This is a genomic window from Vulcanisaeta distributa JCM 11216 (assembly GCF_001315985.1).
GTDB classification, from domain to species: domain Archaea; phylum Thermoproteota; class Thermoprotei; order Thermoproteales; family Thermocladiaceae; genus Vulcanisaeta; species Vulcanisaeta distributa_E.
Window position 1 is genome coordinate 57,389 of record NZ_BBBI01000002.1, and the last position, 55,702, is coordinate 113,090.

69 protein-coding genes and 10 pseudogenes (2 of these 79 cut by a window edge) are annotated in these 55,702 nt (G+C 45.5%); 46 read left to right on the top strand and 33 right to left on the bottom strand.

From position 1 onward, the window contains the following. The 4 genes and pseudogenes from JCM11216_RS15295 to JCM11216_RS02195 all read left to right on the top strand — a co-directional run. On the top strand, positions 1-358 hold the 3' portion of the coding sequence (locus tag JCM11216_RS15295; protein WP_243674873.1) for a hypothetical protein. Its footprint begins 77 nt before the window's first position; 358 of the gene's 435 nt are visible here — the last part of the coding sequence; its start codon lies beyond the left edge, outside the window; the stop codon is at positions 356-358. Then, positions 339-1,124 (top strand): DNA double-strand break repair nuclease NurA, encoded by a 786-nt coding sequence (locus tag JCM11216_RS02185; RefSeq protein WP_243674874.1) that lies wholly within the window; start codon positions 339-341, stop codon positions 1,122-1,124. Before JCM11216_RS15295 ends, JCM11216_RS02185 begins: the two co-directional genes overlap by 20 nt. A gap of 58 nt (positions 1,125-1,182) precedes the next feature. Then, positions 1,183-1,608 carry a hypothetical protein gene (locus tag JCM11216_RS02190; protein ID WP_054853170.1) on the top strand — a complete coding sequence of 142 codons (426 nt, stop codon included), beginning with the start codon at positions 1,183-1,185 and terminating at the stop codon, positions 1,606-1,608. 41 nt (positions 1,609-1,649) lie between these two features. Next, positions 1,650-2,982 (top strand): annotated as a pseudogene (locus tag JCM11216_RS02195) (cyclic 2,3-diphosphoglycerate synthase). Here JCM11216_RS02195 and JCM11216_RS02200 read toward each other — a convergent pair. From JCM11216_RS02200 to JCM11216_RS15305, 4 genes are all read right to left on the bottom strand, one after another. Then, complete coding sequence (locus JCM11216_RS02200) at positions 2,975-3,607, bottom strand: pyridoxamine 5'-phosphate oxidase family protein (protein ID WP_054853171.1); 633 nt, start codon at positions 3,605-3,607, stop codon at positions 2,975-2,977. The pseudogene JCM11216_RS02195 and the gene JCM11216_RS02200 sit on opposite strands and share 8 nt — an antisense overlap. A 170-nt stretch (positions 3,608-3,777) precedes the next feature. After that, positions 3,778-4,572, bottom strand: coding sequence for an acyl-CoA dehydrogenase family protein (locus tag JCM11216_RS02205; protein WP_054853172.1), 795 nt, complete (start codon positions 4,570-4,572; stop codon positions 3,778-3,780). 1 nt (position 4,573) lies between these two features. Further along, on the bottom strand, positions 4,574-5,065 hold the full coding sequence (locus tag JCM11216_RS15300; RefSeq protein ID WP_243674875.1) for an acyl-CoA dehydrogenase family protein: 492 nt from the start codon (positions 5,063-5,065) through the stop codon (positions 4,574-4,576). A 29-nt stretch (positions 5,066-5,094) separates the two neighbouring features. Further along, entirely contained in the window at positions 5,095-5,721 is a 627-nt protein-coding gene (locus JCM11216_RS15305) for an acyl-CoA dehydrogenase family protein (protein ID WP_243674876.1), read from the bottom strand. A 186-nt stretch (positions 5,722-5,907) separates the two neighbouring features. Between JCM11216_RS15305 and JCM11216_RS15310 the strand changes: the two are divergent. From JCM11216_RS15310 to JCM11216_RS15340, 8 genes and pseudogenes are all read left to right on the top strand, one after another. Then, positions 5,908-6,959, top strand: a pseudogene (locus JCM11216_RS15310) (AMP-binding protein). Beyond that, positions 6,956-7,147 (top strand): long-chain fatty acid--CoA ligase, encoded by a 192-nt coding sequence (locus JCM11216_RS15315; protein WP_243674877.1) that lies wholly within the window; start codon positions 6,956-6,958, stop codon positions 7,145-7,147. Before JCM11216_RS15310 ends, JCM11216_RS15315 begins: the two are co-directional and overlap by 4 nt. Continuing rightward, positions 7,110-7,691: an AMP-binding protein gene (locus JCM11216_RS15320; protein ID WP_243674878.1), complete on the top strand. Its 582-nt coding sequence runs from the start codon at positions 7,110-7,112 to the stop codon at positions 7,689-7,691. The genes JCM11216_RS15315 and JCM11216_RS15320 overlap by 38 nt, the downstream gene beginning before the upstream one ends. Before the next feature lie 166 nt (positions 7,692-7,857). After that, a complete protein-coding gene (locus JCM11216_RS15325) occupies positions 7,858-8,049 on the top strand; it encodes a hypothetical protein (protein WP_243674879.1) in 192 nt (63 codons plus the stop codon). A 154-nt stretch (positions 8,050-8,203) separates the two neighbouring features. After that, positions 8,204-8,917: a thiolase family protein gene (locus JCM11216_RS15330; RefSeq protein ID WP_243674880.1), complete on the top strand. Its 714-nt coding sequence runs from the start codon at positions 8,204-8,206 to the stop codon at positions 8,915-8,917. Beyond that, positions 8,910-9,194, top strand: coding sequence for a hypothetical protein (locus JCM11216_RS15335; RefSeq protein ID WP_243674881.1), 285 nt, complete (start codon positions 8,910-8,912; stop codon positions 9,192-9,194). Before JCM11216_RS15330 ends, JCM11216_RS15335 begins: the two co-directional genes overlap by 8 nt. 156 nt (positions 9,195-9,350) lie before the next feature. Continuing rightward, positions 9,351-10,376 carry a 3-hydroxyacyl-CoA dehydrogenase family protein gene (locus JCM11216_RS02230; RefSeq protein ID WP_243674882.1) on the top strand — a complete coding sequence of 342 codons (1,026 nt, stop codon included), beginning with the start codon at positions 9,351-9,353 and terminating at the stop codon, positions 10,374-10,376. Further along, positions 10,358-10,546: a hypothetical protein gene (locus JCM11216_RS15340; protein ID WP_243674883.1), complete on the top strand. Its 189-nt coding sequence runs from the start codon at positions 10,358-10,360 to the stop codon at positions 10,544-10,546. The genes JCM11216_RS02230 and JCM11216_RS15340 overlap by 19 nt, the downstream gene beginning before the upstream one ends. Positions 10,547-10,670: 124 nt before the next feature. On the opposite strand, the gene JCM11216_RS02235 is transcribed toward JCM11216_RS15340, so the two are convergent. The 5 genes from JCM11216_RS02235 to JCM11216_RS02255 all read right to left on the bottom strand — a co-directional run bounded on the left by JCM11216_RS02235 (position 10,671) and on the right by JCM11216_RS02255 (position 15,290). After that, positions 10,671-11,291 (bottom strand): phenylalanine--tRNA ligase beta subunit-related protein, encoded by a 621-nt coding sequence (locus JCM11216_RS02235; RefSeq protein WP_243674884.1) that lies wholly within the window; start codon positions 11,289-11,291, stop codon positions 10,671-10,673. A 189-nt stretch (positions 11,292-11,480) separates the two neighbouring features. Further along, positions 11,481-12,047: an exosome complex RNA-binding protein Csl4 gene (locus JCM11216_RS02240; protein WP_243674885.1), complete on the bottom strand. Its 567-nt coding sequence runs from the start codon at positions 12,045-12,047 to the stop codon at positions 11,481-11,483. 720 nt (positions 12,048-12,767) lie between these two features. After that, positions 12,768-13,496 (bottom strand): hypothetical protein, encoded by a 729-nt coding sequence (locus JCM11216_RS02245; protein WP_243674886.1) that lies wholly within the window; start codon positions 13,494-13,496, stop codon positions 12,768-12,770. 71 nt (positions 13,497-13,567) lie between these two features. Next, on the bottom strand, positions 13,568-14,476 hold the full coding sequence (locus JCM11216_RS02250) for a hypothetical protein (protein WP_243674887.1): 909 nt from the start codon (positions 14,474-14,476) through the stop codon (positions 13,568-13,570). A gap of 595 nt (positions 14,477-15,071) precedes the next feature. After that, positions 15,072-15,290: a hypothetical protein gene (locus JCM11216_RS02255; RefSeq protein ID WP_243674888.1), complete on the bottom strand. Its 219-nt coding sequence runs from the start codon at positions 15,288-15,290 to the stop codon at positions 15,072-15,074. Positions 15,291-15,655: 365 nt separating this feature from the next. Between JCM11216_RS02255 and JCM11216_RS02260 the strand changes: the two genes are divergently transcribed. The 7 genes and pseudogenes from JCM11216_RS02260 to JCM11216_RS15360 all read left to right on the top strand — a co-directional run bounded on the left by JCM11216_RS02260 (position 15,656) and on the right by JCM11216_RS15360 (position 21,752). Further along, positions 15,656-16,372: a hypothetical protein gene (locus JCM11216_RS02260; RefSeq protein WP_054853177.1), complete on the top strand. Its 717-nt coding sequence runs from the start codon at positions 15,656-15,658 to the stop codon at positions 16,370-16,372. A 48-nt stretch (positions 16,373-16,420) separates the two neighbouring features. Next, positions 16,421-17,341, top strand: coding sequence for a hypothetical protein (locus JCM11216_RS15345; RefSeq protein ID WP_243674889.1), 921 nt, complete (start codon positions 16,421-16,423; stop codon positions 17,339-17,341). Then, positions 17,342-18,046 (top strand): annotated as a pseudogene (locus JCM11216_RS02265) (stationary phase survival protein SurE); the annotation flags it as partial. A 43-nt stretch (positions 18,047-18,089) separates the two neighbouring features. Beyond that, entirely contained in the window at positions 18,090-18,683 is a 594-nt protein-coding gene (locus JCM11216_RS02270) for a hypothetical protein (RefSeq protein WP_054853178.1), read from the top strand. 77 nt (positions 18,684-18,760) lie between these two features. Then, positions 18,761-20,613: pseudogene (gene ileS, locus JCM11216_RS15350) on the top strand (isoleucine--tRNA ligase); the annotation flags it as partial. Positions 20,614-20,883: 270 nt separating this feature from the next. Further along, on the top strand, positions 20,884-21,285 hold the full coding sequence (locus JCM11216_RS15355; RefSeq protein WP_243675012.1) for a class I tRNA ligase family protein: 402 nt from the start codon (positions 20,884-20,886) through the stop codon (positions 21,283-21,285). After that, positions 21,276-21,752 carry a DUF5915 domain-containing protein gene (locus JCM11216_RS15360; protein ID WP_243674890.1) on the top strand — a complete coding sequence of 159 codons (477 nt, stop codon included), beginning with the start codon at positions 21,276-21,278 and terminating at the stop codon, positions 21,750-21,752. Before JCM11216_RS15355 ends, JCM11216_RS15360 begins: the two co-directional genes overlap by 10 nt. Here the strand turns inward: JCM11216_RS15360 and JCM11216_RS02280 are convergent. Then, the gene (locus JCM11216_RS02280; protein WP_054853179.1) at positions 21,746-22,324 is read right to left on the bottom strand and encodes an ASCH domain-containing protein; all 579 of its coding nucleotides are present in this window, start codon (positions 22,322-22,324) and stop codon (positions 21,746-21,748) included. The two genes, JCM11216_RS15360 and JCM11216_RS02280, sit on opposite strands and share 7 nt — an antisense overlap. Before the next feature lie 58 nt (positions 22,325-22,382). On the opposite strand from JCM11216_RS02280, the gene JCM11216_RS02285 reads away from it, so the two are divergent. Next, a complete protein-coding gene (locus JCM11216_RS02285) occupies positions 22,383-22,625 on the top strand; it encodes a hypothetical protein (protein WP_243674891.1) in 243 nt (80 codons plus the stop codon). Positions 22,626-22,750: 125 nt separating this feature from the next. On the opposite strand, the gene JCM11216_RS02290 is transcribed toward JCM11216_RS02285, so the two are convergent. The 3 genes from JCM11216_RS02290 to JCM11216_RS02300 all read right to left on the bottom strand — a co-directional run bounded on the left by JCM11216_RS02290 (position 22,751) and on the right by JCM11216_RS02300 (position 24,809). Further along, positions 22,751-23,029, bottom strand: coding sequence for an ATP cone domain-containing protein (locus tag JCM11216_RS02290; protein WP_054853180.1), 279 nt, complete (start codon positions 23,027-23,029; stop codon positions 22,751-22,753). A 64-nt stretch (positions 23,030-23,093) separates the two neighbouring features. Further along, entirely contained in the window at positions 23,094-24,434 is a 1,341-nt protein-coding gene (locus JCM11216_RS02295) for a Clp1/GlmU family protein (RefSeq protein WP_054853181.1), read from the bottom strand. Positions 24,435-24,497: 63 nt separating this feature from the next. Next, complete coding sequence (locus JCM11216_RS02300; protein ID WP_054853279.1) at positions 24,498-24,809, bottom strand: hypothetical protein; 312 nt, start codon at positions 24,807-24,809, stop codon at positions 24,498-24,500. 133 nt (positions 24,810-24,942) lie between these two features. Here JCM11216_RS02300 and JCM11216_RS15365 point away from each other — a divergent pair, with 133 nt between their 5' ends. The 6 genes and pseudogenes from JCM11216_RS15365 to JCM11216_RS15385 all read left to right on the top strand — a co-directional run bounded on the left by JCM11216_RS15365 (position 24,943) and on the right by JCM11216_RS15385 (position 28,758). Then, positions 24,943-25,263 (top strand): ATP-binding protein, encoded by a 321-nt coding sequence (locus tag JCM11216_RS15365; RefSeq protein WP_243674892.1) that lies wholly within the window; start codon positions 24,943-24,945, stop codon positions 25,261-25,263. Next, on the top strand, positions 25,218-25,811 hold the full coding sequence (locus JCM11216_RS15370) for a MoxR family ATPase (RefSeq protein WP_243675013.1): 594 nt from the start codon (positions 25,218-25,220) through the stop codon (positions 25,809-25,811). The genes JCM11216_RS15365 and JCM11216_RS15370 overlap by 46 nt, the downstream gene beginning before the upstream one ends. A gap of 223 nt (positions 25,812-26,034) precedes the next feature. After that, positions 26,035-26,568: a hypothetical protein gene (locus tag JCM11216_RS15375; RefSeq protein ID WP_243674893.1), complete on the top strand. Its 534-nt coding sequence runs from the start codon at positions 26,035-26,037 to the stop codon at positions 26,566-26,568. Further along, positions 26,505-27,566, top strand: coding sequence for a VWA domain-containing protein (locus JCM11216_RS02310; protein ID WP_243674894.1), 1,062 nt, complete (start codon positions 26,505-26,507; stop codon positions 27,564-27,566). Before JCM11216_RS15375 ends, JCM11216_RS02310 begins: the two co-directional genes overlap by 64 nt. Positions 27,567-27,644: 78 nt before the next feature. Continuing rightward, entirely contained in the window at positions 27,645-27,893 is a 249-nt protein-coding gene (locus tag JCM11216_RS15380; protein WP_243674895.1) for a hypothetical protein, read from the top strand. A 227-nt stretch (positions 27,894-28,120) separates the two neighbouring features. After that, a pseudogene (locus JCM11216_RS15385) lies at positions 28,121-28,758 on the top strand (hypothetical protein). On the opposite strand, the gene JCM11216_RS02320 reads toward JCM11216_RS15385, so the two are convergent. Further along, positions 28,755-29,183, bottom strand: coding sequence for a hypothetical protein (locus tag JCM11216_RS02320; RefSeq protein ID WP_054853182.1), 429 nt, complete (start codon positions 29,181-29,183; stop codon positions 28,755-28,757). The pseudogene JCM11216_RS15385 and the gene JCM11216_RS02320 overlap by 4 nt on opposite strands. Before the next feature lie 45 nt (positions 29,184-29,228). On the opposite strand from JCM11216_RS02320, the gene JCM11216_RS02325 reads away from it, so the two are divergent. Further along, positions 29,229-29,831 (top strand): nucleotidyltransferase, encoded by a 603-nt coding sequence (locus JCM11216_RS02325; RefSeq protein ID WP_054853183.1) that lies wholly within the window; start codon positions 29,229-29,231, stop codon positions 29,829-29,831. A gap of 1 nt (position 29,832) precedes the next feature. Here JCM11216_RS02325 and JCM11216_RS02330 read toward each other — a convergent pair whose 3' ends face one another. Beyond that, positions 29,833-30,411: a 50S ribosomal protein L6 gene (locus JCM11216_RS02330; protein WP_054853280.1), complete on the bottom strand. Its 579-nt coding sequence runs from the start codon at positions 30,409-30,411 to the stop codon at positions 29,833-29,835. A 123-nt stretch (positions 30,412-30,534) separates the two neighbouring features. On the opposite strand from JCM11216_RS02330, the gene JCM11216_RS15390 reads away from it, so the two are divergent. From JCM11216_RS15390 to JCM11216_RS02380, 12 genes are all read left to right on the top strand, one after another. Then, positions 30,535-30,813: a hypothetical protein gene (locus JCM11216_RS15390; protein ID WP_243674896.1), complete on the top strand. Its 279-nt coding sequence runs from the start codon at positions 30,535-30,537 to the stop codon at positions 30,811-30,813. Further along, positions 30,773-32,077 carry a hypothetical protein gene (locus tag JCM11216_RS02335; RefSeq protein ID WP_243674897.1) on the top strand — a complete coding sequence of 435 codons (1,305 nt, stop codon included), beginning with the start codon at positions 30,773-30,775 and terminating at the stop codon, positions 32,075-32,077. The genes JCM11216_RS15390 and JCM11216_RS02335 overlap by 41 nt, the downstream gene beginning before the upstream one ends. A gap of 6 nt (positions 32,078-32,083) precedes the next feature. Then, positions 32,084-32,257, top strand: coding sequence for a hypothetical protein (locus tag JCM11216_RS15395; RefSeq protein WP_243674898.1), 174 nt, complete (start codon positions 32,084-32,086; stop codon positions 32,255-32,257). A gap of 63 nt (positions 32,258-32,320) precedes the next feature. Continuing rightward, positions 32,321-32,557, top strand: a complete 237-nt coding sequence (locus JCM11216_RS02340) for a hypothetical protein (protein WP_054853184.1) — start codon at positions 32,321-32,323, stop codon at positions 32,555-32,557. Positions 32,558-32,700: 143 nt separating this feature from the next. Further along, on the top strand, positions 32,701-34,308 hold the full coding sequence (locus JCM11216_RS02345; RefSeq protein WP_054853185.1) for a hypothetical protein: 1,608 nt from the start codon (positions 32,701-32,703) through the stop codon (positions 34,306-34,308). Continuing rightward, entirely contained in the window at positions 34,305-36,143 is a 1,839-nt protein-coding gene (locus tag JCM11216_RS02350; RefSeq protein ID WP_243674899.1) for a hypothetical protein, read from the top strand. The genes JCM11216_RS02345 and JCM11216_RS02350 overlap by 4 nt, the downstream gene beginning before the upstream one ends. Continuing rightward, positions 36,143-36,892, top strand: coding sequence for a hypothetical protein (locus JCM11216_RS02355; protein ID WP_054853187.1), 750 nt, complete (start codon positions 36,143-36,145; stop codon positions 36,890-36,892). The genes JCM11216_RS02350 and JCM11216_RS02355 overlap by 1 nt, the downstream gene beginning before the upstream one ends. 4 nt (positions 36,893-36,896) lie before the next feature. Beyond that, positions 36,897-37,745 carry a hypothetical protein gene (locus JCM11216_RS02360; protein ID WP_054853188.1) on the top strand — a complete coding sequence of 283 codons (849 nt, stop codon included), beginning with the start codon at positions 36,897-36,899 and terminating at the stop codon, positions 37,743-37,745. A gap of 43 nt (positions 37,746-37,788) precedes the next feature. Continuing rightward, positions 37,789-38,301, top strand: coding sequence for a hypothetical protein (locus JCM11216_RS02365; protein WP_243674900.1), 513 nt, complete (start codon positions 37,789-37,791; stop codon positions 38,299-38,301). An 18-nt stretch (positions 38,302-38,319) separates the two neighbouring features. Beyond that, entirely contained in the window at positions 38,320-38,580 is a 261-nt protein-coding gene (locus tag JCM11216_RS02370) for a nucleotidyltransferase domain-containing protein (protein ID WP_054853189.1), read from the top strand. After that, positions 38,540-38,731 (top strand): hypothetical protein, encoded by a 192-nt coding sequence (locus JCM11216_RS02375; RefSeq protein WP_054853190.1) that lies wholly within the window; start codon positions 38,540-38,542, stop codon positions 38,729-38,731. Before JCM11216_RS02370 ends, JCM11216_RS02375 begins: the two co-directional genes overlap by 41 nt. Then, positions 38,719-39,132: a DUF86 domain-containing protein gene (locus JCM11216_RS02380; RefSeq protein ID WP_054853191.1), complete on the top strand. Its 414-nt coding sequence runs from the start codon at positions 38,719-38,721 to the stop codon at positions 39,130-39,132. Before JCM11216_RS02375 ends, JCM11216_RS02380 begins: the two co-directional genes overlap by 13 nt. Here the strand turns inward: JCM11216_RS02380 and JCM11216_RS02385 are convergent. Then, positions 39,129-40,603 (bottom strand): annotated as a pseudogene (locus tag JCM11216_RS02385) (ATP-binding protein). The gene JCM11216_RS02380 and the pseudogene JCM11216_RS02385 sit on opposite strands and share 4 nt — an antisense overlap. Positions 40,604-40,722: 119 nt before the next feature. Here JCM11216_RS02385 and JCM11216_RS02390 point away from each other — a divergent pair. After that, complete coding sequence (locus tag JCM11216_RS02390) at positions 40,723-41,301, top strand: orotidine 5'-phosphate decarboxylase / HUMPS family protein (RefSeq protein ID WP_243674901.1); 579 nt, start codon at positions 40,723-40,725, stop codon at positions 41,299-41,301. Between the two features lie 207 nt (positions 41,302-41,508). On the opposite strand, the pseudogene JCM11216_RS15400 reads toward JCM11216_RS02390, so the two are convergent. From JCM11216_RS15400 to JCM11216_RS02425, 7 genes and pseudogenes are all read right to left on the bottom strand, one after another. Further along, a pseudogene (locus JCM11216_RS15400) lies at positions 41,509-41,559 on the bottom strand (hypothetical protein); the annotation flags it as partial. 20 nt (positions 41,560-41,579) lie between these two features. After that, positions 41,580-41,909, bottom strand: a complete 330-nt coding sequence (locus JCM11216_RS15405; protein WP_243665420.1) for a winged helix-turn-helix transcriptional regulator — start codon at positions 41,907-41,909, stop codon at positions 41,580-41,582. Positions 41,910-41,997: 88 nt separating this feature from the next. Beyond that, positions 41,998-42,324, bottom strand: a complete 327-nt coding sequence (locus tag JCM11216_RS02400) for a 4Fe-4S binding protein (protein ID WP_054843634.1) — start codon at positions 42,322-42,324, stop codon at positions 41,998-42,000. A 99-nt stretch (positions 42,325-42,423) separates the two neighbouring features. Further along, the gene (locus JCM11216_RS02405) at positions 42,424-43,143 is read right to left on the bottom strand and encodes a TatD family hydrolase (protein WP_054853192.1); all 720 of its coding nucleotides are present in this window, start codon (positions 43,141-43,143) and stop codon (positions 42,424-42,426) included. A gap of 32 nt (positions 43,144-43,175) precedes the next feature. Further along, positions 43,176-43,627, bottom strand: a pseudogene (locus JCM11216_RS02410) (30S ribosomal protein S17). A 195-nt stretch (positions 43,628-43,822) separates the two neighbouring features. Continuing rightward, positions 43,823-44,179, bottom strand: coding sequence for a hypothetical protein (locus JCM11216_RS02415; RefSeq protein WP_054853194.1), 357 nt, complete (start codon positions 44,177-44,179; stop codon positions 43,823-43,825). Positions 44,180-44,634: 455 nt separating this feature from the next. Next, complete coding sequence (locus JCM11216_RS02425) at positions 44,635-45,141, bottom strand: hypothetical protein (protein ID WP_243674902.1); 507 nt, start codon at positions 45,139-45,141, stop codon at positions 44,635-44,637. 390 nt (positions 45,142-45,531) lie between these two features. Here JCM11216_RS02425 and JCM11216_RS02430 point away from each other — a divergent pair, with 390 nt between their 5' ends. Together JCM11216_RS02430 and JCM11216_RS02435 are read left to right on the top strand one after the other, a co-directional pair. Then, positions 45,532-46,461 (top strand): pyridoxal-phosphate dependent enzyme, encoded by a 930-nt coding sequence (locus tag JCM11216_RS02430; RefSeq protein ID WP_243674903.1) that lies wholly within the window; start codon positions 45,532-45,534, stop codon positions 46,459-46,461. Between the two features lie 75 nt (positions 46,462-46,536). Further along, on the top strand, positions 46,537-46,770 hold the full coding sequence (locus tag JCM11216_RS02435) for a hypothetical protein (RefSeq protein WP_054853197.1): 234 nt from the start codon (positions 46,537-46,539) through the stop codon (positions 46,768-46,770). 2 nt (positions 46,771-46,772) lie between these two features. On the opposite strand, the pseudogene JCM11216_RS02440 reads toward JCM11216_RS02435, so the two are convergent. Together JCM11216_RS02440 and JCM11216_RS02445 are read right to left on the bottom strand one after the other, a co-directional pair. Beyond that, positions 46,773-48,056: pseudogene (locus JCM11216_RS02440) on the bottom strand (acetyl ornithine aminotransferase family protein). A 207-nt stretch (positions 48,057-48,263) separates the two neighbouring features. Continuing rightward, positions 48,264-49,004, bottom strand: coding sequence for a hypothetical protein (locus tag JCM11216_RS02445; RefSeq protein WP_243674904.1), 741 nt, complete (start codon positions 49,002-49,004; stop codon positions 48,264-48,266). Positions 49,005-49,313: 309 nt separating this feature from the next. On the opposite strand from JCM11216_RS02445, the gene JCM11216_RS15410 reads away from it, so the two are divergent. From JCM11216_RS15410 to JCM11216_RS15420, 3 genes are read left to right on the top strand one after another with little or no spacing between them, the layout of a single operon-like run. Beyond that, a complete protein-coding gene (locus tag JCM11216_RS15410; RefSeq protein WP_243674905.1) occupies positions 49,314-49,610 on the top strand; it encodes a hypothetical protein in 297 nt (98 codons plus the stop codon). Next, positions 49,516-50,118: a hypothetical protein gene (locus JCM11216_RS15415; protein WP_243674906.1), complete on the top strand. Its 603-nt coding sequence runs from the start codon at positions 49,516-49,518 to the stop codon at positions 50,116-50,118. The genes JCM11216_RS15410 and JCM11216_RS15415 overlap by 95 nt, the downstream gene beginning before the upstream one ends. 53 nt (positions 50,119-50,171) lie before the next feature. Next, entirely contained in the window at positions 50,172-50,882 is a 711-nt protein-coding gene (locus JCM11216_RS15420) for a hypothetical protein (RefSeq protein ID WP_243674907.1), read from the top strand. Here JCM11216_RS15420 and JCM11216_RS15425 read toward each other — a convergent pair. The 7 genes and pseudogenes from JCM11216_RS15425 to JCM11216_RS15455 form a co-directional block, all read right to left on the bottom strand. Beyond that, a complete protein-coding gene (locus JCM11216_RS15425; RefSeq protein ID WP_243674908.1) occupies positions 50,825-51,580 on the bottom strand; it encodes a hypothetical protein in 756 nt (251 codons plus the stop codon). The two genes, JCM11216_RS15420 and JCM11216_RS15425, sit on opposite strands and share 58 nt — an antisense overlap. Further along, entirely contained in the window at positions 51,532-52,131 is a 600-nt protein-coding gene (locus JCM11216_RS15430) for a cytochrome ubiquinol oxidase subunit I (protein ID WP_243674909.1), read from the bottom strand. Before JCM11216_RS15430 ends, JCM11216_RS15425 begins: the two co-directional genes overlap by 49 nt. Then, entirely contained in the window at positions 52,121-52,483 is a 363-nt protein-coding gene (locus tag JCM11216_RS15435) for a hypothetical protein (protein WP_243674910.1), read from the bottom strand. Before JCM11216_RS15435 ends, JCM11216_RS15430 begins: the two co-directional genes overlap by 11 nt. Continuing rightward, positions 52,461-52,946 carry a cytochrome ubiquinol oxidase subunit I gene (locus JCM11216_RS15440; RefSeq protein WP_243674911.1) on the bottom strand — a complete coding sequence of 162 codons (486 nt, stop codon included), beginning with the start codon at positions 52,944-52,946 and terminating at the stop codon, positions 52,461-52,463. The genes JCM11216_RS15435 and JCM11216_RS15440 overlap by 23 nt, the downstream gene beginning before the upstream one ends. Continuing rightward, positions 52,907-53,491, bottom strand: coding sequence for a cytochrome ubiquinol oxidase subunit I (locus tag JCM11216_RS15445; protein ID WP_243674912.1), 585 nt, complete (start codon positions 53,489-53,491; stop codon positions 52,907-52,909). The genes JCM11216_RS15440 and JCM11216_RS15445 overlap by 40 nt, the downstream gene beginning before the upstream one ends. A 265-nt stretch (positions 53,492-53,756) precedes the next feature. After that, positions 53,757-54,236, bottom strand: a complete 480-nt coding sequence (locus JCM11216_RS15450; protein ID WP_243674913.1) for a hypothetical protein — start codon at positions 54,234-54,236, stop codon at positions 53,757-53,759. Further along, positions 54,218-54,964, bottom strand: a pseudogene (locus JCM11216_RS15455) (FAD-dependent oxidoreductase). The gene JCM11216_RS15450 and the pseudogene JCM11216_RS15455 overlap by 19 nt, the downstream one beginning before the upstream one ends. A 145-nt stretch (positions 54,965-55,109) precedes the next feature. Between JCM11216_RS15455 and JCM11216_RS02470 the strand changes: the two are divergent. Then, entirely contained in the window at positions 55,110-55,625 is a 516-nt protein-coding gene (locus JCM11216_RS02470; protein WP_243674914.1) for a hypothetical protein, read from the top strand. Positions 55,626-55,655: 30 nt separating this feature from the next. Here JCM11216_RS02470 and JCM11216_RS15460 read toward each other — a convergent pair whose 3' ends face one another. Then, positions 55,656-55,702, bottom strand: partial view of a hypothetical protein gene (locus JCM11216_RS15460; protein WP_243674915.1) — the 3' portion only. The gene runs 103 nt beyond the window's last position; the window shows 47 of its 150 coding nt (coding positions 104-150); its start codon lies beyond the right edge, outside the window — the gene reads right to left on this strand; the stop codon is at positions 55,656-55,658.

Below are 55,702 nucleotides of genomic sequence, written 5' to 3' on the forward strand. Positions count from 1 at the left end.
TGTTAAGGAAATGCTTAATGAGGGTGTTGATTCGCAGGTACTTGCCCTGGTCCGCGGGTTGAGGAAGGTAATTGAGGATAGGGGTTTGACTAGGAGCATTAGTTCATCAGCAAGGGCCTTCAATGCCTATGCAATAGATTCGAGTTACCCAACACCACCTCTTGAGCTTATTGGCGGTGTTATGACAGTGCTCTCCTATGGCTATGTTGGCTACCTCAATGGCTCATACGATAGGTACATGACCGGTGAGGTTGTTTTTGAGGATGTTGGTGAGTTTGAGAGGGTAATTACGAGGAGGGCTCAGGTTAGGGAGAGGGAGTTGGCGATTAGGCTTCTTCGTGATAAGGCCAGGGGGTAGGAAGGGTGTTGACTTGGTAATACTTGATGGTGAAATACCGGTACACCCGCTGCCGTATAACCTACCTGTTGAGGGTGGTGTGCTTGCTCGTGTTACGAACGTTATTGGTGACCTACTGGAATTGGCTATGAAGACCAAGACGCCGATTATTGGTGTTGTTAAGAGGGTTAGGTCCAGGTTCCTATCGGTATTAACTAATGAGTGCCTGCCAATGAATGATAAACTTATTGCGAGCCTAGTCCTGAATAACGGTGAGTACATGGTACTTGGGAAGTACGATAATATATTGCCCCCCCAGTGGGTTCGGATAAATTACAGCGATTGCGAATTGAGAAAAAGGTGCAGGAGTGGGAAGTGCGACGACATTAAGGATCTAATGAGTAGAAGACTTAACGAGGGCTTGATAAACCTTGAGAGGGTATTTAGTGGGTCTACCCACCCTGGCTTGAAAATGCTTCGTGACATATACGTGGTGTTTTATAAGCCACGTAATGGCGCACCTGCGGTTAAGCTCGAAATCTTCAACCCAAGTGATGGTGTGAGTATTGAGGATTTGGTGGCGTATCTCGAGGCTCAAACAACCGATACTGGTTACCCCTTCCTGCTTGATAGGGTTGATGAGTATGTTAGGCTCGATCCTAGGATACTGGATTATGTGAGGAGCCTGCTAATTAAGGATTCAAAGGATTTGAACCCAGCCCTGTTAACCATGCTCCAATTGACAAATCCACAGAAGGCCTACTTAGTGAGGAGGCTAGAGGCGTGACTTCCAGTTTGTTTTGGCGGGCTATCTTTAATAACCGGGAAGTAAGGTTCCTATAGTAATGAGGATTGGGATTAGGATGATGATGTTAATAATCAAGGTTTCTGTATTCCTGCCATTGGCGATAGCCGCCGTTGTGAGCATTAGGTTTGTCACGCCCATTTTCGCGCCCATCATAATACTTGCCTTACTCGTGCTCATAATTTACCTCAATGGCGTATTAAATAGGAAGCTTTCGCGTATGTGGGGGGGATTGCAGTTATTAAGTATTGATAATTATGCAATTTATGAGAGGGGGGGAATTTATGTAAAGCCAATGGATATATTTTACTCATGGGATGAATTAAACGGTGTACGTGATGATCAATTACTCATAACATTCGTATTTAATGATGGTACCGAAATATCATTATCGAGAAGTATTATCGAGAAATTGCATGGTTGTCCCTGCCTTCGTGGAGTTAAACAGCAGGTAGTGGGTAAATAATAAATAGTGCCATTTTAGTATTAGGGAGCGGTGATTCCTCATTGCGGCGGGTAATAATACTGGGCGCGGGCGGTCGAGACCTGCACGTATTTAACATGTACTTCAGGCATAACCCTGAGTATAAGGTTGTGGCTGTAGCCCAGGTTCAAATACCGGGTATTGGCGGTAAGCGTTACATAAAGGGTGCTGGAGATCTCTATCAACCAGGTGGTATACCACTCATTGGCCTTAAGGATCTTGAGGACCTCGGCCGCTTAATAAGGGATTTAGGCGCCGATGAGGTCATCCTAGCTACAGTGACCTGCTCTATAATGATGTGGGTAGGATAATAAGCATTGTGATGGCTAACGGTGCAAGCTTCAGTATTCTTGGTCCTAGGGACACCATGATAAAGTCCTCAAAGCCCATGATAGGTGTAGTGGCCACTAGGACTGGTGCCGGCAAGTCAACGGTGTCGCATGAGGTAACTCTCGAACTTGTTAAGAGGGGTTTGAAGGTCGCTGCGATTAGGCATCCAATGATTTACATGAACCCAGATGACATGATGGTGCAGATATTCAAGACAAGGCAGGACTTGATGAAGATCACGTTCGAGGAGAGGGAGGAGTACGAGCACTACATAGACATTGGCGTGCCAGTACTTGCCGGTGTTGATTATGAGATGATTCTCAATGAGGCCGAGTCCATGGCGGACGTACTACTATGGGACGGCGGGAACAACGACTTCCCATTCTACTACACGGACTACCTGATAACGGTTACTGACGCCAGGAGGCCAGGGCATGAGGTTGGGAGCTTCCCAGGCGAGGTGAATACTAGGCTCGCCGATGCTGTAATTGTGACTAAGGTCTCGGACTCAACCCCCCCGAGAATGTAAGGACCATAATCAATAATATAAAGGCTGTTAACCCAAGGGCGTCAATAACGCAGGCAGATCTCGAGGTATACCTAGAGGATCCAAATGCTGTGGCTGGTAAAAGGGTGGTGATAATCGAGGATGCACCGACGGTAACGCATGGCGGCTTACCATACGCGGCGGGTACATAGCCGCTAAGAAGTACAATGCCGAGATAGTGGATCCGAAGCCGTATGCCGTGGGCATAATAAAGGAGACCTACGCGAAGTACACGCACATGGGGGGGCCCGTACTACCAAGCCTAGGCTACACGCCAGAGCAGATTAGGGATTTGGAGGAGACAATAAGGAGGATACCCGCTGACGTAGTTATCATGGGTACGCCAGCCCCGCATCGAGGATGTGGTTAAGATCGATAAGCCCATCGTTAGGGCCAGGTGGAGACTTAAGGTTCTTGAGGGGGGGCCAACGGTAAGTCAATTAATCGATGAATTCCTTGAACGTGTAAGGCTTAAGTAGGTTTGCGGGACGTGACCAAATCCATTAAATATTTCGGTATTGGCTTATTATTCGTACCTATGGGCATGCCGTAACTCACAATTATTGGAATTATACCCTCCCAATGCCTATCACTACTAACGATTGGCCCACCATCCCTCCTCTTAATTGCAAAGTCCTCTATCCTAATCCTAACAACGGCCACCGATTCCAACTCATTGGTTGTTGGTAACTCAGTATCGTTTAGTCTGCCAGGTACTAATCGATTAATTAGTAATTGAAACACACGGAGTTTTTCGCTTAAGTCGTTAATGAAGGATCCCCCCCTGCCATATATGATGGCTGATTCATAATTTATTGAATTATTGCATAAATTGCTCGAGAGCACTATGCCATGAACCTCAGTAACAGCTATCACAATTGGAGATCCACTACCAATTATCTTAATCAACCTGCTGTCCGGTGAACCATGCATGTATATGTATTGATCATCATTGACATAAAGCATTGGTATTACGTATGGTTCACCACCGTCAATGAAGCCAACGTGACATACGAAATTCCTATTCAGTATCCTCATTAATTCATCCTTATCATACGAGGCTCTCTCACTGTACCTTATCACCTTAACCTTACGAAAACCCATGCAATTAGCAAGTCTTGAATTAATTTAAGAATTACCATAGCTTCTTACTTATTCATGAACCCTGGACCTATCGTATGATTCCCACAACTCATCCATGCCAAAACTGTAGACCTTACCCAAAGTAACACTACGCCTTAGATATAGGTGCAGGTCAAGCTCGTCAGTAAACCCTATACCCCCCCATGCACCTGAATGCTATCCCTAATCGTGTTTGGGACAACCCTTGATGCGTAATCCAACGCCATGGGCGCCAACTTCAGGTCATCGGCAGCCCTTAAGTATAGTGACCTGGCGAGTTCTATGTTGAGTGCCATATTCACCAATTTATGCTTCACAGCCTGGAATGCACCTATTGGTCTACCGAAGGCAATCCTCTTCTTTGCATAATCCACCGATAACTCGAGAGGCGGCTTACCGGTGCCCACTATGGCTGCGGATAATAAGAGCGCTACTAAGTCCCTATTCACACTTACCTTAGTACTCCTCCTAAAGCTGACTTGACACAACTTCATCGAGTTATCGAAGGAGTTCAGGGGGGGCTTTACCGTGGCATCATCCTTCCAGATTAGGTTATCGCCGATTATTATGGCGTCGGCCCTATGCGCCTCGGGCGCCATGCCTGCGATATTTGATATCGATATTTTTAACCTACCCTCATACTTCTCATCGCCGAGTTCGTTACCCGTAGCTGCGGCTCCTATTATCGTCGTTACGACAATACCGGGCGGGAGCCTTGAACTTACCTCCTCCATCAGTATTGCCGCATCCCTCGGCTTAGCATCCCTGAAAAACTCAAACAAACCAAAATCCACCAAGGCCCTCCATAACTCATCAAGTACTGATACATCGCCCTCACCATAACTCCTTAGTTTAGTCGTTGACCAAGTCTTACTGAAGAGTTCATTCACGTTATTCAGTATTAACTTCAATTCATCACTTAGGTAATCCTTAACGCCAATAATCATACTAAACACCCTTTGGAAGTCCCAGTACGAGTTCTCCAAGGAGGTTACGCAGGATTTCGGAGGTGCCGGAGAGCAGTGTATAGCCCTTACTATCTATGTACCCAAAGGACCACTCAAACAAATCACCCTCAACAAGAGCCTCAGGACCCAACTTTGAAATAGCGGTTATGTATATCTTCTCAAGAGCCTCAGAAGCCAATAACTTTATTGAAGCGGTTTCAGGACCCACAATCTCACCCCCCCTCAATGCAAGCATGAGCATCCTATCATAGAGTTCCTTAATGGCTAAGGCCTCCTCGAGCAGCGCCAACGTATCCGCATCACGCTTTATCTCCGCCAAGTGCTTAGCAACGCTTACTGCGGCATAGGCGAAGGCGCCGCCTATGTTCAGTCTCTCGAAGTTCAGGGTAGTCATGGCAACTCTCCAACCCTCACCGACCTTGCCAACAACGTTCTCCCTGGGGGACCTTAACGTTATCCAGGAAAACCTCACTAAACCCCCCCGGCCTGCCATTGATCTGCTTAATGGGCCTGTAGGTAATTCCCTCGGATTTCGTGTCCACGATAAACATAGTCAAGCCCCCTATGCCTCTCCTCAGGCGAGCCCGTCCTGGCGAGTAGTAGGTAGTAATTGGCCAGGTGAAAGTCACTGCTCCAGACCTTCCTGCCATTTATTATGAAATAATCACCCTTGTCCTCGGCCCTTGTGGTTATTGCGGCTAGGTCGGAGGCGCAGCATGGTTCTGAGAAGCCCTGGGCCCAAACGTCCTCGCACGTTAGTATCCTCTTCAGGTACTTCTTTTTCTGTTCCTCATTGCCGTGATAAAGAATAGCCGGGCCAGCGACGGATAAGCCAATGCCCGGGCAGCCGGGGGGGTAAACAATACCAAGGCTCAGCGCAACATCCCTTACTATTAATTCCTTCCTAACATCATCGCCAAACCCACCATATTCCTTAGGCCAACTTATACCAACCAAACCAGCTTCGTAAAGCGTTCTATGCCACCTAATGGCTGCATCAATGAATTTAGGGTCCTCATAATACCAACCAATACCACCACGCCTAATCCTCATCTCAGGAGGAGCATTCCTAATGAACCAATCCCTAACATAATTCCTGAACCCCCCCTCGAGTTCAGTCTCTGGCATATAAAAATCTTAATTAATTAAATTATTTTTATAAGTATTGCTTTATCGTAAATAAATGACACGCATAAAATAATAGCAATATAATTTTCCTATAGTATATTTAATAACTTATATGATTTAATGAACGAATTAAATAATATGTATTTCCGAGAAAAATTTAAATAAATTTTATTTATAATAAATTTAATGAAAGAGCAGGTCTCGCAAGAACATAAGTATGATACTAGAGAAGAAATCTTTAATGAGATTATACCTGGTTATCAATTAACCATTGACAAAATACTCAAGACAGGCGTAACGTTATTTCCCAATAATGAGATTGTTTATTGGCCTCCAAATGGCCGTAGGCTTCGTTTTACATTTAGTGAGTTTAATGAGAGGGTTAACAAGCTTGGATGGGTCCTTAAGGAGCTTGGCGTGGTTGGTGGTGACCCGAGGAGGATGGGTACGAGGGTTGCCATCCTCGATTGGAACACGCATAGATTCCTTGAGTTGCTATATGCTGTTCCAATGTACGGCGCGGTGCTCCAACCGGTTAATATTAGGCTGGCCTCTGAGGAGATTATTTACGTGATGAATAAGTCCAAGGACGAGGTAGCCTTTGTATATTCTGACTTCCTGCCATTGATAAAGGCAATAGCCCCCCCAAAGCTTGAGTACCTAAGGAAGATAGTCGTCATGCATGATGCGAGGAGCCAATAAAGATTGAGCGTATCGGCAATGCCGAGGTATACGATTATGAGGAGTTGATGAAGGAGGCCAGGGAATTCAATTACCCAGAGGAGCTCGATGAGAGGACTGTCATGGTGATGATGTACACCTCAGGCACCACTGGGCTGCCCAAGGCAACGATATTTAGGCATAGGGAAATTGTACTACATGCAATTGCCGTATTGATAATCGCAGTGTGGAATTGGTACCCAGCGCACTACTTAAGATTCACCAGGAACGCCTATAACCCACTCGGTGAGCCATCACTCCTCCTCGTACCGTTCTACCACGTACTTGGTTGGGGGGCGCCGTATTACAACATCATGGGTGGTACGCCGAAGATAGTACTGCCGGGTAGGTATGAGTGGAATCACATCATTAGGTTGATCAAGGAAGAGAAGGTAAAGAATGCGGCGGGTGTGCCAACAATGCTATACCTAATGCTAAGCAGTCCCGAGCTCAAGGACGTGGACCTGAGGGGGGGATTCCTATGGAGCCTGGGCGGTGCGGCAGCCACTAAGGGTTGATTGAGGAGGCTAGGAAGAGGGGGGGTGTGATATTAACTAATGGTTACGGATTAACAGAGACAGCACCAGTCGTTATAGCGCCTGCATTGTCGCCAGACCTAATAACGAGCCTAAGCGAGGAAGAACTCCAGGAATTAATAGTCAACAGCATTGGAAAGCCCCTACTTTGTTCAAGCCAGGGTAGTTGATGAGAATGGCAAGGATGTGCCTAAGGATGGAAAAACCGTGGGCGAACTGGTGCTGAGGGCACCCTGGATAACCCTGGGTTATTACGGAGACCCAGAGAAAACAAGGGCCGCCTTTAGGGATGGTTGGTTCCACACTGGGGGGGACTTGGCAACGTGGGATGAGAGGGGGGGCTTTATCTACATCGTAGATAGGGCTAAGGACGTTATCAAGAGTGGTGGTGAGTGGATATCAAGCCTTAAACTCGAGAGTTTAATATCGCTCCATCCAGCAGTTGGGGGGGAGGTGGCGGTCATAGGCGCTGTGCATGAGAAGTGGGGGGGTGAGAGGCCCGTGGCCATCGTCGTGCTGAGGCCGGAGTTCAAGGGCAGGGTTAAGGAGGAGGATATTATAAATCATGTGAGGAAGTTCGTGGATGAGGGTGTTATACCGAAGTGGTGGGTACCTGATAAGGTGATATTTGTTGATGAATTGCCGAAGACCGGCGCCGCTAAGATTGATAAGAAGGTGCTTAGGGATAGATATAGGGATGTATTGATTAAGTAGTGAAAATAATTATTCTCTTTAAGAATTAAAAATAAATTTATTCCTAATTACCTAGGATAATTTATGGGAAGGGCGTACATAACAGGTTTTCATCAAGTAATTGAGAAGGAGAGCAGGAGAGGCTTCTTCGAGTTGATTGGCGAGACTGTGCAGGGGGGCTCTTGAGATGGGTGGTATAAGTATTGACGAAATTGATGGGTTAGGTGTTGTGCACACCACCGCGGTTGATGAAAGGCCGATCAGGATAATGCTCGCTAACCAGGTTGCCAATTACCTGGGTATAAGGAGGCTTAGGTACATTGACGTAGCCGAGTTTGGGGGGCGCTTCATTCAATGCCCTTGTTTATCGGGCCGTTAGGGCTATTGAGAATGGCCTTGCGAGGGCTGTCTTGGTAATTGGCGGTGGCAAGAGTAGCGTATTTAGGAGGAGGGGGCATTGATGAGAGTCTTGTGGCTAGGAACTACGTGAGTACCCACAGGGTTATTGAGTTCCTACCAACCAGCGACTACGCATGGTAGCCCTGAGGTACTCGCATGTGTATAATGCCACTGATGAGGGTAGGGCAATGATTGCCGTCAGGGAGAGAGCCAATGCAAGGTACAATAAGGATGCATTGTTTAGGGAACCTATAAGTGTCGCTGATGTGTTGGGTTCACCAATGGTGAGTTACCCACTGAGATTGCTGGAGGTTGTAATGCCAGTAGATGGTATGTCGGCATTCCTAGTTGTTGATGAAGGCCTGGCTAGGAAATCGAGGATCACGCCAATCTCCGTTCTTGGCTACGGTGAGGCTCACGATCCATCCCCACTCTTTGATAGGGATGATATATTAAATACCGTGATCCCAATAAGCGCGGGTAAGGCACTTAGTGAGGCCGGCATCGGCTTAAACGATATTGACCTATTCATGCTTTATGATGCCTACACAATAATGGTCGTATTGGAAATAGAGGGTATAGGCTTGACCGAGGAGGGCCTGGGTTGGCGGTTTGCCGAGGAGCATGATTTCTCACCATCATCCACATACCCAATAAATGTTAACGGTGGTTCTCTAAACACGGGGGGGCAGCCAGCATACATGAGCGGTGGCGTGATACTCACAGAGGCATTAACCCAATTATCTGGAATGGCCGGTGAAAGACAGGTCAAGGGAGTCAGCAAGGCGCTTGTTAATGCAATTGGTGGCATACTTAACCACTCAACGACGTTAATCCTCGGTGTTTAATATGGAACTCAATGAATTATTGAAAGAATATGATAAAATCTATGAAAGTGGACAAATACCAATAACCCAGTGCAGGGCATGCGGCTATAAATTCCACATGCCAAGGACCAGATGCCCCCCCAGGTGCGGCTCAGTGAATCTCACGGTTATCGGCTATGTCGAGGGCACCATTTACTCATACACAATAATAGAGAGGGGGGGTTACCGGCAAGGGCCATCGTCGTTATCGCGGATTTTGATGGAGCTAAGGTCAAGGCAAATTACATTGGTGAATTAAATGCGCTGAGGATAGGCGCTAGGGTAAGGGTTGTTAGGAAGGATGGTAATATATACTTTACAAATTATTAATAGGTATATATTGATTATATAAGCTAATATATTAGGAGTAAAAATACACTTAATATTTACACTTACGTAATAGTTAACTTAGTGTATGCCCGAGAGAATACTTATGATTGGATTTGGAACCATGGGAAGCGGCATAACCGAGGTCTTCGCAATGAATGGCTTTGAGGTTAATGTGTATGATATGTATAGAGACGTAATACCCAAGAGCCTTGAAGGCATTAGGTGGAGCCTTAATAAATTACGTGAGAAGGGGTCTTTACACGAGGATGTTGATACAATCATGAGGAGGATCCACGTATTTGATAGCCTAAGCAATGCGGCTAAGGATGTTGACCTAGTAATTGAGGCTGTATTCGAGGACCCCAAGGTCAAGCACCAGGTATACAGGGAATTGGAGGGTTATGTTAGGAGGAATACAATAATTGCAAGCAATACAAGCGGTATACCAATAACCTACCTACAATCGGTGCTTCAGTACAAGGACAGATTCGCAGGATTTCACTGGTTTAATCCGCCAGTGCTCATGAGACTTGTGGAGGTCATAAAGGGTAAGGACACAAGTGATGAAACGGCTAATGTGCTCATGGACTTGGCGAGGAGGGTTGGTAAGGAGCCAATACTCGTTAGGCGTGATGTCAGGGGTTTCATAGCCAATAGGGTGTTTGGTGTGCTGAGTACGCAAGCCTTCATATTATACATGCGCGGTATTTATGATTATAGGGCAATTGATTCGGCATTGATCTACAAACTCGGACTGCCAATGGGTGTCTTCGCGCTCACAGACTTCACGGGAGGGATAAAGCTAAGCTATGAGAGCAGGAACTTGTTTGAGGAGATAGATAGGGTGGCGCCCGAGACCGAGCCGTCTAAGGGGGGGCTGGCTAAGGCTAGGGCCGTCGTATTCAGCCTAATTGAGAAGATGTACAAGGAGGGCAGGATAGGCATAAGAACCGGGAAGGGATTCTATGAATACCCGGAGCCAGGTAAGTGGGTTAGGCCGGATATACCGAGGGAACTGGCGGATAGGGTGAACCTACTGGACCTGCTGGCGCCCATGGTCAACGAATCACTAAGGATGGAGAGGCTGGGCATATGCACCAGGATGATATAGATAAGGCACTAAAACTTGGCTATAACTGGCCAAGGGGCTTGTTTGAGGTATATGGCAGGGACTTCACGGCTAAGGATGTGGTAAGTACATTGCGAAGAATGAGTGACCTAATGCCAGACCTAAGGGAGTTTTATGAACCAGACCCGGCATTACTAAATGAGGCTAGGTGAACGTGAGCCCCCCCTCCTAAATGATGTCAAAATCATAACCCTCATACGTTTATAACCTTTTCATCCCTAATCACCGTAGGATTAACGTAGGCGCCCCCTCCCAGGTACTTAATCGCTAAGTCAATTATGAATTGAGCGGAATCAACCAACCTATCTTCATCGATTCCAGCACCCCCCCAGCCGTTACGATTAAGACATTCCTCGTCTCCGGCCTTATCCTGGTAATCTCGGAATCCCTATAGGGATATACATGCAGGATTAAGCCGTCCACGGTCGAGAGTATGATTTGATTCCTCGTCAATGCCCTCTGTGGCGAGCCGATCGGGTTGAAGACCTCGCCATCCCTGGCATAGCGAATGACGAGGTCCTTACCGCCAAAGCTATCAATATCGTAGAGCCCAATAGGCACGAGGAATTTTATACTCGCCACATTACCAATATCAACCATTGGGTTAATCCTCGGCAAATCCTCACCCCTGAGAATCCTCCTAAGCAAAGCCTCCTGGGCAGGCCTCTGCTTCGTCGGGTCAATACCAAGCTCATGCCAGTAAAAGTCCCTGTAATACCTAATGATTGGGTCATCCTTAAGCCTATCAAGGCTATACTTCGACCTAACTTCCCTAACAGCATCATCAATCATACTTAACAACACACTCGGGTACTCACTATTCTTCACGTTACGAACAATGCCCACGCCGACGAAGACCTTACCCCCCCTGAGCTTACCATCTATTGAGAATTTCACATGATACGCGGTAATCCGCGGTATTAATACTTTTACCCGAGCATCAGCTCTGGTGCCAATCCTCACTGCTCAGAAATACCAGTCATCATCACTGAGACAAAACCAATTAAGGAAGTTTTTAATACCTACCTCAACGCATTTAATACGGTGATGACCACCTCGACCCCCCCTGAGCAATGAGGAGTGGTATTACGACTGATCAAGCCCAGTACTCAACAAGGCTAACCTTACGCCTAACCACAGCACCACAATTAGGCACTGAAGCAACTCCCCCCCACCCTTCCACCTCAATGGATGACCACACCTAGGGCACTTGGCATAAACCACACCAAGCTGCGCATCCCTTAGGGTCAATGTATACGGTGGATCCCTCGATATAACCCTCGCCCTAATTATATCGCCAATTCCAAGAACCTCACTGGCGCTACTGGGTTTCCCGTTCAATAATTGGGATGGAGGTACTATACCCGTCACGTCATCCCTTAGCGCAACCTTACTGCCATTATTTTCAACACCAATTATCTTCACAACGACAACCCTATCATTTGGCATTGCCACAACCTTACCATAAACAATATCGTTCATTTTCAACAACGAATTACTACTCCTTATCGGCTTAACACTGACCACATGCTCCCGATCATTACGTATGACTACCCCCATAACCTGAGCCCTTAATTTACCATCCGCATCAACCTCAACATTCTCCCCCCGGCAAATACTCCTCAGCAACACCAACAACATCTCCTGGAGCAACGACCTCCTTACTCATGGCTCATCCACCACTCAAACCCTGACTTATAGTCCTTGACTAGTGAGCACGAAACCCTTTATAAACCTATACCCCCAAAAGCCATTGTGGTTAAGATACTCGTAACAAACCAGCGCTATAGTTATGTGACTAAAGGCCTTAATTTAAAAATCACCTCTTACTCCGATTCTCTCATTTTCTCAGTCCTCTTTGCATTAGTCTGTTTGGGTCTCTTTGTCTGTATTATGTCTTTGGATTAGGTGGTGAATTGCGTATGGGTCTTTGGTCCTTAATACACGTACTATTAATTACAATAGTCCACGTACCATGTTTATACGTAGCGCCCTCAAAATCTCACTATCAACATAAGAGAGTTACAATGCTCTTTGACAGCCTAGGGCCTTTACGTAAATTGGCTTTTATTGTTATTTTAGGTTCGTGGGCCTTCTCCATAATTGCCCTAATTACGAATTATATCGTGAGCTTTCTAGGTTTCTTTCTTCCTGTTAAGATCTCGATTATTGTCTTCGCGTCCACGAACTAAACAATCTCCCTACTCTTAAACTAAAGCCCTATTAAAATCTACAACATCTATACATAAACCCTCTAACAAACAAATCTAATAGATACATCAGCATAGATAAAGCATACGAGGACAGGTAAGGAGAAAGGAACAAAATAAAGACATTGCTGATTTTTATATTCAAATGCCAAAATAGTAAAAACTATGTCTGGAAGTCTTGATACATGTCGCATGTGGTGTATTGGTTAAACATCTGCGTATACTGAACATTAGAATTCTCAGCAGTATTATTAGCGAGCGTACCCTGATATAGATTTACACCGGAGCAGTAATAGAACGTGCCAGAGCCACCGGAATTAAAAATTACATAAGAGACGTCAGCGCCGGCCCAAACAACATTAGATGGAAACCAATAATCCGAGTATTGAGATGGTATATTCCATACATATGTCCAAGGCCCATTCGTATTAGGTACTGACACCTGCTCATACACATACGAAATCATGCCATTACTATTCATACCATACAGGATATACCAAACAGCGCCAGAGACGAGAGCCCACGGTACATTTGATACCTCTCCAGGAATTTGTGGTTGCCAAATGAGGGCAGGATAAATCACACATGGGGGGGGTGGGACCCATATCTGTACAGTGAATAGTAACTCATTAGAATACGCATTGTATGCAATAATTCCCTGGACCCAGTATCCATTGCCTTGAGTACATACGAGATACTGATCTGGGTTGAACTGCAACGAAATCCAGCCATCATCATTTGGTCCGTAATACTGCACAGTCATAGTATTGACGATAACCGCGTGAACACTTACAAAGCTCGGCGTACCTGTGGTATCAACCTCATAATTACACCCACCGATAGGTTGTGAGCATGTGTTTTGCGCAACCACGCGTCCTGAGAATACCAACACTACCGTTAACATTATTAAGAGCGTTAATAAAGCAATAATTGTCACATTCAGGTTCTTCATCACCATGCTAATCACCCGTTGGTGTTTATCTCATTTTTATTTGAGTAAATGACTGCGTAATTCGTAGGTAATGGGTACCAGATATACCCTATTATGTACTTTGGTGCTATGTTGCTTATCCCCCCCGGCGTTATGTCGTCCATGCTTATTGATTGCAGGTTTGTGATTGACTTTGTGATCACGTATATCGTGGGCTCCTCAATGATGTATTGGCCGTTTTCAAATAATTGCTTGGCCGTTGGTAAGGACTTACTCGTGCTTCCAAAGGTGCCGATCAAACCATACTTAACCATTAACTGGACCTCCTCGGCCTCGCTCGTGATGTTGCAGACCGGTAGTGCGTAGGGGACTGCGGAGTATAGGATCACCACTATGGTGTCACCTGGAGTGACGTTGATTGCGGGGAACCCAACGCCTATTCCCGTGTGTACCACGTACCAATTCTCCGTATTAGCGATTTGCCAGAAGTTCATGGTTTTATTACCGTAAACGTATGGATGATTGACCGTTATGGCCAATGCCTGCAGTGGCTGTGATTGATTATTTGAGGCTATTAACCTGCCGTTCAGGTATATGCCAAGCCACATGGCATTGCCTGAATATGACATGCTGGCCCATGATGACAGCGTCTCATTTATTATGGCGGTTGGGAAGTCAATGTATAATTCATAACCATTAATCTTCATATCCCCATGAACATGGTATACAAGGGCTATTGCCGAGCCACCGGGCATGATGAGGTCATAAGAAGAATTACACCAGATAGCACCGTATTGGATTATGATTGGCATTATGGTTGGCGGATGCTCAATTGATTGACCCACGTGAGAGGGACTCACGGAGCCGGAACCACCGATATGCCAAGTACTACGCACGACAAGCAAGGATACAACCACAGCCACCATAACCAACACAGCCACTAACCACCCCACCCTCAAACCCATAATAATCAATTCTTCTCATTTTATGGGACTTTTTTTTTACTTCGGGTGTTCAGAGAAAGTGAGTCGAGTGGGTTTAGATGGGCTTTATGGTTGAGGGTTTCTGCTTGAACGTTGTTTTTGGCTGAGTTAGTACCTATGGGTTAGACTGAGCATTTGGCAATGATTAATGGACGAAACTAATCATTAATCGGCATGGACGTGCATTGCCAATCAATTATTCTTAATTCAGAATTGCGTTTATTCACCTACCAGCCTTACCAAACAACTTTCCTCAATCATTCGACTATTAATTAAAGATTGCCCAAGACTACCCTTAAATACTCAGCAGTTAAAATAATTAGTTAGTTAGAAGGTGATGAGCCCCCCCTGAGCAAACCACCCGGTGTAGCCGGGGGGGCGGATGCTCGGTGGGTGATCCAACCTGCCCGGCCCCCCCGTGGGTAGTGCCTAGGCGAGAGTATTGACTTTGTAAAATGCGTATGCGGTAATTACCTAAAGGGTGATGGCAATAATAGCGGTAGCACCGGCACTGGTGCTAATGGAAGCAATAACAATTAAATAACTTAGCCAATCAATCGCCTAAACGCTCACCGCCCTCCCTGCCTCTCTTCATCCTCCTCCTCCCCCCCCTCTCCTTTGTGAGCAAGGAGCCGTGGGCCCTCCTCGTGAGGGGGGCTCCCGGCTCATGAGGGGGTGCTGTGGGGGGCTTGGGATCCACGAGCACCGGGATTCCGATGGTGTCGGGGGGGGTGTCGTTCCTCGGCTGGTGATGGGGGGGCTTGGGATCCAAAGAACCAACCGAGGAAACGACGGGAGGGCAGGTGAAGAGGGGGGGTAGGGAGGGCATTGCCCGAGCAACAAAAACAATAAGCTAGCAAGACATCCAGCAGTCCCTAGGCAAAAACAACCAAAATCCTATGAATCACGGGAAAATAAAGAATGTTGTTCAAGCAATTGCTGAAACAAGCGATCAATGGGAAAAATGAGGAACGTAGGAAATTAGTGAGCAGACTCTAGGGCTTTGTTGGGTAGGTTTTGCCTAGCCCATGGGGTGGGTCTTCCGTGGGGGGGCGCCAACCATTACCGGGAGGGTGGTACGGCCCCCACGGGGGGGACCCGCCCCCGTGGGGGGGTTAAGTGGGGGGGTGAATCAAAATGACGAGGAAAGACAAGCCAAAAAAGACCCTGCCCAGGGAGGGCAGGGATCAAAAACAAAAAGAGGCAGGGAGGGCTGTGGGTGAGGAGGTAAGGGTGCCGGAGGCGATGGATATTTGCAGTGGTGTTAGGAGGGGGGGTAGGCGCCTGGTGTGTGGAGGGCCTGTCACGGATCCGGTGGTGAGGGCTGAGGTAATTGACTTACTAAACGAGGCCATGAAACGACTAATCAGGTGGAGAGTTTGGGATGCGCAATGGATAGATGAAATGCATGTGAAGAATATGGAGAGGGCCAAGGAAGCACTAAGGCAGTTAGAGGGCAAGTACCCAAGGGAAGTAATTGAGGTCATCGAGGGAATAATCGACGCATTACTAAACCACGTGAAAAACAGACTAAAGAAGTACTGGATAAACAACGTTAGCGAGGATGTCAAGAGGCTGATCAGGAAAATAACGAACGGAGGTGCTAAAGTCATAATAAACAAGACCGATAAGTCGTTGACTGTGCATGTATACGGGAATCATGTTGAGCTAAATGTTAATAGTATTTTTAGGAGCAATAGCGTGATTGTTCAATTAATACTTAGAGACTTAGGTGGTTTTCACATTAACGTACCTGATGTGCTTAATGACTTAATGAGTAATGAGGAGTACGTGAAGTTGATTGAGAATGTTGTTAAATCAATGAGGGGGGGGTGGGTTTGCTGTTACAGATGAGGGTAGGGATAGGCATGGCAATAGACCGGTGATGAGTACCACGCAGCTATGGCAAGTGATTTTATGGTTGTTATTATATCCAGCGAGTCTCATGCCTATATTAATGCCGTTAACGTAAATAAGAGCGATGTCGCGATTAAGTGGAAATTAAGGGCTAGGTGCTGTTATTCAATAAAGCGGTGTGCGTTAAGTGACGCGTTAAAATATGATGATGGAGCATTCCTAACCTTTATTTTAGCTATTATACTAGGTGATGGCGATGTCACGCTTTCATGGCGTAGCAATTCCGTTGAACCTATAGTTAAATTTACAATAAATGCCGAGGAGTTTGAAAAGAGTGAGGAATGGAAACAAATCCTTAATAGGCTTGAGCTACTTGGCATTATGTGGAGTAAGGATGATACTAGACGGGATAGGGTCGTCATTGTAATAAGAAGTAGTTATGCCATTAATTTAGTTAGGAAAATAATTGAAGCTTTGCCACCTGTGATTAATGCTTTATTTGACGTTTTAGAAGCTTTAGGTTTCGAGAAGTGGAGTAAGATTAAGGAGGTTGCTAATACGGAGCTGCGCTTTAAAACCGGTGTTTGGCAGGTCGAAATAGGTGGTGTGAAGTTTAGCATAAGTATCCCACATTCTTATGCCCTTGTATTAAGGGTTAAGAGGTGTGATCCTATTGAGGCTCAAAGGATCATAGACCGTATAAGGATGATTTACGGTGAAGACTTCGAAATCAAGACTAGAAGGAACAATAAAGGATGCATAGAAATTAAAATACCCTGGAACGAAATTAAGAGGCGCGATGATATTAAGAAAGTAATAAAGATGAAGCTTTGTGAGGTACTAGCACTAGGTGAGGTAAAGAACGAAGATATGCGTGTAAAAATGACAAACCTCCTTCAAAAACTCGCCCAGACACCCACAGAGGGGGGTCGGGCAGGTAAATCCAGTTACGCCTTACCTTGCTGAAAGTCGGCCTCTGGTCTTGGCATAACCCTTCATAAGCCGCTTAGGGTCTCGGTAATGGACCTTTGCGGCTTTAAGGTGTATGCGACTTCGGGTACTCCGTCTGACACGATATACTTGGCGGCCCTGGAGATAACGGGTAATGTGGACCTTGTCCTCTCCGGCATAAACATTGGTGACAACACCTCAATGCAGGTAATACTATCGTCGGGTACTCTCGGTGCCGCCTTTCAAGCGGCGCTGCTTGGTATTCCGGCTATTGCGTATTCTGTTGATGTTGAGAGCGGTGATGAGCTTGAGGGTAATGAGGAGCTTGAGCCGTGCTTAGGGCTATAATTAGGGAGTCGGCATTGTTCGTGCTTAGGCATGGCATGCCTAGGGGGTGTTGATGTGATTAGTATAAACTTCCCGAGGACCGTTAGTAGGGATATTAGGGTTAAGCTTGTTAGGGCTTCGAAGCTTAAGTTCTCCGAGAAGATTGATGTTAGGGTTGACCCGCGTGGAGGTAAGTACTACTGGTTGTTTGGTTCGTTGCTTGAGCCTGAGGAGAATACGGACACCTACGTGGTTCATAAGGAGGGTAACATTGCGCTTACGCCGTTGACCTTGGACATGAATGCCATGGGTCCGCGGCAAGAGGTCGATATGGACAGCCTTAATAGGCTTGTTGACGTATTAAACACGGCATTGATTCGTTTCCGAGGTTAAGAGAAATAGAACTTATAAGGTCAATCATGTCCGTTAGTATGGTATGAACGGTCATCAAATACTATATTTCGATGAGGTAAAGAGGGGTAATTACATGGCGTTTGTGAATCACGTACTTGAGCAAGTACCGGTTGCCTATAGGGTGGGTGCAGTCGACGTAGAGGTGATCAATAAGTATAGGGATGAGCTGCTTGGTATTACTGATGAGTTGAGTGAGGCTTACTGTACGGCTATGTCAACAACTAATACAGACTTCTTTAAGGGAAGTGATTGCATAGGGTTTATTAAGCAGTATTGGCGTGATTTCATCATTGGCATTGATAGGAATGAGCATTGGGTTAATATGATTATGTACATGCTCAAGCTGTTTAGTGCTAATGTGGGTGTAACCGCGCTGGTAACCTTACCAATACAATTGAGTTCATTGGCTGTATCAATAATTAGCGGTGAGAATAAGCCGGTGACTCAGTTGGTGAATTCCCTTGGAAAGCTCTCGGCATTGACGACAGCCTTCTACGCGGAGGCGCTGGTTCACTTACTGACGGAGAATGTTGGTGTGCCGCTAAGTGCCTATATGATGCTTGCTGGAGGGCTCGTAAGTGAATTACTGAGGGTCTATGGCAATGCCATTGCGTGAAATTTTTAAATACTCAATATAGTCTATGGTGGGTGTCCGTTATTGATTCACGATTCACACTGGAGATTCAGTTCGATGTGAAAAGGATTGAGGAGGTTGTTAGGCAGTATTGGCGTGAGGCGAACATTGAGGGTAAGTGGCATGAAGGCCCTGAAAACGCCAATAAGTGGTATACATTCCTCGAGGGGGGGCCACCAACGACTAACGGCTTCCCGCATGTTGGTCATATTAGGGGGGGTAGGACGTATAAGGACGTTGTCCTTAGGTACCATAGGCTGCTTGGTTATAGGGTTTGGGCTCAGGGTGGTTGGGATGAGCAGGGCTTGCCTGTGGAGATCGAGGTCGAGAAGAAGCTTGGGCTCAGGACTAAGAAGGATATTGAGAAGGTTGGTTATGAGAAGTTCAGTCTTGAGTGTAATTCGCTTGTTGATTACTACCTTGAGAGGTGGAGGGAGGTTGGTACGAGGAGGCTTGGTCTATGGTTAGACCTTGATAAGGCCTATGAGACTAGGAAGCCATACTACATAGAGCACGTCTGGTCCTTCCTAAAGAATGCCTGGGAGAAGGGATTGCTATTCGAGGACTATAGAGTGTTACCATTCTGTCCAAGGTGTGAGACGGCTCTCAGTGATGCTGAGGTTGACCAGGGCTATGAGGATAGGGAGGATCCGTCAATATACGTTAAATTCCCCGTTGAGGGTTCAAGTAATACTTACTTAGTTATTTGGACCACAACTCCCTGGACGCTAATTGATAATGAGGCTGTGGCCGTTAATCCCAACTTTAACTACGCATTGGTTAAGGCCAATATTAATAACGCTACGGAGTACCTATGGCTCGCCGAGCCCCTTGTACCCAAGTTGATGGAGAAATTTGGAGTTAAGGATTATGAAATTGTTAGGGTTGTTAAGGGTTCGGAATTGGCTGGGACCAGGTATGGGCACATTTACATGGGGGGGAAGGTGCCAATACATGCTAGCCACATTGATAGGGCTCATTACGTGGTTCTTGCGGACTTCGTAACGCTTGAGGAGGGTACTGGGCTTGTTCACATAGCCCCTGCCCACGGCCCTGAGGACTTTGAGGTTGCTAAGAAGTATGGTTTGCCTATTACTAATTCCGTGGAAATTAACGGCATATTTAATGAGAACGGTGGTGAGTTTAGGGGGCAAGTACTGGCTTGATGTTTCCCAGGAAGTAATTAAAGACCTGAAGGAGAGGGGCTTATTACTTCGTTACGAGACAATAGTACATGCATACCCACACTGTTGGAGGTGCGGTACACCGTTGATTTATAGGTCTGATAGGCAGTGGTTCATTAGGGTGTCCGCATATAGGGATAAGCTGGTTGAGGAGCTTAGGAAGGTGAAGATATACCCGGACTTCCTTAGGGATAGTTTGATAATTGGGTTGCGAATGCCAGGGATTGGACGATATCGAGGAGTAGGGTCTGGGGGGGTACGCCACTGCCTGTCTGGCGTTGTAAGGATGACCCAAGCAAGATTCTAGTAATAGGTTCCCTGGATGAGTTGAGGAAGTACGCCAAGTTCATACCTAATGTACCGAGTGAGATGCTTGTTCATAGGCCTTGGATTGACATGGTGAAAATAGAGACTGAGGACTGTAGGGAGTGGGTTAGGGAGCCATTCGTTGTGGATGTTTGGATGGATAGCGGCGTTGCTGGATAGCCAGTGTTGATGGTCTTAGGAATAAGGAGTTGTTTGATAGGTTATATCCGTATGACTGGGTTACGGAGGCGATAGATCAGACGAGGGGGGGTTGGTTCTACTCATTACTCGTTACCTCTGTCCTATGGATGGGTAGGGCGCCCTATAAGTCCATACTGATTAGTGGTCATGTTGTTGATAAGTACGGGCAGAAGATGAGTAAGTCCAAGGGCAACGTGGTTTGGGCTGAGGACCTATTCAATAAGTGGGGGGGTGCTGACCCAACGAGGCTCTACCTACTTACTAAGTCCGCTCCCTGGGATACCATGTCCGTTGATCCCGACGAGATTGCTGAGGCCAGGAGTGTACTTTCAATACTTTGGAATGTGATTAAGTTCGCGGACACGTACATGACCCTTGACAGGTTTGACCCAGCGGTGCATAGGCTTGAGGGATTAATTGATAAGGGGTTGATTGAGGATAGGTGGCTACTCAGTAGGTTCAATAGTAGGTTGCGTAGGTTCATTGATTATATGAACAACATGGAGCTTCACATGGCCGCCAGGGAGTGGGTTAGTCTCGTCGTTGATGACCTGAGCCATGGCTATATTAGGCTGATTAGGCGCAGGGTCTGGACTGAGGAGAGTAGGGAGGATAAGTACGCAGCGTATGCGGTGCTTTACCACGTGATTAAGGGGGGGGCATTGATAATGGGTTCAGCCCTAGTGCCGCATATAACCGAGTATCTTTGGAACGCATTTGTTAGAAGGCTTGAGAAAAATGAAGCGGAGAGTGTGCACTTAACATTGCTACCTCAGGTGAATGAAAAGCATGTGGATGAAAAATTGGAGAAAGCCTTTGATTTGCTATTTGCCATGTTCTCAGACATTGCGGAGATGAGGAATAGGATAAAGGTTAAGCTTAGGTGCCGTTAGCTAAGGCCGTAATTAGGGTTGAAAACGCCAACAACCTAGAAATGCTGGGACGAGTGAAGCACTTGCTTGAATACTTAGCCAATATTAAGGAGGTGGAGTTCGTTAACGAAATTGGCCAATGCAGTGAGGAGGAGTATGTCAGGGCTCAGGGAAGGGGTTACGAGATATGCCTCAGCAAGGTCATGGATAAGAAATTGTACTATGAGGCATTGGCCAGGGAGGTCGTGAGGCGCATACAGACCATGAGGGCTAAGGCCAACCTTAAGGTTGATGAGAGGATTAGGGTATACGTGAGTACGGGAAGTGATGACTTATTATCAGCCATTAAGGAGTTTATGGGTTACATAACGAATGAGGTCAGGGCAACGGATGTCATTGTTGGTAACGTGCCGGCAAACGCCTTCGCCATGGATTGGGACATTGAGGACATGAGGGTTAGGATAGGGATAGAACGCATTACTCAATAATCCGTTATAACGCCCATGCGAATAAGGTGCTTAAGCGACTTCCTAATAATCCTCCTAATCACGACCCTACCCCCCCTGAGGGAATTGAATAACTTAACCGCCGCCTTACGAACACTCCCCTCATTAACCAACTCCTGCAATACCCTCCTCTCCTCCTCACTCAATGGTACATTATACCTAAGCGCCAGCCTGGCAATATCGACGGGGCTAAGCCCGATGGAACCATCATCCCTACGCCCAATTGCCTTAGTAACCTCCAGCGTGAGTATTGTGACCCAGTCATTATTGGTGATGTTACCATAGATGCCCCCCCTTAACTCATCAATTAACGCCTCACGGCTTGTGAAGCCATCGGCGACGGCATCCTCATCCGTCAACTCAGAAACCCTCTTGTAAAGCACATTCACTATGCGCGCCTTGGCAACGACCATACCGCCACTATGAATAAAGACCTCCCTGTACTTCGGCCTAATTATACCAAGCCTAATCGTTGTGAACCTACCATTACCCAGCTTGTCCAGGTACTTCGACTTAAGCATTAAATGTCTACCCAGGTAAACGACCCTACGCATCCTTACGGTTAATGAGGGAGAGAGCACTTTTAAAAGCGTTTATTCGCGGTATATGTGTATGGACCTTAGGAGTATTGTTAAGTACGCAAACGCGGCCTATGCCGGCTTAATGATAGGGCTAGCCGCCTACTTCGTAGTATTAATTAAGCATGGCTACACGTTTGTGCCATCAAGCTCAAGTTCAATAAGTATTTACCAGATATTTGAGTCGGGGGGCGTTGGGAGGACCATTATTGCTTGGTATCGTTCCATGGATCATCATGGTTATGATCATTTCAACATTGTTCATTGTTTTAGTTAACATGGTTTATGAAAATAGTCTAAAGCCTGTGGGTAAGGAGAAGAGGATTATGAAAAGAAGGGAAGAGGAGAGGAAGAAGAAAGAGAGGGGGGGCAGGAAGTAATTTAAATTCAATAAGGCAACATTTACTCTAGTTCCTTCTCAGTTAATCTACGTTTTACAGCCCTGTCAAAAACCACCCAATTCCTATACCACTCCTCATTGGTCTTCTTAAGCTCTGTGAGTATTGCCTTGGTTAGGTCCTTGGCGGTTACCCTATCAACATCCATGAACTGGCACTCGATCTTCCTGGCAATCCTCCTTGCTACGTCAATTGGCGCGCCCGTCTTGAGTATGCTGACCACGATCTTCTCAATCACGAAGTCCTCCTCAGAACCATCCCTCTTAATTACCTTATTTACCATAAGTAATTACTAAATAAGTCACTACCTAAAATATCTTTCTCTAATTAATTAATCCGTATTTGACTTAATTGCTACTTTCAAGTATGTTTTGTGAAGATAGTAATGATTCAATTCTGTTAATATAGAGTACCTTCTCAACCTCCTCATAATTATCATTGACCCTGATCATGCCAAGCCTTATGTGGTCGACTAAGCCCTCATTAATGAAGGTCTTGGGCACGGATATCACGGCCTTACCCGTATTATAGTATATCTTTCGTAGTACACCAAGCGATAGTAGGTAATTATCCCTATCCTCAAGTGCCACAAGTAACCCCCCCCTCTCCCAATTCATGGGTAATATGGCTATGTTCACACCACCGATGTTCCTAATCTGAAACTCCTTAACATTGCCTATGGCCACAGCCGCGCCCCCCCTCCATTGCTCAATATAATGTATTGCCATGTTGAGGCTCCTTCGTATTAGTCTCGTAATGTAGTTGTCATACCTTAGTCCATTAAATAGTGGTAGGTTCACGATGGGCTTCTCCCTGAGGTTCACATTCAATTCCCTAGATGGCATAAGGTACTTGCTATAACCCATTTCCCTACGTATCTTCCTATCATCCCTATCCCTAACCCTGGCGTTGGGTGGGGGGGATGGTATTGTGATGACATTAACAGCAATCTTCATTAACTCTTTGATCAAATCGGTTGATTCATCGCCACGTTTAATCACCACTGCATGGTTAGCACCGGTGCGCCTCGCCAGTTCAAGCTTAAACTTTATGGCATTTTCCTCCGAGATCCATCCATCGGTATTAATTACTACCGCATCAACATTGTAATTACGCCAAAGCTCATTAACCATCTTTGTCATGGAGTTTAATACGTAATCCCAAACGTGTTCTATGCTCGTTGTTTTCACGAATATTGACCTCAAATTCCTTAGTTGGGTTAGGTGTGTTATGAAGCCGGTGGCTATCGAGGCTGATATAGTAGTTGGCGGGCCAATATCGTTTTGCCCCCCCGGGTCACCATCAATGACCCCCCCAACCTTAAGTCCTTCCTTCACGCCCTTATTAACGAGTATTGTGGTCACCGTGGTCTTACCAACATCCATGGCGCCCATTACCACGACTGTGGAGTTTCTCAGCCTTATTGTAGATAATGCCTTATCCCAAATGTCAATTACCTCGTTAGCTCCATTTACTGTTTCGATCTTTCCCTCGGGACCAAGTACAGCCTCTATCTTACATTCACTGAGTGACTTCGCTATTATTCTTCTACCTCTCATAACAGTAAAGGAACTCCCTGGCCCATACTCAGCACCCAATACGTAGAGCCTGCCATCAATTACCCTAACACTGGCTGGGCCATCAATGCTTAGGAACTCATTGGGGGGGCCTATGGATTGGATTTCCACGATGGAATTACTAAACGTAATTATTTAAGCTTGATTACTCAATAGGATGATGGGTAAATCAGCTCAGTATAATGCCAAGTCCCTGAAGTCGTATGGTATTGGCTTGCCCTTTTTCTTAAGTTCGTCATACCTACTGGCCAGGAAGGCCTCAAGTATTGGGCATCCCTCGTACTTGCCGTCTCTAGGGCATTTATGGTCTTCGGTATTAAATAGTATGAAGCAGTCGCCGGACCTCGTGTCATAGTATGGGCACTTCTTGTAGTAGTCCTTCATTGACCTAACTATCCTAACGATCCACCTCTGCTTTGGATCCCTTATCTCTCGCTTTAGTTCATATTCATTTAAATCCTCCTCGTCCGAGTAACCATACCTCACTAAAACCACCTTTTCGAAACGACTAAGGCGTTATTGATTAAGGATATTAATACCTTTCTCCTCATGCATAGGCAAATTAGTTAAAACGATGTAGCACTAAAAATTTAAAGCTCAAGAACTGCGTTTGTACTGAATGGCATCAGGCAAGGAATTGATGGCATTACTACCAAGGCTATCAGACCTGGTTAAGAGGGAGGAGATACAGGTTAATAAATTAGTCACAGATGCGATAAGGACCAAGGGCGTTAAGAAAATACTTACGGAGTTGGAGAGGGAGCTTAAGGGCCTGGATGACATAGCGATGGACGTATTAAGTAGCCTTGCCGTTGGTAGGCACGTGCTGATAATGGGGCCTGTGGGCGTAGGAAAAACCACATTGGCCGAGAGTTTAGCAGAAATACTACACGTATCAGAACCCCCCCATATATCGAGGTCGCATGCCACAGCCACATGACGGCCACGGAATTGACCGGCGATATTGATATTGCCGTAGCCCTACAGGCAGGGCTCGATCACCCACTGGCCTACATACCCGGTCCTCTTGTGATGGCTCATGGCGGCATACTAATACTTGATGAGATAAATAGGTTAAACCCCCCCTACAGCCAGGCAGCGCTGCTTCAGGTGTTACAGGAGCACTACGTGTTCATTAGGGGGGGCTTCAAGATAAGGAGTGACTTCCTAGTAATTGCCACATCAAACCCATCCGAGTACTCGGGTGTTTATGAACTCAGTGAGGCTTTGGCGGATAGGATGAAGGTCGTGGAGATACCATACCCAGACAAGGACCTCCTCAAGTCGATACTATCCTGGAAGAGCAGCCTGTACATGGAGCACCTTGGTCTTAAGGCCCCAGACGCATTAACGGAGGTCACTGCGACATTCATGACCTTGGTCTCCCAGGACAGCAATATTGAGGTTGGCCCGAGCATTAGGTCGGCGATCTATGCAATAACCACGGCAATGTCAAAGGCATGGCTTGAGGTAGGGAAGTTTCGTTAAATGACTTGAAGAGGGAAATCATTAGTAATATGGTTAATGTCGTTCGCGGAAACTTCGCCAATGAAACCGAGAAGAGGGATTATCTTTCCCGTAAGTTTGATGAGGCAGTGATGATGTATAGGAGATATTCAAGGAGATAGCCATTAGTATGAACAGGCATAAGTAATTAAATGGGTAAGTTATTTAATACGGCGCACACCATCTATAGTGGGGGGGTTAAGACTTGAGCACGAATATTGACCCAGCACAAATAATCACGAGGGTACTTAGCAAGGTTTATGAGTATTTACGGGAAGATTTTAGAGTTATTAGGCCTGGCTCGGTGAGGAGCTTCGAGGCTGCGGCTAGCGACATAATGATGAGAATATTGATTGAGGGTGGCTTTGATTATGATAAGTTTAAGGAGACGGTGATCCGAGTAGGCATTGAGAATCTGTACCTATCTGTAGAGACGTCAAATCCAGATGATAAAAGGAAGGTCCTTGAGGAGGCCTTTGAAAGGGCATTTGAGGATGCCGAGAAAATGCAGGAGACGACCGAGGAGGCTCCAACACAGCAGGTTGCTGGATTTAATGTTAGCAATGGTGGTGAAATTAATGAGAATGTGGAGAGAAGCGATTATGAGAGTAGTACGGGCAGTATTAGTGGTGGGTTTGGCGCTGAGTATAGTGCGAGGAGGGTCAGGAGTTACAGATGGGTAGGTCATTGGTTGCCAATGTTGATGATCATGGCAAGGACGCAAAGCTCGACTCAATAATATCAACAATATATGAAATACTATATGGCGGTGTCGGTACAGTCAATTTCCTAAACCTTGCCCAATTAATAAACATGTTCATTGACCCATATGCAAATATTGTGGAGAAGACTAAGGTGCTCAGGAAGATGGAGCCATACCTCAGGAACTACGGCCTATTGCCTACTGACTTCAGGAGGAATAGGGATGGGGGGGAGAGGGTGTTTGAGGCTTTGAGGAATGTGGTTAGGAATGCAATGAGTGGTATGGGGCAGGTTAAGGTTGTTAGGTTCACGGACATAGATAAGTACCCAACATACGTAGTCAGCGTTAGGGAGTACAAAATTGGCGATAATTACTTCGACGTTGACCTGCAGAAGACGGCTATGAACCTGAGCAGGAAGTCCATGATGCATAAACTATTCACTAACAAGGACATCGTGGTTAAGGAGTACGCGAATGTTAAGACCATAGACATCGTGCTTTGTTTAGACGTATCGGGGGGGAGCATGAGGGAGCTCAGTAATGGGATGCCTAAGATAGAGATCGCCAAGGATGCGGTGGGCCAGTACATACAATTCCTATCGAAAACCAACGATAGGCTTGCCATGGTACTATTCAACTTCAGGGCCGACGTACTCTGGGGGGGATTGCACCAGGTTAGGAGGTATTGGCAGCAAATGAATTACATGCTTAAGTACGTGTACGCCGGCGGCGGTACAAACCTGGCAAACGCCCTTGAGAGGTCCAGGGAGGTATTGACCAGGTCCAGGAGCAACTCTAAGCATGTTATCTGTGTGACCGATGGTAGGACTGTTAATTCGAGTATGTGCATTAAGGAGGCGGTTAGGCTTAGGAGGGGGGGTGGCGCTACAATATCCACCATAGCCATTGGCGAGAATAGCGATGATGAATTGTTAATGAGGCTTTCGAAGATTGGCGGTGGCCTATTCATAAAGATAAGCAGCATTCATGACCTGGGTAAGGCATTGATAATGGATAAGCTGCATAGCATGTGATTTGGCCTCCCATAATACATTGGGTATAAACTTGTTTTCTTTATATACCTACATGTGATTATTAATTCGGTGACTTCAATGCTTAGGTGCTTCAGCGATTTTGTGAGCTTCATAGTGAAGTACCCATTCAGTAAGGAGGGGGGGCTCACAAGGTTCAGGGAAATAACGAGTGAGAGGGGGATTTACATTAATGACCTTGCGAATTCGGTAGTAGGTAGGCAACTGCTTCAGCGGGCCTACGAAATACTCAGTGAGGCTGTCCTGAAAAACTCAATAACCGATGACCCCCCGACCTCGGTGAGGATGAATTACTGGCTCATTACATAGCCATAGTCCTTGCGGCGCACCTAGATAAATCGCTTTGGAGGAGGTTTGCGGATGTTGAGAGCAAGAGGTTCTCGGGTAAGTTGGCGCTTGAGGACCCTGACTGCGTGATATACATTGCCAGGGAATTCGGTATTAATGCCGTGAGACTTAGAGACCTCGATATTTATGACGAAGGCCTGGCGCTGGCGTTTGATGTTGGTGTTAGGGTTTGGGATTACCTGAGGTTCATGCCTAAGAACGACCCCCCCTACTGGAAGCTAGTCAATAGGTACCTGCTTAAGGGTTGGGTATTAATGACGTATAAGGACCTTGTTAGGCTGGTGGAGGAGGCTGTTGAGAAAAGAGTCCTTGAGCTAATAAGTAAGGCGCACGAGAATTTAGATGAGACGAGGCCATTGATCGATGCGCTCGGTGGTATGAAGGAACTCATGGAATATAGGTCAGGGTTTACGAACAGGGTCAGGGTTCAAATAACCGGGTTAACACCGCCATGCATGGAGACAATAATTAATGAGATTAAGTCCGGAGGCAACCCAAGTCACCAAGCAAGGTTTGCCGTGGCCGCCTACATGCTCAGGAGGTGCCATGACCTCGAGGGGGGGAAGCCCATGGAGACTGCGTCGAAGAGATTATTAATTTATTTAAGACGGTGGCCGACTTTGACGAGAAGAAGACTAGGTACCAGGTGGAGCACATAGCCGGCCTTAGGGGGGGTGGGCATAAGTTCTACATGCCGCCGTCCTGCCAGGAAATGAATAGCCTTGGCCTATGCCCAACAAACCTGGGCTGCGGCGTTAAGAATCCACTTCAGTACACAGTTAAGGCAATTAAGAAATTTCAATCAATGAAACAAGCGCAGGGTTAGGCGTACATTGTTGTCCCCTCACCCTGCCTCTGCTGTTGTGGCGGAGGCACAATAGGCATTGCAGGTGGGATACCCAATTCCTTAAGTAGTAGGTTTACTTCAAAGAATACGTACTGGCCAATCATCATCTGAATAATCTGCGGTGACTTGCCGGAATTCACCGATTTCGCAATGTCCTCGAGCTGCCTTGGGTCGCCTTGAAGAATCAACGCGCCTCTAATCGATATACTAACAATTGACGGGCTTGAACTAGCCGCCAGCGAGAAGGGTATCTCTACAATGTCGCCCCCCCTAACCACGGCATTCGGCCCAATGACCAGGTTCACATTAAACGCAACCTGAGTCTGCGGTGGTATTAATTGTAGGCGTTCCGCATGTAGGTAATCAAACCTTATACCCACTGCCCTAAACGATATCCCAGACATACTTGGCAAAACACTTAAATTCAAATGGTATTTTAAAGCCTACGCATGGGTAGTAATCAATCAAAGGAAACAGTGGATCTAATAAGGAAGGCATTGGTAAAGGTCGGTTCCGAATTGGGCAGGAGGGGTGTTGACTTTGTCCTAATTGGCAGTGCGGTGCTACCCCTGCTTTATGGAATTGACTGGAACGTACACGACATAGACGTATTCATCACGAACAAATCAACAATAACAGAGCCCGAAATATTTGAGGAAATTGCCAGGGAGAATGATTGGGACGTGGGCATGGACATGAACGGCATGATGTACTACGAAATACTCGTTAACGCCCAAATAATTAGGGTTGACCTCATGGAGAACATCCTCGACATTTACATACCCGAGGAAATGATAAGAAATGCAGTTAAGGTGAAGGTCAACGGACTCGAAATAAGGAGCATAAGGCTTGAGGACCTACTGGTCCTAAAGGCCAGGGAGGCTAGTGAGGAAGGTGATGAATTCCTATCAAGGATTGCCGAAATACTCGCGGATCCAGAGAGTAAGGTAAGCATTGACAGGGAATACCTGAAAAGAGCCATTAATTACTACGCAGATGATAAGGACTCAATAGAGAGGAGACTCGAGAAATCCGGCATATACCTTGAATAAATCACTTCATGTGCTCAACAGCATAAACGTAAATACCGTCAAGGACGCCAGGACCACCCTCACGACCATGCGGGCTAATCCTTTCCTCACCCCCCCTCAAAGTAGTTGCCAACTCAACGGAAGCGGCAAACTGGCTAACGACCTCCTTATCAACGCCCTCTACGACAATGTCATCCTTAGTTGTGGAAACCTTAACGCCCTTGGGTATGTTGAGGATTATCTTCGACCTCCTACCCATGAAATTCTCAATGACCAATTGATTACCCTGAACCTTGGCATTCATTGGGAAGTGGGAAAACACGATCTTAAGCTTGTACCTCCAGCCCCTCGTAACACCGAGGATCATGTTCCTAATGTGCCCAGCCACAGTACCAACAACAGCCTTCTCACTCCTACCAGCGAAGTAGGACTCAACGATTATGGAGCCGTCAGAAGACCTTATAATGACGGGTATATTACCGAAGTCCCTCTCCAAAGTACCCAATGGCCCCCCCTTAACAACGACCTTACTGCCACTAACATCAACCTTAACACCCTCCGGAACCTCCACCTCCTCAAACACATACGGCTGCCTAGCCATGGCGAAAACCATGGCGCAAACCCCCCCTATTAAAGCGTTTTTGCCCCCCCACAAAGCCCATAACCACTTTGGGAGTTTACGATCAGCTAGATTTAAAAACAGACCATTCAATTTATTAATATAATGATCAATTCTAAAATAACGACCAAGGGCCAAACAAGCGCGATTGAAATAGCAATAATAATACCGGCAATAATAATCGCAATAATCGTATTCATAGCCCTAATACCAAACTACTCCTACTCAGCGGGCTCGGAAGTAAACACCTTCCAACTAAACGCCATGGCCCAATCACTACTCCAATACATAGTCACTAACCCCCCCGGAAACCCAACAAACTGGGGGCTTAAACGCAAGCCAATTGGCCGCCTTCGGATTAGCCGAGCCAAACCAGCCATATAGCCTAGACCCATTCAAGGTACTAGCCCTAACCTACTGGGACTACCAAAACGGAATAAACCCACTACCACCACCATCAGGAACAACCGCAATATGCCAAGTACCAAACGTAAGTAAAAGCCAGAGCTTCTTTGGCTACTTAAACAGACTTAATATTACAAGCCTATACATAACGGATTACTTCATACTAATACCAACAACCCTAGCAGGGGGGGCATCCCTCAACTACGCAAGTGTAAAGGAAATGCTGGGCCTAGGTAACAACTACGACTTCAAATTAACAATATACCCCGTGTTCAACGTCACGGTAACAAACAACACGTCCGCGAATACCGTAACCGTGCAAGTGACCAGGTTCAACACAAACCCACAACAACCAGTACCCAACGCAACCGTGCAAATAACATACACAATAATGTACTACAACGCCACATCGTCAGGTGGCGGTAATTCTCAATTCCAATTCGCAATATGCGCAGGTACATCACCTCCAGAGACCACTAACAATAATGGAATAGCAGTCTTCAACATGGCAACCCTAAGCTGCACAAACACGGCAGGAAACCTAACCGTGAACCACCCATACATAAGCAACGCATCAAGCATATACATAGACGCATACGCAAGCATAAGCGGGATTGGGGACCACGGCTACCTAGTGTGGCCGACTAACATAACAATACCACTACTAATGGTGATGATACTACCCAACAGCACAAACACCAACTCAATACTCTTCATAGACCCAAGCGCCCTCAACACAACCTGCCTAGAAATAATCTACAACAGCACTGGGAAAAAATCGCTTGGACTAAGGGTAATGGCAATATACAAGTCAGTCTACGGTTATGTATTCCAAGAAACCAACTTCACACTAAGCCCAGCAAACGGTAATAGCCAGCAATCACGCCCAGTACCCTGCACGAAAACCTACCAAGGTAAAGGCAACAGCAACCCAAATAGTGGTCAGAAGAGCTCTGTATGCTATTGGAACGTGCCTAGCTCGCCGATGTTCCTCATAGTCACCGTCTACAGAAACTCCCAGGGACAGGCAGGCAATATACCTAAATCGCAAATCCTCGTAATACCCTACGGAATATCACCACAATTTTACCTAAGCAATAGAGTCATAGTCTTCGGAAAAACAATAAAGAACGCGCCAGTCGGCACGGCAACATCCCTAGTCTACATTGGGGGGGACTCAGCCTACTACGCAACCCTATACCTATACTACGGAGGAAACGTCTTCGGACCAATGGGGGGGTGATTGGTCATGGCTAATATAGGCAATAGGGGGGGTCAGGGATTACTAATTATTGCAATACTCCTCGTCCTCCTCATACTTGTTATAGCCCTCATCTACAGGGAATTCACAATGACCCCCAGCATACATATACCAAAGGAGCGTGTACTACGCCCTCAAGTACGACCCTCAGGTAATAGTTGAACAATTAATACAGGTAATGAACACCGTGGTTACTGCTACGCCATAAACTATAGCCAATTCCTAATGAATGAGGGAATTACCCTGTACCTACACGCACTAACCTCCATGCCAGTATCCTACTCACTCTCTAACGTAATTGAATCACAACTAAAACTAATGATAAACAGCATATACACACCAACAGGACTAATAGTACCAGAAAACGACCTAAAAACAAACATAACAGCCATAACCGGGTTCTACGGAGCACTCAGCATACCCGGCATTAAGTACGTGTACTCAGGAGCAATGAGTCGCTAATACTGGCGAGTGCCCAACAAACCTACGACCTACCAAGCCTAGGAATACAACACCTAACACTAAACTATGCCATAAACCTAACAGCATCAATAGCACCTAACAGTATCTGCAACATAAGCCCAAACACGATGACCTACAACACAATGTTAAAGTGCATATTCAACTTCAAAACAAACACCTACACATGCACAGGACCCGGAATATACTCCACCGGGCAAGCCAACTCACTATGGGCACCCTATTACGGGGGGGCATACCCAAGCCAGGAATGTTGGCAAAAGGGTGTTGGTTGGGTAGTCTCCTCAAGCATGTGCTCCACTTACTACGCCTTCTCAGGCACATACCCACTGGTGTTTGCATACCCAGTCGACGAGCTCATGGGGGGGCAGAACGGCTTCGCGATCTCCGCGACCTTCAACGTAACCCAATCACCAAACAACTACCTAGTGGGCATAAACTTCCTAACACCAACACCACCAACCAGCGGTACAGGTAATAAAGGCTACACCATCTGTATTACGCCATCAACCTCACAATCCAACAATAATAAATGCACAGTCAGCTATACATCAAGTTCAACAATAATAAATGTGACAGTCATAGTAACGCCAAAAGAACCAATCAACCTGTTCGGTGGAAGCACCAACGGAACAGCCTTAATCTATGTCAATGGTCAACCTCAAAAACCAATAACTATTTATTTACCTAACTTCCACTTAATACCAAACACAGTATTTGGCAATAATGCATATATGCTAAGTGGCTATGACACTACTAACGGAGTATACGTGGGCTCCTGGGTAGCACTTATACTTAAAAACGCCGCGGTAATAAACGCCTCGGTAAAGTACTTTAACAGTTACAACCTGTCCACAAACATACCAATAGAGGTATCCATAAACAACAACCCGGCACTAGGCACAATACTCAGTGGACTCGCCGTAACACCCACATTGGGAGCAAAAAGCTTCAGCATTAACTACACCGTATGCAACATAACAAGCAATGCAATAGTATTTAACGTACAAATGCCCTGGCCACCCACTGGCTACCCAACAACCCAGTACCTCATACTCGTTAATTACAGCAATATAGTACTTGCACTAAACCCCTGGGCTCATCCTCAAAACTCATCGATTCCACAGGGTTATTCAGCTACCTCATTAGTGCCATACATGACTTATGTACTTAATGAATCGAGTAATGAATTGATTGTTAATACCTATTTCGTAAACCTTGGTATACCCACACTACTATCAATATATGGATCAAGCACAGGCTTATACATAACAAACATAACTAACGTATATGAAACCTACGCAGTAATGGGTCCAGTAATACCAATACTACCAATAAACATACTCAAGGTCAATAACGTATTCCCAATGCACGTCATGTCCATATTCACATTCAACGAGACCCTGTATAACTTAGCCACAGGGTACACGGTAATAAGCCAGGTAGTGCCACCAGCGCAGACCCAAATAACTGGGTATGGTAGCACGGCTAATTACCCAAGCGGGCTCTATAGCTGGGTCACAGAGTACATGCGTTTCCCCCCCAACCAAACACTACCCTACACGTATTTTAACTATACAATACTGAATTGCTATGGAACAACGCAAAGCAGCAATACATACTATAATTATAATCTTTATTACATATATGCAAACGGGCAGCTTCAATACGTCGGCTATACACAAAGTCAGTATTATTACCCTAAAGGTTTGCCACCGTGCCAGTGGTGGTGACGATGCAATCCGCTAGTTATGTTCGTGGGCAGGTGAGGATTATTGAGGCCATTGCGGCGACAATAATAGTACTCATACTAGCCGCGCTGCTCCCCCCCATGATCTTCAACTCACCGACGACGACCCTGAGGAGCCAGGTGCAGACGAATACCGAGTGGTACGCATACGACGTATTACTGACGGCCATCGGTAATCCGCAGTTCACGTACTATGTACAGCACGGTAACTGGAGTGCCGTTCAATCGCTGCTCAACACAATTGTTGGTCCTCAGTATGATTGGTACATTGCCGTGGTTCCGTATAGAGACATTGTGGTCTTAACGTCTATTGTGAATCGTGGAAATTACGTACTGGTACCGCTGAGTATAATACCAAGTGTTTACTACGTGCCTCCGCTGGGCATGCCAATATTTATGACTAGTACGAGTGCGTCAATGCTCTCACTAAACATATACACAATAAACTCCCTACTCGGTGGTAGTTATTCAATAAACACTAGCGTGCCATTATCAAATGTAGCCTTCATACAATGCAAAAACCCACTTAATACTAACATAACACAATGCATTGAGAGCAATAACGTTAGGATGCTCAATTGGTGGCTTGAGTACTTCGATCCACGTACTGGCGTTGCCGTGGTTTGGCTCAATGCCACTGGTAATGTCTACATGCTCGTGTCTAATGGTAGCACACCCTACAATGTATTGAGTAATTCCTCTTGCCAGTACCCGTATTGCTACCCAATCGGTGGCGTCAGTAACATCATGTACTCCTCATTCAATGCCCCCCCATATAATAATGAACCACAATTCATTAACTACTACACGCAGCAATCACTATCTCAATGCTATTCAATTAGTAATGGCATGTACAGCGGCAGCAATTACCTAGTTAAGATAAAAACGAGTGGTGGAACTGCGTCAGGGCAAAGCCTAAATGCTCCGACGACGGCCAGCTGCACCTTACCAGTGAGCATTAGTAGTAACGTAGGTGGAATTAACGCTTACCTAATTGGTCAATTAATGACGCCAATACCGGGTACGAACTTCACGCTAGGTTTTAAAAATATTAAAGCTGAATTATGGATATGTTTTGTTAATGATACGTGTAAAAGTTATACAGGTTCATTGGCGGGTGCAACATTTCCAATAAATATTGGTAACATATATGTTAATGAGACCTATAAAAGTACCTATGAAAACCTCACTTTGAGTGTTATCGGTAGTAATGTTATCTATAAGGTATCATCTAAATTATACAATGGTTATCATTATGGTTATTATTACCTATATTTACTTACGTTATCTCTATCATTTAATCCAGCGATGTGCGGTTTGAATGTAAGTGCGTCTATTTATAACCTGGTTACTATGGATAGTAATTCAACGCCGTATGGATCACCATACTTCTACAACTTGACAAAGTATAACGGACTCAACTGTACTCAATTGACATTGAATTTAACGTCAATGGCATTGTCAAACCCAAGCATAACCAGTATAAGCTTGGTCATTGTGCCCGGCAACTTACTAATACAGCAAAATACGCCGCAAAATCCGAACAATTGTTACGGTGTTTGCTACGTCTATAATGCCACGACCATAGTCTATGATCTATGGGTAACACAAACACCAACTACGTCTTACTACATGCCAATCACGACTTCCTATAACTTCGAATTACTTAATAGGTACAACGTAGTTCCTCAGCAGTATAGGGAAAGGTTTTTCCTAAGCGGCTTTGCACCTACGGCCTCTGCCTACGCCATCATTCAGTTGCCCAATGGCACTTATTACCTGGTTTACCTGGGCTTAATGAGTGTGGCTGGTGGGTGATGGGTATGGCGAGGGGCTTGAGTGAGACTATCAGCATGGTCATTATGATGGGTGTGGTGATTGCCCTGGGTCTCATATTCTACATAATCGTTGGGATCAACTTTGGTAAGGCATCTGCAAGTGTGTCGGTCTCGCAGGTCGAGACCTTATTCGACAACATAGCCACTGACCTGGACAGTGCCTTGTCTAGCCCAATACCATCTAATGTGCTTAGTTACCCGGTCTTTATGACCAATTACGGGACCTACAACGTTGTGTCATCCTTCTGTAATTTAACGATTAATGGAACAACCGTGTATAGTAGTGGCGGTGTAATTTTCGGCATACCGCCAAGCTATGGTTCAATGCCCAGCGGGTACATTAACGTGCTCCTGGGAAATAGGAGTTTAATAGCAGTTAATGAGTCGAGTAATTTATTTAATGTGGTGTTTTATGGAGCATCCACAATCTCCGGCGTGGCTTATGGCGAGTTCATTGCATTGTATCCCAGGGTTGCCGTGTTTACCATGGGTGGTGGTCAATACGAGTTGTTGGTGCCTGTTTTGGTTGGTCGTTTTAGGTCCAGTCTTAGTAATCTGCTTGTGTTTAATGTGACGTACCCAATCTCAATTAATTACAATTATAATAGCCCTGGGACGTACGTCATTAACTACACATGCGGCGTCAGGAATGAAATATTGACTGGCGGTGTTGTGCTTAGTGGAAAAATTGAAATACTCCCAGTGTACATATATGTGTATTATGGGTGATTGAATGAGGATTACGCTCAAGTCTACCCATACCTACTGGAGGCGCGGGCAAAGCGATGTGTTGAGTATTGTCATTTTGATTGCCGTGATAATGGTGGTGAGTGCCATATTCATTGTTTTCTCCATGGTGCAGTTCGGCAATGAAGTCTCTCAGTCATCCATTGAGTACGTTGCGTCATTCCTTACGAATGTCGCGGATGACATTGATACATTCATGTTCGTGCCAGGTGCAGTACTCACATACCAACTACCGAATACCAACTACGGAACATACAACTTTATGGGCTCATTATGTAACATAACTATTAGTACGGCTTCGAATAATATCATCAATGAAGTAACCGGGGGGGGATTAGTATACGGTGTTCCACCAACCTATTTCTCATTACCACCTGGGTTTAGTAATGTGTGGAGGGGTTCCACATTTAATGGCGTACTCACATCATCACTGAGTGACTTCTCGTTAATTGTTAGTTACCAAACGCGCGTCTTAATGGGTACCTCAATGGCCGTTCTACAATTTGGTTATGGTAACTTCAATGGCGTTAATTATGGCACTTACTTAGTCATGGTCCCTAGGGTTATGGCTATAAACGGCACTGGTCCCGCTGGGATTGGGTATGTTTACATACCCGTGCTTGACCTGATTAGCAATCAGGGTAGGGGGGGCAGGTTGATCATTAGCATTCAGAACATTAGTTCCCAGTCAATAGTTCTTAGAAATGGTGGTATATTGAAGGTTAGTGAGGTTTGTTACTTCGGTAATGGCGTTAAACCAATAAGCTCAAGTGCCGTTGTGTTGGGTAATACCGTGTACGTAACCATAGTTCAGATAGGTGTTGGCTTCGGGTGATGGGTATGGACACTCTGGCCTTCATAATAATGACCGTGGCCTCATGGTCCTGGTCATAGCCTTCACCTGGTACATGAACTACTACATATCCATGAACCTGCTCAACACGGCCAATTACATAACCTCGCTAGTAACGTCGGCGTTGAAGCATGAGATGGAAACCGCCGTATCGATAGCCTCCTTCAACGATGTTACGGGCGCCTTCAACTTCACTTTCATGTTGCCCACATCGTCATTCTCAACCCAGGGACTCGCCATAAACTACAACATAACGCTATATCCAAGGAATGAGAGCATCATAATCGAACTTATGGCTAACATAACCGTGACAGCAAGCCTAGGTCCAATAACGAGAACCATGAGGACCACCACCCTACTCTACTCATCAACACAGCCATACACAATCATAGCATACAATTGCGAGGAAGGGCATCAGGTAACTCTAGCCAACCCATCATGGAAATATCAGGGATTACCAAGCCAACTCCAATCATGTACCTGGAATAGCACCACTATTCAGAAGGGCAATGCAATAATAAGTATAAGTAAGGGCTGATTCATTTAGGAATTAAATATGAGCGTTGGTGATTTGAGGTTATTTCCGTGGAGCGATTACGGTGTAGTCTTCGCAGTGCTATTTGGTTCTAGGGCGTGGGGGGGTAGGGTTATTAAGGGTGATTGGGATGTCGCCGTTTGGTTAACCAATGTTGATAGGGACCTCGACCTTCAGTATGCATTGGCTAGGTTTCTCCATGTGCGCGATGAGGACGTAGACCTAGTGGTTCTCAATAATTATGAGTACCTACTGCTCATTAATAATAGACGCTCTGGGTAGAGGCAGGGTAATCTACTACAGGGACCTTGATGAGTACCTCGACATCAAGTTGAGGGTTTTAGCGCCCTGCTTCGACTTTATGATTGATGCCGAGAAACTCGACCTGCTGAGGACTCAGATAAATGCGGTGACCAAGAAATGGGCGCAATAGAGCGCCTATTGAAGCTCCTTCTTCATTACACATCCTTACTGGATAACTTAAGCGTTAATGACTTGGAGGACGTGTATAAGTACCTCTCGGCCGTGTACCTGCTACAGGTTCAAGCCCAGTCCCTCATTGATATGGCTGTTAAGGCTGCATCTGCTATGGGCTTTGAGGTTGAGGGCTACATAGACGCCGGTAATAAGTTGGTGGGTGCTGGGTTGCTTAGTAATGAGGAGTTTAGTAGGTATAGGTCTGTCGTTAGGTTTAGGAATATCGTGGTTCATCAATACGGCATAATTGACACCAACGTGATCCGGAGAATAATAGGTAATAGGGAGTATAGGGAGGTTGCCAGGCTCGGTATCAAGATCGTGGAGGAATTACGTAAGCGAGGAATTGATTGTTAGGCATCCCTAACCCTAATCAGTATCGGCTTTCTAAGCGGATTCATTAGGCCAGCCACGAAGAACTCCCTAGTACCCAACTGGGCCAGGGTTGCCTCACTCACGTCGGCTAGGTCCATGTACGCGGCTATCTCCCTGAGGTCACCCTGGGCGCTCAACCTACTGAAGAACACAGTGCCGAGGTTAGCCCTAATGCTGGCTCTAACATCCCTAGCGATCCTCTGGCTAGCAACGATAAGCGATAAGCCCCCCCACTTACGGCCCTCCCTAGCCGTAGTCTCAATAACATCGCCACATATCGTCCACTCATTCTCAGGCACGTAGTTCTGGGCCTCATCGATAACGAAGACCAGGTCAAGCGGTGCCTTACTGGCCTTGACCAGCCTCCAGGCAGCATCTATGACGTCAGCAACGATCGCCTGCTTAACCACTAGTTCAGGGTCAAGGCTTAGGTCAATGACTACTGGGCTTGACTTCAATGCCTTGTTTACGATATCCATCGGCGATAAAATCCTCCTATTAAGCTCATCGAAGAACTCATTCTCTATGAAGTAATCAATGAAGAGCCTAGCCTTCTCAACAGTCGAATCCCTGGCACCCAACCCCCTCATACTATCCACGAGGTGCTTCGTGAATAACGCCTTATCCCACTTAACCACTTGATTTGCTTGAGTGCTTGGCTGCGGATCAATTAGTTGAGCCGATTGTTGTTTCTTCATTTTCTTGTCACCGCTCACGTAAGTGATCACTGCGACCTCCAGGTACTCACCGAAGGTCTGCCAATTAAGCCTGGCCTTCTCAGCGATTACGGAGGCTATTGTTGGTGGTGAGATGGCAATCTCCTTAGAGGTTATTACCCTATCCCTGAAATGCGGTGCGTAATCCACACCGCTGTGGTCGAAAACAATCACGTGCTTCCCAACCCTAATTAACTCCTCAACTAGTGCCTTAACAAGCCTAGATTTACCCACGCCAGTGGCTCCAAAGACGCCAACGTGCTGATTAACGAAGCCGGCATCTAGGCTAATGGGCCAATCACTGTACTTATGACTACCAACGTAAATTGGCATGTTAGACCTCACGTAATCATTAAGGAACCTGCCATCCTTAATAACAAAGACCTTAGAACCTGGCGTTGGTACATGCCTAACCTCAAGAACAGACTTTGTGCTTGGCTTCAACGCCGCATAAAGCCTAACGGCAGCTGAGGTGAAGGGCATGAGTATTGTTTGATCAAGAACCTCAGGCCTATCTACGAAGGGCGACCTAACCCTATCCCTAATGAGGGGCTCGAGCTTCGTAACATTCCTAACAACACCAAGTAGTAATTCATCCTCGAGGGATGGATCATGAATAATGACTAACTGCTCCTCCAGGGCCAGGTTCTCAGCCTTCTTATAGACTGAATCGGCACTAAACCAACTGATGCTCCACTCGTTGTAATACCAACCTCGATGCAGCACTTATCAAGCATTCAATGATTAATCTCAGGAGGACTTATAAATAACTAATGAGGAGATTCCCAAGTACTACGTATTATCACGGCTCACTGCATCATAAACTATTTAAAATTACCAGGTCTAACCGCACCTAGTGATACTGAAGTCCACAGGCATAATCCTAGCCCTCGATGCGGAGTGGGACATAGAGAGGACAAGGTCATTCCTAGAGGGTATTATTGATTTAATCGATGCAGTGAAGATTGGTTGGTATCAATTACTAAACATGGGCCCACAGGGAATTAGGGAGTTAACAATAGGCATGAATAAGTACTTCCTTCTTGATATCAAGCTCGGCGATGTGGCGCATATAAATACGTACGTTATTAGGAAGGTGCATGACTTGGGGATAAACGGTGTAATAATGCACGCAATAACAGGTAGGGACAACCTCGCATCAACCATGGATGTGGCCCATAAGCTTAGTGTTGATGTGTACCTACTCGTGTCCATGAGCTCCGGCGGTGAATTATATGAAAGGAATCTTGAGTATAACGTGACCCTTGGTATGGACCTCGGCGTTAGTGGTTTCATAGTGCCGGCCACAAAACCAGGCATAATTAGGCGGGTTAGGTCCATGGTGGGTGATGGCTATCAATTATTGTCGCCGGGTGTCGGTGTTCAAGGCGGTAAACCGGGCTGTGCAATTGCTAATGGGCTGATTTCGAGATAATCGGCAGGTCCATAATTAATAGCAATTCACCGAGGGAAACGACACTCAACATCCTGAATATTATCAGGAAACCAATCGATTGCGATTTTCCTAATCGGGAATAACCTTGTCAATCGGCAACAACCTATCCCTCCAATCAGACACAAGCTCCAGCACAAGCATAGTCTCCGTCTGCGCAATGTCGGGGGGGTGCGTCGGCAAGTAATTGATTAGGAAGTAACTGAGTTGCCTGAGGTCCTTAGCCCAAACCTTAAGCAGAAGGTCATAGTGGCCAGTTATTACGTAGGCTCCTCGATCCAGGGAAGCCTAGGATCCTCATCACTATCCCTCAAGATCTTCTCCACGAGAAGTACCTGGGCCGACTTACCACCGCTCGGTGCGCTCCTCCTTACACTAATTAATACAAAGGCCAGTAGTGAGAAGCCAACCTTTAACGGGTCTATCACGGCCCTGTAGGACGCTATTACCTTGTCTCCCTCAAGCCTGGCAAGCCTAGTGGCTACGGTGGTCCTCGGCCTATTCAGAATCTCTGCCAACTTACTCAATTGTAATCGTCCATCTTTCTGGATCTCCTTTAGTATTTCCTTATCCAACTTATCCATTATCATTGTTGCAAGTCCAGAAAGTGCACTGTTTTAATTTTTCTATTCATGAAAAACAATTACTTTTAAATATTTAATTAAACAAGTAACCCAATTATGCAGGTGACCAGCTGATCTTGTACTTGGCCTTCCAGTCATTAAACTCCTTCTTCTCTGCATCACTTAGCGCCTTGCTGAACCTGTACCAATTGGCCTTGCCCTTGGCTGAGTCCGGCGCCTCGCTTGTCTTCCATATGCAGTTCACTGGGCAGACTGGTACGCAGCTGAAGTCGTCCTTGCACATGTCCCATATTAGCCTTGCCTTGCCGTTCTCATCAAGTTCCAATGCTTGGTATGGACATACACTAACGCATGCACCACAGCCGATGCATATGTCTTGGTCTACAACGACCTTCTGGAATGGGCCTGTCTTCTCTGCCATACGGAATTAAGCTTAATTGGGGTCTTAATAACTATTACTATTGATACTGCATGTACGTGGTTACGGACATAGAGTATCAATTAATAAATAGGTTAAGTACTACAGGTTGAAAAGTCTAGAGAAATTAGCGCCAACCGCGTCCCAAACATCATCAACACTCAAGCCCTTTACTTCAGCGACAATACTGGCGGCATCTTTAACCATGGGAGGCTCGAGCGTTATACCCCCCCTATACTCATACGGCCCATCGCTCTCGAGAAGTATCATGCCAAGAGGCGCCTCCCTAGCCACAGCCCTTGACTTCTCCTGTATTTTTATGGCCGCGTTTATCGACACGTAATAGCCATAATCCCTCAACTCCTGAATAAGGTTGAGAGGCCCAGTGTACCAGTGGAACAAGACCCTATCCACGTCGGCCCTCCTAACCAACTCAAGAACATCCCTCCAGGCATCAGGTGCGTGAATATTAAGTGGCAGGTCATACTCCCTAGCCCAATTAACGAAGGCTTGAAAGAACTCAACCTGCCTATTAAAGGTTTGGGGGGGAACAAACCTCCTATCAAGCCCAACCTCACCAATGCACCTGGCCTCAGATAATAACTTCTCAACCTGCCTTAACTCGTCAAGCCTAACCTTGTCCACATTCCAGGGGTGAATGCCTACGCATGGTATGATATTCTCGTAATTACTCGATAACTCGATTGTTCTCCTTGAGGATGGGTAATCATCGGAGACAGCCGCAATGGTTATCTCCCTAACAAACTCCGCAATCCTGCTGTCCAGGAACTCATGCAGGTGAGTATGTGCGTCATAGAGCATTATGCGCATTAAGGCTGGGGATTATTAAAGGGTTATTGCTGTTGCTCAAGCCTGAGAACTTGGGATTTAACCTCCGTAACATCCTCCCTCCTACCAATTACGACATGCCTAACAGTCTTACCCAAAGGCCTGGTCTCGCTAATATAAACAATGTCGCCAGGCTTAACATCAATGCATGGAGGAACCCTAACATGCATCTTCTTCCTCCTCCTCTCATACCTCTTGTACTTAGGGTCATAATGCAACCACTCATGGATAACTGTCGCAGTTCTGCCATGAACACTCTCAACGACGACCGTGAAGACTTGATCTCTAACACTTAGGTGACCATGCCATGGGCACTCAGGGTCATTACAAACCTTCTTAGGCGGTAGGAGCCAGGGAATGCCAACATGCCTAACCCTAATAGTCTCACCATTAGGCAATTGCACCTTCTCACCAGCCTAGGCCTCTCAGGCAACTCCTTAACAATGACCTCAACCATCAAGCCACGTACAAATAACCCCCCCTTTAAAACAATTTCTTTTAAAGGAACCCAAAGACTTATAAGCATGGCCACTAATGCATTAATGCCGCGACAGTCCCAGAGAGGACCGTGGCGGTCCCCCCCAATGAATGCGGACGGACGAACCGCGGGGATTCCGTACATTCATTTTTACGTTTTTAACCACCCTTTGAGCTACAGCATTTCGCACCTATCATAGGTATCCATTACGCGTTCCTTACTTCTTACAAACCATGAGTATAGGCGATCTCCTACTTCAGTAACTTGCACCTTCTCATCCTTTATTCTATCCCATAACTCGTTCCATAATGAGCTACGTTTCAACTCTATATTTATTCTATCGTTTACGTTATTAAATATGCATGGATTTATTATAGAAACATTGTTATTCTTTGCATAAATTATAAAATCATTATGCTTATCAAATGTAATTAAATACGCATGCATTCTTCTTGCTGTTTTTATAATCAATGAATCGTGAAGTCCAATACTCTTATTAATATCTTGAAAATCATCAGGCTCAACCTCCAAATACCTAACTCTCTCACTTAGGTATTCTTTACTCCTTTCTAAATTAATAAATTGAGACTTGCCTATTTCTTGTATTATTTCAATTATATTTTTGCTAATATTATTTTTATTACTTATTTCATATACTTATTTACCAGCGTAAACCCTATGATCCTCTTTACTTATGTTTATGCATCTTAAGACGTAATTCCATATTTCAAATAGTGAAGCGGTAGATATTAATAATTGAAAATTAAGGGCTTGACCACGGGAAAGCAATAAATAAATTAAATTAGCTATATGGATACTCCTCCTCGTATCATTGTTACTTTCACGCATTAATGCTATTAAGATATTTGTATCGAGGAGTAGAGGTATTTCGTGTCTTGTTCTATTTATTTCTATGAAGAGTTGAAGCGCTGATTTAATTAAATAATCAAGTTGCATTAATATTGCCTTAATATTCCCCCCCTTGGTCATAATTCTTCAATTTCATTGTAATTTCTCGCCTCATTTTCAAGTTCTTTAGAATCTAAGCATACAGTACACTCCCGCTTTAATTTATTAATTATTTCGATGAAGTCTTTCATAGATACACCCTTAATAATATCCGATGATTTAATATCCTCAATTCGTATCCCACGCCTCTCCATGATTTGTATGAGCCTCGCCACGCCTTCGGCATTCATTATGTATAATGCTTTATCATGACTTTTAATAATCTCTTCAGCGGCATCACCAAGTAACCTCCTCAACCTTGAGTCTATCTCTTCAAGTAATTTTGAGGCATCATTACCACTAAGCCTAGGCTTTAATTGACCATCCTCAATACTTATTAAACCCCCCCTGTTTGCTAAGCCGCTAAGTCTATCTTTTAGGTCTTTTATAACCCAACCATAGTGTTTAATAATTATGTAACTACCCAATTTATTCACAGCGTCAGCATTACGCATAAATTTTACGCCATCCTTACCTTCAAACACCCTTATTAATATGCTGAATGCAACGACTTTATTAATAGCTCTCTTAGTTACGGCATTACTCGATTTATAAATCGTCCTAAGGATTAATAAGTTAATGGGGGGGTCATCAAAAACCTCATTCATTAAACCTATGTCCTTATCATGCGATTTAGCAGAAATACTCAATTTAACTCACCCTCCTAATTTAAATTATTAATTGCATTAATAAACCAGTCAACATGACGCACAACATATTTATCCTGATTAGCATACTGTATAAGACCCTGTTGATCTTTATGGTGTTATTACCGTAATAGTCACGACCCTCTACTTTAGTACCTTTACCTCATTAATAAATTTCGGAATAACATTTATTAAGGCCTAGTTATTCCTGCTGGGTTAGTATGGCAGGTGTTGGTATTTGCAGGTGGTGATGGTAAGAATGTATTTCCTAGCGTAATTGATTTCATAAGTGGTTTTTACCCGACGCCCCCCCTTGTTAGGCTTGATCGCTTTGGTGATGCCTGGGCTAAGCTTGAGTTTTTCAATCCACTTAGTAGGAGTATTAAGGACAGAACAGTGCAATTCCTACTCCGTAAGTACTTAAGCAATGATTTACGTGGTCACCTGGTCTTTGAGGCCTCCTCGGGTAATGTGGCGATTTCCCTGGCGGCTCTGGCTAATGTTTATGGGTTTAGGTACAGGGCTTATACCACGAAGCACTTACCCGAAACCACCGAGGTGCTTCTCAAGGTCTTGGGTGCTGAGGTTGTTAGGGTTGATAGGGAGATGATTGATGAGGAGTTTTGGCGTTGGGTTAATGAGGAGGCCGTTAGGAATGGGGGGGCAATTAATCTTAATCAGTTTGAGAATGTTGATAATCCCGAGGGTCATTATTACGTCACTGGTGAGGAAATTGTTAGGCAGTTCAGGAGTGTCGGTAAGGTGCCTAGAGTGTTGATTGCGGGTATCGGCACTGGTGGGCATATAACCGGCATTGCCAGGAGGCTTAGGGATGAGTTTGGTCGTGTTTATGTCGTTGGTGTTGAGCCTGCGGCGGGTAGCGCAATACCTGGCATAAAGAGGCTTGAGTCTGGGACTAGGTGGGTTCGTGAGGTTGTTGATGAGGTTGTTGATGTTAGTCTTGAGGAGGCTGTTAGGGGGGGTGTCATTACCGTGGCTAGGAATACGGGCTTGCTCATTGGTCTTAGCAGCGGCGCTGTCTTTCAAGCCTTCCTAAGGGTTAGGGAGAGGTTTGGTGATGTTACTTACCTGTTGATTTTCCCTGACGATATTTATAAATACGTGGGCATCATTAGTCATTTCGTGAATTCCGCGTAAGTTCAGTGAAAGTTTCAGTGTACTCTTTAAATAAAAACCTGATAGGACTTTTTAACCTGTACACGTATACGTGATATGATGACTGGCAGGTATAAAGTCTTCATAAACAGGAGGATGGGTAGGATCCTAGTCAGTGGTAAGTCTGAGGACATGTCACTCATTGAGGAGGGTTGGAGAATAATCTATGAGGATAATGACTGGAAAAATGCCTTTGAATACGCCAGGAACTACGCGGACAAGCATGACTACGTACTCGAGTGGTACCTTGAGGAAGAGAAGGAGGTTTTGAAGGACGCATTGATAAATTAAAGTCACTTAACACGTTCCCTATCAACCTTCTTAATAACATCAATCATTATATCCACAGCCCTCTCGGCGAGTTCCATGGGTATGTTTAGTGGTGGCGCAATCCTAATAGTAGACTTACCAGCACTAATCACGGCAACACCCCTCTTAAATGACTCATAGAGCACCCGCTCAATCTCCTTAGTCGCATACTCCTTAGTCCTCTTATTCCTAACAAGTTCAACACCAATCATTAAGCCAAGACCGCGCACGTCACCAATCAACTCCACGCGGTCCATCTCCTCCATAAACCTCTTCTTAATGTAGTCACCAACTCTGTGCATTCACCATCAGGTCCTCATCATTTATTATGTTTATGACCTCAATACCAGCTGCCAAGGCTACTGGGTTACCGCCAAAGGTATTGGCGTGAGACCCCCCCTTGGCAGGTCCATTATGTTTGTCCTACCAACTATGGCACCGAGTGGTAGGCCGGCGGCTATTGCCTTAGCCATCGTTATTATGTCAGGTTCGACACCCCAATGCTCAATAGCGAACCACTTACCGGTCCTGCCGAATCCAGCCTGCACCTCGTCATCCACGAGTAATATGCCGTACTTATCAGCGATCTTCCTCAGTCCAGGGAAGAAGTTCCTTGGCGGGACAACATAGCCGCCCTCGCCCTGTATTGGTTCGAAGAATATCGCCGATACCTCACTTGGGTCAACCATCTTTCCGAATATCCAATCCTCCAGGTAACCGAGAACGGCCTCGCCGCACTCCTCCTCGGTTAAGTTCCTTCCGAATGGGCACCTGTAGGGGGGGTAGGGGGGGTATGGTATGTGTATTACGTTGGGTAGCATTGGGTTGAAACCAAGCCTCTGTATTGGCTTGCTGGCTGTTAATGCCATAGAGCCGTAGGTCCTCCCGTGGAAGGCGCCCAGGAAGGCGATTATGTACGGTCTCTGATTCCTGAAGTGGCCACGTGCCACCTTCATAGCCCCCTCTATTGACTCAGTACCTGAGTTTGTGTAGAAGACACGTTTATCACCACTTATAGGCACTATGTCTCTAAGCATTGATGCATGCTTAACAATTAATTCATAGTAAAAGTCGGTCATGCTGTAGTGCGTGAATAACTCGGCCTGCCGCTTAATTGCCTCCACAACCCGTGGATGGCTATGCCCAACGTTCATGACGGCAATGCCAGCGTTAAAGTCAATGTATAGGTTGCCATCGACGTCCTCAACGACGGGTCCATAACCCCCCCGCCGAATAACCAGTGGGTACCACCGGCCAAAGGACTGCATTACCAGTGATTCATCCATTTTTATTATTTCCTGGGCCTTTGGACCTGGCGGCTCAACGACTATTTTAGGAATGTTACTCGGGTCTATTGGCCAGTACCACTTGGGTGGCATCGACTTTACCAGGATTTATCTAATTAATAAATTCTTCTCTATAGTTTTACATGATAAATAATTACGTAAATAGGTTATATCTAATTGTAACAAGGCTTATTTAGCCATTAGTAACTTAAGGCCTGCCATGGTTGGTGTGACTACGGCTCTGCCATCGCTTAAATACCTAGTTCTAATTAGGTTCATGTTTGAGAGCTTAATTAATTCCTTAATAACGCTATTTTTGGATGCTCCCATTGATTGAGATACGATATCGATTAATGACGCCATTGTTGTAAACCCAAGTTCATTAACTGTCCTCAAGATTTCTAGGTCAATATCACTTAACAATTCCCTATTGTTTTCGAAATTATTACTTATGACGCTCAAACCAAGTCTCTTAATTAATACCTCGGAACCCGCACCACTGCCAACCCTAATTAATTTACCAAAGGTTTCCTGTGGAATCGATACGGAGGTCATTATTAGTTCATCAAATATACCAATATCGTGAGGTACGTGGTTAGTCACAACGTAAATATTGCCAAGCCCCCTCACCTCCTGTAATGAATCTTTGATCTCATCTATGTAATCAGATGCTAGTATTGCTGACCCCCTAATGCCGTTAGATGCATAATTGGCTAGTACTACGGCGGTTACCAAGGACTTTATTGGTTCAATGAATGGGGGGGCATTTATACAGCCCTTACCCATCGGTCTCCAGATATTGACCATGCTCATTAGCCTCATGAAGTAGTAAAGCCTTGATGCGTTGTAATCAAGGTATGTTTCAAGTATGTAGTTTACAGCCTCACGTAATCTTGAGGTATTACCAAGGGCATCAAGCAGTAGTCTCAAGTCATCATCCCTCAGATCAAGTATTCTACCCCCCCATAGTAGGGAGATCCTTGTGATGATCCCCCCGGAGTTAGTTCTACATCTATGCCAGTTTCGTTATTGTTACTTTGGCATACCATGGATACCGCCCAGTCATTGTTTGGCAATATGTTGTGAATCAAATAATCGAGTCCTAATGATCCATGCACTAGTATTATCATCAAATCATTATTTTACTCACGGTAGAAAAGATTAACGAGTAAAATAACGTGACTAACCCAATGTGAGGAAATTTTAAATTATTAATTAATTTACGTAGGTTCAGCATTAATGACGAGGAACATAAGGACCATGGCTGTGCTGGCATCACTACTTACCCTAGTAAGTAGTTTCACATATAATATTGCCATAACGAGGAAGATACCAACATCTGGTCTTGGCCTGTTATCGTTATTAAACGCGACAATAGCCTTCTCAACCCTACCAACGGCACTGATAAGCTTCGCCTACCCAAGGTTGACGGCCAGGGATAATGCTGAACATTACGGCTGCCATAAACGTATCATCAATCTTCTACCTAGTGACGCTCGCCCTAACCATAGCCTACCTAGCGAGTGTTTGGTCTAAGATGGGGGGGCCTTATGCCTGGCTCGTGCTCATTATAGCGGTGCTATCGGAAATAACGTCATACCTACAATCCATAACTAACTCCATATTGATGGTTAAGGATAGGGGGGGTAGGTTCGTGATAACGTCCATTATTCAATCAATTACTAAGTTCATCGCCATACCAATAATAATGGCCCTTGGATGGACCATAGAGGTGATACTGTGGTCAACGTTCTTCATAGTGTTTATACCATCGCTGTACGCCTTCATATACTCATTGAAGTATAATATTCATGTTCACAACACCCACAGATACCTAAGGGAGGTCCTTAGCGCATCCTGGGTGCCTTTAATGGGTTACGCAATTAATTCCTTTAGGTCCCTTGACGCGATGTTCATAGGCATCTTCGGCTATGCCCAGTTGGGTATTTGGTACGTGATCTTCATACTCAGCAAGCCATTTGGTTATAGTAATACGCTCATTAATGTCACCTACGGGGGGAGCTCCTTGAACGCGGAAGACTGAACATAATCTATAGGGACCTCCTAATACTACTCTTAATAACAACGTATGTGGCCTTGGCGCTGTCGTTCTTCCCCCCCGGTATCTACATAAACCTTGTTAGGCCAAGCCTACGGAGTGAGATAAACCTATTGGTACTACCCGTCATACTCCTTGCGGTAAATAGTGTCTTGGGTAATGTTAATCAATTCATTAGTAATGTGATGCAGGGCGTTGATAAGAGGGATATTCAGGATAACCGTGAAATAAGGCCCAGCGTCTACCTAAGGAGCCTCATCCTACATACGCACTTGGCCGAGCTTATCTTCACCATTGTTTATTTATCAACGATGATACCATCAATTCTACTATTTAAGGGCTTGGGGGGGTTCACGTACTACGCAGTAATTGGTGCATTAGTATCATCACTATTAGCAAACACGGCTGCGCTGGGGTTTAGATTCGTTAAGTTGGGCAGCCTTAAATCCGTGCTTAATGGCGGGGCATTAATCCTGGATTACGCAATACCCTCACTAGTGTCAATAATTATTCTAACACTTATTGCACATGCGGTGAGGTTCACGCTTTACCCAAGCATTATTATTTCATTGATGCAGGCGGTTATTGCATCATTAATGGCTTTGATTATTTACTTCGGAATTGCGACGGCCGTGTCGGGGGAATGTGAGAAATATAGTGATGATTTTAATAAGGAGGATAATCAACGCGATTACCGCCCCTCAACCCTAAGTGCCTGTGGTGTCCACCTCCATGAGAGGGCGGCATAAATGACGTAAAGCAGCAACGCATTAAATAGAGCAAAAACAACAAAACTACCGTAAAGTAACCCGGGCTGCACGGACACTAACTGCAGTAATGCGTTCAAATCAGGCGTTAGTAACGTGGAGACCTTTAATGTATTGGCGACCTGTAGTGTGAATTGTAGGCCGTACGCCTTAACAAGCACGGGCACCGCAGATAATGGCGGGACTATTGCGTAGGGAAGGTGAGCCAGCCCATTCATAACCTCAGCACTAACCATCAACAGCAATACAAGGACTAACTTAAGGGCCGAAATTGACCTATTAATGAACTTAAAGGATAAGACTATTAGTACGAGTAGTATTAAGCCCAGGGCTATATCCATATAGAACACACCGGTCAATATCATGGTTGGCTCATAAACCGGGTATAGGCTTGTTGGTAGGTATGCAGGTGGTTTACCGAATATGGACCAAGCAACCGTTGGTGAGTATTGGTAAACCTCATAGAGGTACAATCCAGCGAATATTGAGTAGAGAACACCAAATACTAGGCCTACCCAATTACTGATTTTATACCCAACCAGCCTATACTCACTCTTATCGACTGAGTACCTCCACCCAAATATGGAGCTTATGAGTATCCCGGTCATCGCTATTGCGCCGAAAAGCGTCGCTAGGAACAATGGGGGGCATACGTCGGGTTTAGGAATACCTGGGACCAATTAATACCAAGTGTGAAGCCTACCAGGGATGTCTCATCCTTAAACACCTCAACACCAGCTGGGTAATTAATGAAGGCGAAGACGAGCCTGAACATGGCCGGTATAACCGTGAGCGATACAGCCATGCCATAACCAACGATAACATGCTTCATTGGACTAATCTTACCAAAGCCCCCCCTGTAGTAGAAGCCAATGAAGGGTAGGGCTATGGCAACGCCGAAGACTATGGCGACGCCCCCCCAAACGGGCCATAATAAGGCTCCAGCTATGTTCGTGAATATCGGCAGCAGGCCTGCGAGGAATACGGTTATTATCGTGCCAAAGAGGCCACCGATTGCGTAAACAGTAATTAGGTAATTAGCCATGTTATGCGCCAGGTCAACGTAGACCTGCTTATTACGCTTATAACCAATTAATTCAAGTGTTGGTAATATCCACCCAAGGCCAAGCACCGTATAGACCAGGGGGGGTAGGTGAACAGCAAAGGCCCAGGCGATTAAGCCCACGGCGATGTCTGTTGCCGAGACCATACCCACCACCTCAATACTCAATAGTCCTCATCTCAGTCTTTTCATGCTTAGGCGCTCTCTTTAGGTATAGGTAAACCATGAACACCGCTAGTGATGGCATGGCAACCTCAACAATCAATACAAGCGCCGCCAACCAAACCGGGAAGTAAAGCGTTGGATTCAGTAAACCGCCTGGTCCAACAGGTACACCAGTAATTATTGGTGGACCACCATTTGGATTGGGATCCGCCTGAACTAATATGAATGGGTATCTACCTGACTCAGCCGCAACTGCGCCGCCAATTGATGCGAAGACCGCGAAGAATGGCATTAAATAAACGCCGCTTCTCTCAAAGAAGTTTGCTAATGCCCTAGCCCAGCCAAAAACGACCAAAGAAGCCTGGGAATAAGTACCAAAGTGATAATGCGCCGCTCCATATACCAAGTAATATGCCGAATATGACCATGAAGACCCAGTAAAACACAAATACGAAGGCTGGCGGCCTCTCATAAGCCGGCCAGCTATAGTAGCCCCCCCAGAATGCGTGGTTGAATGTACCATAGGCTAAGAAGCTCGTTAATGGGTCAACCCTGAGACCACTCCAGAACATACCCTCCAGGGCCGCCAACTTAAGCGGGTCATCCTGTAGAACTAGTTCACCCTGTAGGTGGCCAATTACGAATCCCTGTATTGCAGTTAGAATGGCCACTGTTGGTACTAGGATCTTAAGCATCATTAACCTCTCTGGTTTCCTATCACGTATGTATAGGTATAGGTATATTGCGGCTATTATTGACCAGGTAAGTATTACCACGGCTAGTATGCCGTGGAATATGAAGACATTAGCGCCCCCCACCAAAACATATTCCAGGCATCAACTGGCGAGGCCCACTTAACCACGTAATCCGTTAAGCCAACCACGTTCTGCCCAGTGGCCTGGTATAGGTTAATTACCTCGAGACCTGGCGGTCTCATGCTCAATGACGCCATGACCGCCAATATGTTGTAGGCACTATAATAACCACCGAATGCTGCGGCTATGCCTATTATCCAGTGAAGGACTTGATTCCTAATCTTATTCCACGTAAATACGTAGAGCGGTAATATAATCACCTCCGTTAAGAAGGCAAATAATTCCAGGTAAAATGGAAGCACTATGGCCTCACCAATAAGTGATATGAAGTTGCTCCACAACGTGACCAGGCCAAACTCAACCAGCGTACCGAAGGCCGCGCCAACGCCAAAGAATATCGTTGATATTACCGAGAAAGTCCTAGCAGTATTATACCAGAACTGATTATGGCTCCTGATGAATAGGTACTCAGCAACCACTGCCAGGAGTATTGTACCAAGGAAGCTCGATGCCAATGCTAAATGGGCTAAAATGCCAACCGCAGACACAACCCTAACATCAGTTGGCGCCCCCGAGTATGGGTTGGTCTACCATCGCAAATAATCAGTGAATTAACAATTTATATAGTGAGGCGTCATATATTTTTACTTAAATAGGCATATGTATGTTCACTAAAAATACCAACATTTAGTTATGAATATTTAAATTTATTTAAATATAAAAGAATACATCAACCCCCCCTGAGAAACTGTCTCGCGGCAATTATTAATGGATCCCAGACCTGGGTTACGGCAGGTAAGTAGGCCAGATCGCTCATAAATAGGTCCTCAACGGTTGCCCCCCCTTGGCCATTAATGCTGCTAATGTATCGATTTTACCAAGCACGTAGGAACCATCATCGCCGAGCACTTGAGCACCTAAGATCCTCATGTTATCCTCATCAATTATTAGTTTTATCGTAACATAACCACCGCCTGGGTAATATCTCGCCTTGGTCCTGGCTGTTATTGCAGCACTTCTCGCTTTAAATCCATGCCTTATTGCCTCCTGCGTTGTTAATCCCGCACTTGCTATGTATAGATTCATGAACCTAGTCATTGAGGTGCCAACAACTCCAGGGAAGGCCATGGGCTTACCAGCTATGTTACTACCTGCTACGAACCCCATCTTATTAGCCGTAGTCCCAAAGGGGGGGTGCCAGTATGGCTTGCCAGTTATTAGGTTCTTGGTCTCGGCAACGTCACCCGCGGCATAAACATTATCAATGCTCGTCCTCATATGATCATCAACCACACGGTACCTGTCTCGCCAATGCGTAGATCGAGTTGTTTCGCTAATTCCACATTTGGTTTTATACCCGTTGCGAGTACTACGGCGTCAACAACGTACTTACCGCCATCAGTAATTACTACCTGCTTATCACCCTGGTAATCAATCTCGATTATCCTCTCATTCAATTGTAACTTCACGCCATGCCTAATTAACTCATTTATAACGATATTACCCATATCCTCATCCAGGGACTTACGTAATGGATAACCAGACCTGCTAATCACCAATACCTCCTTACCCCTAAACCTAAGCGCTCGGCAACCTCAAGTCCAATGTAGCCAGTACCGATAATGCCAACGCTATGCATTGAATGAAGAACCTCCCTCAACACAATGGCGTCTGCTGGATGATGTACAGTAAATACGCGGTCCCCCCTTAATCGGTATGCTCGGTATTGCCGGTACGGCACCAGTGGCGAGTACTAAGTAATCCCATCCCACTTTATTACCCCTATCCGTGATCACATAACCTGGGCCAACCTCAATGACGGCCTCATTAGTCCTAACATCAATACCCCTCTCCCTCCTGAAGTAGTCAGGTGTGTAGTGCATGAATAACTCATAATTATCGAATAGCCCCTCAAGGTAATAAGGAATCCCGCAGGGTGCGTGACTAACCATGCCCGTCCTCTCAAAAACCACAATCTCAAGGTCGCGTTTCAATCTCCTTATTCTGGATGCCGCACTCATTCCGGCGGCACCGCCACCGATTATTACGACCCTCATACCGCGTGAATTAAGGAAGAAAAAATAAATTATACCCTTTATAAATCAGCATGCGTGAATGCAAATGCATAATGGCAATACTAATGATAAATTATCTAAGTTAATTGATATGATGAGGGAGCTCGAGAGGTACCTGGCCGTTTTATATGGCATAGCCGCCTCAAGCACTAATGAACCGTTCATAAGCGCCATAATGAGGAAGATAAGCATTGAATCTGCAATGCATAATTACGTATTGACCACAATAAAGGAGTTGATTCATGAATGCCCGCCAAAGAAGGTCTTTGATATGGAGACGTTAACCTCATTGCAGGGGAGTATTGAGGAGGCCATAACCCACACGAAGTCCCTAATTGAGTACATAAGTTCCATGGAGAAGGTTCATTATGATGTCACGAACGTAATAATTGATAAGTTAAATGAATTGGAGGTTTATGAGGATAATGCGGTGAGGGTTTACAGCTTCCTATTGAGGAGTTACCTACCAATAACCAGTACTAGGATTGATGAGAAACACCGTGCAGCCTCAAAGCTTATTGTTAAGTTGCTTAAGGGTATATCGGATGACGAGAAGCATCACAGTGAGTTACTGCAGGTTATTAGGGAGTACTCAATGAAGCACTGATCACCACCGAAAGAAATTAAAGCGCATAACTCAGGTCCGGACCGTGAAGAAACTAACGCCCTTCCTTAGGGAGTCCA

Excerpts from the sequence above, each read along its gene's own strand:
- JCM11216_RS15390 (WP_243674896.1), top strand. The coding sequence starts at position 30,535 with ATGATCAATTCTAAAATAACGACCAAGGGCCAAACAAGCGCGATTGAA.
- JCM11216_RS15305 (WP_243674876.1), bottom strand. The coding sequence starts at position 5,721 with ATGCCAGAGACTGAACTCGAGGGGGGGTTCAGGAATTATGTTAGGGAT.
- JCM11216_RS02280 (WP_054853179.1), bottom strand. The coding sequence starts at position 22,324 with ATGCGTAGGGTCGTTTACCTGGGTAGACATTTAATGCTTAAGTCGAAG.
- JCM11216_RS02285 (WP_243674891.1), top strand. The coding sequence starts at position 22,383 with ATGGACCTTAGGAGTATTGTTAAGTACGCAAACGCGGCCTATGCCGGC.
- JCM11216_RS02360 (WP_054853188.1), top strand. The coding sequence starts at position 36,897 with ATGAGGATTACGCTCAAGTCTACCCATACCTACTGGAGGCGCGGGCAA.
- JCM11216_RS02370 (WP_054853189.1), top strand. The coding sequence starts at position 38,320 with ATGAGCGTTGGTGATTTGAGGTTATTTCCGTGGAGCGATTACGGTGTA.
- JCM11216_RS02260 (WP_054853177.1), top strand. The coding sequence starts at position 15,656 with ATGACGAGGAAAGACAAGCCAAAAAAGACCCTGCCCAGGGAGGGCAGG.
- JCM11216_RS02190 (WP_054853170.1), top strand. The coding sequence starts at position 1,183 with ATGAGGATTGGGATTAGGATGATGATGTTAATAATCAAGGTTTCTGTA.
- JCM11216_RS02405 (WP_054853192.1), bottom strand. The coding sequence starts at position 43,143 with ATGCTCTATGACGCACATACTCACCTGCATGAGTTCCTGGACAGCAGG.
- JCM11216_RS15355 (WP_243675012.1), top strand. The coding sequence starts at position 20,884 with ATGAACAACATGGAGCTTCACATGGCCGCCAGGGAGTGGGTTAGTCTC.
- JCM11216_RS02435 (WP_054853197.1), top strand. The coding sequence starts at position 46,537 with ATGATGACTGGCAGGTATAAAGTCTTCATAAACAGGAGGATGGGTAGG.
- JCM11216_RS02470 (WP_243674914.1), top strand. The coding sequence starts at position 55,110 with ATGATGAGGGAGCTCGAGAGGTACCTGGCCGTTTTATATGGCATAGCC.
- JCM11216_RS02355 (WP_054853187.1), top strand. The coding sequence starts at position 36,143 with ATGGGTATGGCGAGGGGCTTGAGTGAGACTATCAGCATGGTCATTATG.
- JCM11216_RS02400 (WP_054843634.1), bottom strand. The coding sequence starts at position 42,324 with ATGGCAGAGAAGACAGGCCCATTCCAGAAGGTCGTTGTAGACCAAGAC.
- JCM11216_RS15405 (WP_243665420.1), bottom strand. The coding sequence starts at position 41,909 with ATGATAATGGATAAGTTGGATAAGGAAATACTAAAGGAGATCCAGAAA.
- JCM11216_RS02345 (WP_054853185.1), top strand. The coding sequence starts at position 32,701 with ATGTTAAAGTGCATATTCAACTTCAAAACAAACACCTACACATGCACA.
- JCM11216_RS02375 (WP_054853190.1), top strand. The coding sequence starts at position 38,540 with ATGAGTACCTACTGCTCATTAATAATAGACGCTCTGGGTAGAGGCAGG.
- JCM11216_RS02380 (WP_054853191.1), top strand. The coding sequence starts at position 38,719 with ATGGGCGCAATAGAGCGCCTATTGAAGCTCCTTCTTCATTACACATCC.
- JCM11216_RS02330 (WP_054853280.1), bottom strand. The coding sequence starts at position 30,411 with ATGGCTAGGCAGCCGTATGTGTTTGAGGAGGTGGAGGTTCCGGAGGGT.
- JCM11216_RS02270 (WP_054853178.1), top strand. The coding sequence starts at position 18,090 with ATGAACGGTCATCAAATACTATATTTCGATGAGGTAAAGAGGGGTAAT.
- JCM11216_RS02230 (WP_243674882.1), top strand. The coding sequence starts at position 9,351 with ATGCCCGAGAGAATACTTATGATTGGATTTGGAACCATGGGAAGCGGC.
- JCM11216_RS15325 (WP_243674879.1), top strand. The coding sequence starts at position 7,858 with ATGGGTGGTATAAGTATTGACGAAATTGATGGGTTAGGTGTTGTGCAC.
- JCM11216_RS02290 (WP_054853180.1), bottom strand. The coding sequence starts at position 23,029 with ATGGTAAATAAGGTAATTAAGAGGGATGGTTCTGAGGAGGACTTCGTG.
- JCM11216_RS02365 (WP_243674900.1), top strand. The coding sequence starts at position 37,789 with ATGGTCCTGGTCATAGCCTTCACCTGGTACATGAACTACTACATATCC.
- JCM11216_RS15395 (WP_243674898.1), top strand. The coding sequence starts at position 32,084 with ATGGCTAATATAGGCAATAGGGGGGGTCAGGGATTACTAATTATTGCA.
- JCM11216_RS15340 (WP_243674883.1), top strand. The coding sequence starts at position 10,358 with ATGCACCAGGATGATATAGATAAGGCACTAAAACTTGGCTATAACTGG.
- JCM11216_RS02320 (WP_054853182.1), bottom strand. The coding sequence starts at position 29,183 with ATGTCTGGGATATCGTTTAGGGCAGTGGGTATAAGGTTTGATTACCTA.
- JCM11216_RS02340 (WP_054853184.1), top strand. The coding sequence starts at position 32,321 with ATGAATGAGGGAATTACCCTGTACCTACACGCACTAACCTCCATGCCA.
- JCM11216_RS15345 (WP_243674889.1), top strand. The coding sequence starts at position 16,421 with ATGGCAAGTGATTTTATGGTTGTTATTATATCCAGCGAGTCTCATGCC.
- JCM11216_RS15365 (WP_243674892.1), top strand. The coding sequence starts at position 24,943 with ATGGCATCAGGCAAGGAATTGATGGCATTACTACCAAGGCTATCAGAC.
- JCM11216_RS15410 (WP_243674905.1), top strand. The coding sequence starts at position 49,314 with ATGACGAGGAACATAAGGACCATGGCTGTGCTGGCATCACTACTTACC.
- JCM11216_RS02205 (WP_054853172.1), bottom strand. The coding sequence starts at position 4,572 with ATGATTATTGGCGTTAAGGATTACCTAAGTGATGAATTGAAGTTAATA.
- JCM11216_RS15380 (WP_243674895.1), top strand. The coding sequence starts at position 27,645 with ATGCTTAGGTGCTTCAGCGATTTTGTGAGCTTCATAGTGAAGTACCCA.
- JCM11216_RS02200 (WP_054853171.1), bottom strand. The coding sequence starts at position 3,607 with ATGGGTTTTCGTAAGGTTAAGGTGATAAGGTACAGTGAGAGAGCCTCG.
- JCM11216_RS15415 (WP_243674906.1), top strand. The coding sequence starts at position 49,516 with ATGCTGAACATTACGGCTGCCATAAACGTATCATCAATCTTCTACCTA.
- JCM11216_RS02325 (WP_054853183.1), top strand. The coding sequence starts at position 29,229 with ATGGGTAGTAATCAATCAAAGGAAACAGTGGATCTAATAAGGAAGGCA.
- JCM11216_RS15330 (WP_243674880.1), top strand. The coding sequence starts at position 8,204 with ATGGTAGCCCTGAGGTACTCGCATGTGTATAATGCCACTGATGAGGGT.
- JCM11216_RS02310 (WP_243674894.1), top strand. The coding sequence starts at position 26,505 with ATGGGTAGGTCATTGGTTGCCAATGTTGATGATCATGGCAAGGACGCA.